A 55,008-nucleotide genomic window follows, 5' to 3' on the forward strand; every position below is an offset into this window, starting at 1 on the left:
TTTGGATTAAAAACCCGCCAACAAAGTTTAACCGGAAAACGCCGATATGGGGGGCATTTTGGGCTTGGTAAAGGGGCGGGGCGGGGGCGGGGGGCAGCGGTGGGGGGGGGAGGGGGAGGGCCGGCGCGACGCCGGCCGCCGGCAGCGTGCGGTTCGCGTGCCGGGCGAGCAACCCGGCGACGAGCATCACCAGCGCTTCGTCGCGGGCGAGCGGCTGGGTTTCCCCGGCGACGATGCGCGCATGCAACCGGCCGACGGCGGCCGTGAGCCGCGCGTCGCGCACCGCCGGATGCGCAAGCTCGACGCCGCCGAGGCCTTCTTCTGCCGCGACGCCCGCGACCAGCGCGGGCGCGAGGTACAGCATCCGCCAGCGCCGGCCCGTGCCGGCATCGATCGGCGAGCCGTCGTGCATTTCGCCCGGGTTGACCATGATCGCGTCGCCGGCCAGCGCGTCGACCTGCCCGCGGCCGCTCCACGACCGGTGCGCACCGCTGACGATCACGCCGACCCCGAATTCGTCGTGTGCGTGGCGCGGAAACGCGCGGTCGGATTCGAGGCTGATCGCCTCGATGCCTTCGGCAGTCCGTCGGTAGTGGGTGACACGGTGCATGTGCGCTCCTCGCGCCGGCTGCGGCGCGGATGACGTGAACTTTAGCGCGTTCCGGCGCCGCGCGCCCTTCATCCTTTTGGCCGATACCGCGCGGCGCGCGCAGCCCGCACCATGTGCACATGAGCAGCGTACACGGCCCGCCGGGCCTGAAGCTGTGCGGGAGGCGGCAGGTGGAACGACAGGATCCGGTATACATTCAGGTTGGCGCGCTCGCGGACGGCTTCGCGCCGGAAGCGAACATCCTTGCGCCCGTCGACGCGCTCGCCGGGCGTACGCTGGCGCTCGGCGATGCATCGGGCGCGTGGCGCGTCTATACGTTCGAGCAGGGCGCGCTGCAGTGGCGCGACGCGGCGACCGACGCGGGCGGCCGCGAGCCGTGCCGCGTGACGCGGCTGCGCGACGCGCTGTACTTCGTCGACTACATCGACACGGCCGCTCGCGCGACGTCGGTCAGTCTCGTGATCGATCTCGACAGCGGCGTATGGACGTCGGTCGTCGGCACGCTGCCGACCGAAGCCGACACGCGCATCGACGCGTTCACGCGCGTCGCGCGCGGGCTGCCGCTGACGGCCGTCGACGCGGCGTTCCGGCACGGCACGCTCGGCGGTCACGTACAGCCGGGGCCGCTGCACGGGCCGACGCGCGAACTGATCGGCAAGCGGACGATGTACCGCTACAGCCCGACCGAATGCTACGAGCACATCTACCTGAACGAGAACTTCTACGCGTGGCAGTGCCTGCAGGGCGTCGAAGGCGGGCTGGCCGATGTCGACCGCTGCCATTACTTCCGGATCGCCGACGCGCTGTATCTGTTCGTGTGGCGCGAAAAGGTGGTGCCGACGCTCGGCGTCGTGCTGATCGATCTTGCTCAGCGCAAGACCGACGGCAAGATCTTCGGCTACCAGGGCGGTGATTTCGGCACGCTGTCGAACTTCCAGATCGGCGCCCATGCGCAGGTGCTGAACGAAACCGTGCATCCGCTCGGCGGCGAGGCGCAACGATGAATGCCGTGCCGGGCAACGGCCGACTGCGTGCGGATTTCAGCGGGCGCGTCGTGCTCGTCACGGGCGCCGCGCAAGGGATTGGCGCGGCGATCGCACGGCGTTTCGCGGAATCCGGCGCGTTCGTCGCGCTCGCCGACCTGAACGGCGAGGCCGCCGCCGCGCAGGCCGATGCGCTCGCCGGCGCGGGCGGCGCTGCACGCGCGTATCGGGTGGACGCCGCCAGCCGCGACGAACTGGGTGCGCTGGTCGCAGCGGTCGAGCGCGACGGCGGCCGGCTCGATGTCGTCGTCCACAACGCCGCATATTTTCCGCTGACGCCGTTCACGCAGATCGACGAGCCGACGCTCGAGCGGACGCTGTCGGTCAACCTGTCGGCGCTGTTCTGGCTCGCGCAGGCCGCGTTGCCCGCATTCGAGCGCGCAGGGGCCGGGCGGCTGCTCGTCACATCGTCGGTGACGGGGCCGCGCGTCGCCTATCCGGGGCTCGCGCACTACGCGGCGTCGAAGGCCGGCGTGAACGGCTTCATTCGCGCGGCGGCGCTGGAGCTTGCGCGCCGCAACGTGACGGTCAACGGTGTCGAGCCGGGGATGATTCGCACGCCGGCGGCCGGCAATCTCGGCGACGCGTCGGTCGCGGCGCAGATCGCGCGCGACATTCCGCTCGCGCGGATGGGCGAGCCGGAGGACATCGCGAACGCGATGCTGTTTCTCGCCTCGGCCGACGCGGCGTACATCACGGGACAGACGATCGTCGTCGACGGCGGCGCGACCTTGCCGGAGAGCGGCGCGGTGCCGGGAGACGTGTGACGGCGGCGTCGAACCGGCCGTGGCGGGATCGCGGCCGGCAAGGTCCTGCGGCGGCGCCGCCGTCGGCTTCGCCGCACGTCGCCGCGACTACAACCAGCCGTTGCGGATGAACTCGACGATCGAATAGCGGCGGTTCTCGAGATCGTGCTGGCGGACGGCTTCGACGATGCGCGACACGCCATCCGCATAGGGCGTCGCACCGTACACGCGCGATTCGAACTGCAGGCTGCACGCGCCGTCGTCGATGCGTATCCGGTGAACCGCATGGCGGCCGAGCTGATCGTCGGGGATAGCGAATTCGCTGCGCTGCACGTCCGGGTCGCGCACGGAGCGGATGTCTTCCGGCCGCACGCCGAGCGACTGGCCGATGCCGACGGCCGTGCCGGGGACGGACGTCTTGCCTGCCTGATGCGACTCCGTCAGGCTGATCTCGCAGTCGCGAAACAGGTGGCCGCTGGTTTCCAGCATGCTCATGAACTTGAGCATCAGGATATTCGTGTTCGGACACAGCACGACCGGGAAGTCGTGTGTTCCGGTTTCGAGGTCGGAGCCGGTGGACAGTTCGACGAGCGGCGACGCGGTGGCCTCGCAAAACGCGATCGCGGCGGGGAGTTCGCGGCCGGAGCCGGCATGCACGACGATCGATCGGGCGTCGCTACGTCGGGCGTCGGTTCGTGCACGGTCCGACCAGGACATTACGCGACAGGTTGCCGGGTCGAGCTTGTGCGAGCCGAGCAGCTCATTGGCCAGCTTGCCGGTTCCAACGACGAGTACTTGCATGGGATTGACGGGTTGAGGTTCAGTATTTGATACGGGATCGGCGTAGGCGTCGGGTAGCCCGGCACGGCCCGGTCGCGGCTCGCGCCACGCCGAACGGGCCTCGTGCATTATGCCCGGCTGTCCGCATGCGTGCCTGTCGGGCCTCACGTGCGGAGTCGCGGCGGCCCGCCACGTGTGGACCGCGCTCCGCATCGTGATGCGGCCGCCGGGCTGACGTCCGGGCAACCAGCGCGAAACGACGGAGGAACTGCGCCGCAGCGTCGCGTCGCGCGCACGCAGGCGTGAACGGCGCTACGCTGTCGAAACGCCGGCCGCGCACGTCCGTGCCGCGGCCGGCATGACTCATGCATCACGCATCAACCACCCATCTTCGATCCAGGAGAGCACATCGATGGAACACGACCTGAAAGGCAAGGCAGTCGCGATCACCGGCGGATTCGGTCATCTGGGCGTCGCGACGGCCGCATGGCTGGGCCAGCGCGGCGCACGCGTCGCACTGATCGGCCGCGGCGCCGCGCCGGCTGCGCAGACGCTGCCCGGCGTGCCGGCCGACGCGCTGCGCATCGGCGGCATCGACCTTGTCGACCCGCAGGCCGCCGCACGGGCGCTCGAATCGGTAAACCGCGAATTCGGCCGGGTCGACGCGCTGCTGAACATCGCCGGCGCGTTCGTATGGCAGACGATCGCCGACGGCGACGCCGCCACGTGGGACCGCATGTACGAGCTGAACGTAAAGACCGCGCTGAACGCGTCGAAGGCCGCGCTGCCGTACCTGGTCGCGAGCCCGGCCGGCCGTATCGTCAACATCGGCGCGGGCGCGGCGTTCAAGGCCGGCGCGGGCATGGGCGCTTATGCGGCCGCGAAGGCCGGCGTCGCGCGTCTCACCGAGGCGCTGGCGGCCGAACTGCTCGACCGCGGCGTGACGGTGAACGCGATCCTGCCGAGCATCATCGATACGCCGCCGAACCGCGCGGACATGCCCGACGCGGATTTCACGCGCTGGGTCCGGCCTGAACAGATCGCGGCGACGATCGGATTCCTGCTGTCGGCCGACGCACAGGCGATCACCGGCGCGTCGATTCCGGTGAACGGCCGCGTGGCGTAGCGCGCGCGGGCGGGGCTCGCTGCATTGCGGCTCGCGCCGCGGCCGGCCGTGCGTACAATGTCGCACCGGAAACGCGCGAGCCCAGCCTGAGACCATGAATCAGCCCAAGATCCTGATCGTCGAAGATGAAACGGCGATCGCGGACACGATCGTCTACGCCCTCGGCACCGACGGCATGCAGACCGTCCACTGCACGCTCGGGCAAGCGGCGCTCGACCAACTGCGCGACACGCGCTTCGACCTGGTCGTGCTCGATGTCGGCCTGCCGGACCTCAGCGGCTTTGAAGTCTGCCGGCGGCTGCGCACGTTCACCGACGTGCCGGTGATCTTCCTGACCGCGCGGCATGACGAGATCGACCGGATCGTCGGGCTCGAAATCGGCGCCGACGATTACGTGGTCAAGCCGTTTTCGCCGCGCGAGCTGGCCGCACGGGTGCGCGTGATCCTGCGGCGCTTCTACCGGACGGCCAGGCCGCAAACGACGCCCGCGCCGGCAGATGCGCAGGCCGCGACAACCGCGCCGGGCTTCGTGCTCGACACCGACGGCGCGCGCGTGTCGTGGCTCGGCCACGCGCTGGACCTCACGCGCTACGAATTCGGCCTGCTGGCGCTGCTTGTCCGGCATCCGGGGCGCATCTATTCGCGCGAGCAGTTGATGGACCTCGTATGGCACGAGGCGCTCGATTCGGCCGACCGCACGGTCGATACGCACATCAAGACGCTGCGCGCGAAACTGCGCGCGATCGATCCCGAGCGCGACCCGATCCGCACGCATCGCGGGATGGGTTATTCGCTGCAACCGTAACGACCTGCACCGCCATGCATATCGGCCTGCGCATCTTCTTCGGCTTTTTCCTGATCGTCGGTCTTGCCGCGCTGATCACGCTGCGCGTGTTCGTGCAGGAAGTGAAGCCCGGTGTGCGCGAAGCGATGGAGGACACGCTCGTCGACACCGCGCAGGTGCTGGCGACGCTGGCCGCAGACGACATGGCGAACGGGCATATCGCCGACGGCGCCTTCGCGCGGCAACTCCAAAAGCTGCACGAGAGCCCGGTCAGCGCGAACGTGTGGGGCATGCACAAGAATGCGATCAGCTACCGCATCTACATCACCGACGCGCACGGTATCGTGCGCTACGACTCGACCGGCAGCGCAGTGGGGCAGGACTATTCGCGCTGGAATGACGTGTACCGGACGCTGCGCGGCGAATACGGCGCACGCAGCACGCGCGCCGATCCGAACGACGACAGCAGCACCGTGATGCACGTCGCGGCGCCGATCCGGCGCGGGAACGAGATCGTCGGCGTGCTGACGATCGCGAAGCCGAACCAGACGGTCGCGCCGTTCATCGCGCGCAGCCAGCGCAAGATCATGCTGTACGGCGCGTTGCTGATGGGCGGCGCGATCCTGATCGGCGCCGCCTGCACATGGTGGCTGGTGCTCGGGCTGCGGCGGCTGCAACGCTATGCGCGCGCGATCGCGGCCGGCGAGCGCGCGGCGATGCCGCTGCAGGGCGCGAGCGAGCTGGCCGAGCTCGGGCGCGCGGTGGAGAGCATGCATCAGCGGCTGGAGGACCGGCAGTACGTCGAAACCTACATCCACACGCTCACGCACGAGATGAAAAGCCCGCTGGCCGCGATCAGCGGCGCGGCGGAGCTGCTGCAGGAAGAGATGCCGGTCGCGAACCGCCGGCGCTTTACCGAAAACATCCGCCGCCAGGCCGGCCGACTCGAACAGATGATCCGCAAGCTGCTCGCGCTGGCCGAAGTCGAGCAGAAGCAGCGCCTGTCGGTACGCGAGCCGGTCGCGCTGCTGCCGGTGCTCGAACAGCTCGTCGAGGATATCGAGCCGCGCGCGCGCCAGCGCGGCGTGAGCCTGCGGATCGACGCAAACGACGCTTCCGATCCGGCAGTCGTCGAAGGCGATCCGTTCCTGCTGCGCCAGGCGCTCGGCAACCTGCTCGACAACGCGCTGGATTTCGCGCCGCAACGCAGCACGATCCGGATCGTGCTCGAACGGCAGCCGGCGGGCAGGGCGCATGTCGCGGTCGTGCGTGTTATCGATGACGGCCCCGGCGTGCCGGACTACGCGCTGTCGCGGGTATTCGAACGCTTCTATTCGCTGCCGCGCCCGGACGGGCAGGATCGCAGCACGGGCCTCGGGCTGTGTTTCGTCCGCGAAGTCGCGATGCTGCATCGTGGCCAGGTCGCGCTCGCGAACCGCGACGAAGGCGGCGCGTGCGCGACGCTCACGCTGCCGTCGCCGGGCTGAGCGCGCTTCACGCTCGCCACACATTCGCTTCACACCGGCTTCAATCGGCCTTCACCGGGCCCGCTCATGCTGACCGCATCTTCCACTCCGGTATCCGTCAGCAATGAATCGAGTCCTGTTGTTCAAATCCGTGATCACCGCGTTTCTCGCGCTGGCGATCCTGATCCCGCTGCAGATGGTCCAAAGCATCGTGCGGGAACGCGCCGAGTATCGCGAGAGCGCATTGCAGAGCATCTGGGCCAGCTACGCGGGGCCGCAGACGGTGACGGGGCCGGTGCTCGTCGTGCATTACACGGAAGTCACGCGCGTGCGCGACGACACGCCGGCCGGCGGCGCGGCGAAAACGAGCCTGAGAAGCGAGACGAAGCGCCTGCTCGTGTTTCCGAAGACGCTGAACGTCGACGGCACGCTCAAGGTCGAGGTGCGCTATCGCGGCATCCACAAGGCGCTCGTGTACGGGCTGGATAGCCGGCTGACGGGCACGCTGATGCTGCCGGACCTGAAGAAGCTGCCGCAGGCCGATGGCCACGTGAGCTTCGCGGTCGACAGCGCGTATGTCGCGATCGGCATCGGCGACATTCGCGGGCTGAAGGCGCAGCCCGACCTGCGCCTTGGCGGCAAGCGGTTCGACGTGGAGCAGGGCACGCGGCTGGACAGCCTGCGCCAGGGCGTGCACGCGACTATCGATCTCGCGGCGCTGGCGGACGCAAACGCAGGGGCTGTCGTGCCGTTCAGCATCGGCCTGCCGCTGGCGGGCGCGGAATCCGTCGCGTTCGCGCCGGTGGCTGACCAGAACGATTTTTCGCTGAAATCGACGTGGCCGCATCCGAGCTTCGGCGGCGCGTTCCTGCCGGGCGAGCGCACGATCGATGCGCAGGGTTTCGCCAGCAATTGGCACGTGACGTCGTTCAATACGAAGGCGCGCGAGCAGGTCGCGACCGGCAACGGTGAGGGCGCGATCGAGATGGCGTCGGTGTCGGTGATCGAACCCGTGAACGTCTATCTGCAGGCCGAACGCGCGACGAAGTACGGCGCGCTGTTCGTGATGCTCACGTTCGCGAGCTTCTTCATGTACGAACTCGCGAAGCGGCTGCGCATTCACCCGATTCAGTACCTGCTGGTCGGCCTGTCGCTCGCGCTGTTCTTCCTGCTGCTGCTGAGCCTGTCCGAGCACATCGCGTTCGGTCATGCGTATCTCGCGGCGAGCGGCGCATGCATCGGGCTGCTCGGCTTCTACCTGTCGTTCGTGCTGCACAGCGTGAAGCGCGGCGCGACGTTCGCGACGCTGCTCGCGATGCTGTACGCGGCGCTCTACGGGCTGCTGCTGTCGGAGGACAACGCGCTGATGCTCGGTTCTCTGCTGCTGTTCGCGATCCTCGCCGGCATCATGACGCTCACGCGCCGTATCGACTGGTATGCGCTCGGCGCCGCGTGGCAGCCGCTGGGCGACAAGTCGGGCGCGGATGCCGTGAAGCCGGGTGCGCCGGCGAAGTAAGCGCGGATCTTGCATGCGCGTCGGCCGGTGGTACCCCGTCCGGCGCGCAACGTTGCGCGGGACGGCCGTGATTCACGCGTGAGGCGAAGGCTGCCGAAATCGCGTCAGCGGAATTTCGGCAACGGCCGCGATCTCGATCAGCAAATCCGGATGGTAGAGACGCTCGACCTGAACGGTCGTCGTCACGGGATAGGGTTCGGCAAAGCAGGTCTTGCGGATATCGCCGGCCTGCATGAATGCATCGATGTCGGTCGCGTAGTGGACGAGCGAGATCACATCGCGCATTTGCCCGCCCATCGCGGCCAGCACGTCGCGGATGTTGTCGAGCGTCTGCCGCACCTGCATGCGCATGTCGCCGTGGCCGACCAGTTGTCCGTCGCGGTCGAGCGCGACTTGCCCCTTCAGATGCACGATCCGGCCGTCGCCCTGGATCACGGCCATCGAGAACGCGCCGAACGGCGCCCAGACTTCCGGCGGATTCACTGCTTCAGCCATGACTCGACTCCTCGCGATCGGTGGGAAAAACGCGGCTGCACGGAGGGCGGCATTCAGGAACGCAACGAAAAGCGCGTTGTCGGCGCGCACCGCCCGCTTCGTCAGCAGTCGCGCCATTATGGATGAACGCATGACCGCCGCACGACGACCACGACGACATCGCCTGAACGCTGTCCGGTGCGACAGAAGCCTCGCGGCACTCGACGGTATCGCGTCCATCGAACTAACGAGCGGGCAGTGTGCACGCGTCTGCGGACGGACGTGACGCTGCCGGCAGGCCGGGCGGCATCCACTTATACTGGTGGACGTTCCTCGTCATTCGATCTTCGCCGTGCCCGCGCCTGCCCCTACCGATCCGTCCGATCCGTCCACCGACGATCCCCGTCCGACCCCGCCCGAACAGCCTGAACTGGAAGACTGCTGCAACAGCGGCTGCTCGCCGTGCGTCTTCGACCTGTACGACGAAGCGCTGGCGCGCTATCGCGTCGAGCTGGCCGAGTGGGAAGCGCGGCAGGCGCAACGCAAGCAACGCCGGTGAGCCCGATGCCGGCCGGCGGCCACCCGTTCGCCTTCCTGCCGCAGGTTCTGCCGGCGGTGCGATCCACGTCCCGCGTCACGCGCCCGCATGCAGCCGCCGATGCAGCGGCCCGAGTGCCGTCGACAGTGCGATGCACGCAAGCAATACGGCGGTCAGCGTGAACATCGACGTCCGGAACCCCTGCACGTAATCGACCGCGGCCGGATGCACGCCGAGCCGCGCGAAGAACACGCCGCCGATCGTTGCGGCGCCGACGGCCGCGCCGATCTGCAGCATCGCGCTGACCATTCCTGACGCGACGCCTGCGCGCGCCGCGTCGACTTCCGCGAGCACGATCCGCACGACCGACGGCAGCACGAGGCCTTGCCCGATGCCGATCGCCGCGATGCCCGCGTAGAAGCCGGGCCCCGGCGCGCCTTCGCGGGCGAGCGCGGCGGCGGTCGCGACGCCGGCCGCGAGCATGACGAAGCCGAGCGTCAGCACGCGATAACCGCCGAACCGGCCGACGAGGCGCGGCATCAGCAGCGGGCTTGCGAGGAAGCCGAGCCCGAGCGGCAGGATCGCGAACCCGGACGCGAGCGGCGACCAGTTCAGGCATCCCTGCAGATAGATCCCGTAGCTCAGGAAGAATGCGCTCAGCATGTAGAACAGGAACGCGAGCAAGAGCCCGAGCGCGACGACCGGGTTGCGGAACAGGCGCACGTCGAGCAGCGGATCGCGGCCGCGCGCAAGCCGGCCCGCCTCGACCGCCAGCAGCGCCCCGAGCATCGGCAGCGCGCCGACGACGCACGCGATCATCCACAGCGGCCAGCCGGCCTCGCGGCCTTGCGTGAGCGGATACACGAGCATCAGCAGGAACAGCGACATCAGCACCGTGCCCGGCACGTCGATGCGCTGGCCGCGCGGCGGCCGGTTTTCCGGGATGAAGCGCCAGCTGCCGATCAGCGCAAGGATGCCGATCGGCAGATTGACGAGGAAGATCGCGCGCCAGCCGAGCCCGAACGGATGCAGGCTGATCAGCGCGCCGCCGCCGAGCTGGCCGATCACGGCCGCGAGGCCGAACGCGAAACCGTAGAAGCCCATCACGCGCACCTGTTCCTGCGGGCTGAACACGCTGCGGATCGTCGCGAGCACCTGCGGCGCGAGGATCGCGGCGAACAGGCCCTGCAGCACGCGGCCGCCGACGAGCACCGTACCGCTGCCGGCGAGCCCGCACAGCGTCGACGCGAGCACGAAGCCGGCCATGCCCAGCATGAACATGCGCTTGCGGCCGTACAGGTCGCCGAGGCGGCCGCCCGTGATCTGCACGACCGCGCTCGCGCACGCATAGGCCGATACGACGAGCTGGAGCTCGGCCGGGCGCGCGCCGATGCCGTCGCGGATGGCCGGCAGCGCCAGATTCACGATGAAGTAGTCGAGCGGCGGCAGAATGGCGCCGACCAGCAGGACCACGAGCGCCCAGCCGTGATGGCTGCGCTGCGTCGCCGCGGCAGCCGCGCCGGCCGGCGCGCAAGGAGCAAGGGTGTGGTTCGTCATGAACGAAGGTCCGAAAAGAATGAGGGCCGTATGCGCGAGCGGCGCAGGTTGGCCGTTGACCCCGTATTCTGGGTGCGGTAGACGAATCGGAAAAGCGGGAAAGAGTGGTAGCATCCATCGGGTTAATCGATGGATGGAGAATGGCGATGCGCGGTTTCGATCTGGACCAGTTGCGCACTTTCGCGGCGGTCGCGGACGCCGGCAGCCTGACGGCCGCCGCGCCGCTGCTGCATTTGTCGCAGTCGACGGTCAGCGAGCAGGTGCGCAAGCTCGAATTGCGCGCCGGCGTGCCGCTGTTCGTGCGCAGCAAGCGCGGCGTCGAGCCGACGCCGGCCGGCACGCGGCTGCTGCAGCACGCACGGCGGATCGTCGCGCTGAACGAGGCCGCGTTCGACGAGCTGCGCGGGCAGGCGATCAAGGGCGAGCTGCGCGTCGCGATCACCGACTACTACCGGACGAATGAAGTCGCGGGCCTGCTGGCGCGGCTGCGGGAGTGCTACCCGCAACTGAGCCTGCACGTGAGCGCGATGAAGAGTGCGGACATCGAGGCGGCGCACGCGAGAGGGCAGATCGATCTCGGCGTCGTGATGAACCTGTCGAGCGGGCCGTTCCGGCCGGCGTCGGCCGATACGCGCTGGGTGTTGCGGCGCGAGCCGCTGTCGTGGGTCGCGTCGCCCGCGCTCGCGGAGCAATTGCCCGAGCCGCTGCCGCTCGTGCTGCTGCCGGACGACTGCATGATGCATCAGATCGCGGTGCGCTCGCTCGACGAGCAGCACACGCCGTACGTGCTCGTGCACAGCGCGTCGGGTGTCGCGGGGCTGCAGTCGATGCTCGCGGCGGGGCTCGGTGTCGGCTGCCTGTGCGCGTCGGCGATCGGCGACGGCATGATGCGGCTCGGCGCGAAATACCGGCTGCCGCCGCTGCCCGACGCGGTGTTTTCGCTGACGCCGCCGATGCCGGGCGAACGCGAAACCGTCACGCAGGCGCGCGAGGTGCTGTCGCGGCAATTGCTGATGTAAACACGCGCCGCGCGACATGCAGCGGCGCGTATTCGAGAGACGCGGGAGAGGGCCTACGCATGAGCATGAACGACGAACTGAAAAGCCAGATGGCCGACAGGCTGCAGGACGCGCTGGAGCGTGTGGTCGACGAGCGCTCGCTGATCCATTTCCTGCGCGTACTCGGCCATGACTGGAACACGGAGCGGCAACTCGAAGCCGACGTGCCGCCGTCGCCATACGCGCGTGCCGCGCTTGGCTGGGAAAACCGCTCGATCGGCGAGTACCTGGAGGCGATGGTCGACTGGGCCGAAGCGTCGGAGGAAGGGTTGCGCTTCTACGACGTGCCTGACAATCCATGGCGGCGCGTGGCGGACATCCTGTTCGCCGGGAAAATCTATGAGTAGTACCGTCCGGGCAATTTGCGCCTTTTACTCGGCGGCTTCTCCGTCGGCATACGCGCGCAACCCGTCCGCCAGCGCATCGAATACGGCCCGGCAGCGCGGGCTCGTCCGCAGGTCCTCGTGCATCACGACCCAGGTTTCCAGCTTCATCGCGGGCCCGTCCGGCAGCACGCGCACGAGCCGCACGTCGCGCTTCGCGAGCCCCGTCTGGCAGAAACCGACGCCGTAGCCGGCGCGGATCATCGCGAGCTGCGCGAGGTTGCTGTCGGTGCGCAGCGCGAACGCATCGCGCTTCCACAGCGGCATCCCGCGCCCTGCCGAGCGGATGAACGGCGTGATGGTATCGAAGCCGATCAGCGCGTGATGCGCGAGTTCGTCGATCGTCGCGGGCACGCCGTTGCGCGCCACGTAGTCGTCGCGCGCATACAGCCCGACTTCGATCGCGCCGACGCGCCGCGCGACGAGCGCGTCCTGCGCGGGAGGCGCCATCCGCACCGCGATGTCGGCCTCGCGGTTCAGCACGTCCTGGATGCGGTCGGTCGGCACCAGTTCGATGACGAGCCCCGGATGATCGCGCCGCAATTGCGCGAGCATGGGCGGCAGCACCTCGACGGCGATCACGTCGCTGGCCGAGATCCGCACGGTGCCGCGCACGCCGGCGCCGTGGCTCGCGGCCGCGCGCTCGAATGCGGCCGCCGCGCTGCCCAGCGCCTCCGCATGGCCGCGCAGCGCGAGCGCCGCCTCGGTCGGCAGCAGGCCGGATGGCGAGCGCGTGAACAGCGTCTGGCCAAACGCGGCTTCGAGCGCCGCGACGTGGCGGCCGGCCGTCGGCTGCGTAATGCCGAGCGAGCGCGCCGCGCCGGACAGCGAGCCTTCCGTCAGCACCGCGAGGAAGGTGCGGTAGCGTTCCCAGTTCAGATCGGTGGTCATGCATAAATGTATAGCTGATACCCGATACTAGGCAATTCATTATTAGCCTTCCGCGCGCCAGAATGCATCTCACGACGGTTCATTCAAGGAGAACGGCAATGACGACGAACGCAGGTGCGACGCAACGACAGGCACTCGTGCTCGGCGCGAGCGGCGGGATCGGCGGGGAAGTTGCGCGGCAGTTGCACGATGCCGGCTGGCAGGTGCGCGCGCTCAAGCGCGGGCTCGATGCCGACGTCGTGGAGCGTGACGGCATCACATGGATGCGCGGCGACGCGCTGGATCGCGAGGCGGTGGTGCGGGCCGCGCGCGGCTGCAGCGTGATCGTGCACGCGGTGAACCCGCCCGGATACCGAAACTGGCCGACGCAGGTGCTGCCGATGATCGACAACACGATCGCGGCGGCGACGGTGGCGCAGGCGACCGTCGTGCTGCCCGGCACGGTCTACAACTACGGCGCCGACGCGTTTCCGGTGCTGCGCGAAGACGCACCGCAGCATCCGGCGACCCGCAAGGGCGCGATCCGCGTCGAACTGGAGCGGCGCCTGCAGGAAGCGACCGCGCAGGGCGTCCGCACGATCGTCGTGCGCGCGGGCGATTTCTTCGGGGGGCGTGCCGGCAACAACTGGTTTGCGCAGGGGCTGATCAAGCCGGGGCGGCCCGTCTCGACGATCAGCGTGCCGGGGCGGCCGGGCGTTGGCCATCAGTGGGCGTATCTGCCGGACGTCGCGCGCACGATGGTCGAGCTGATCGAGCGGCGCGACACGCTGGAGCCGTTTGCGCGCTTCCATCTCGGCGGGCATTGGGACGCGGACGGCACGCAGATGGCCGAGGCCATCAGTCGCGTGGCGCAGCGGCACGGAATGCGGCCTGCCGTGCGCAAATTCCCGTGGTGGCTCGTGTGGGCCGCGGCGCCGTTCGTCACGACGCTGCGCGAGATGCTGGAGATGCGCTATCTGTGGCGCGAGCCGCTCAGGATGGACAACGCGCGCGTGACTGCGGTGCTCGGCCGCGAGCCGTTGACGCCGCTCGATACGGCGGTGGAGGCGACGCTGGCGGGGCTCGGTTGCTTGCAGTGAACGGCGGCGCGAAAGGCGGAGGCGAACGGAACGTGCCGGCATGAAAGCGTGCGTGCGCGCCTTTCACTTCGGCATCCGTCAGGCCCGCTGTTTCCCGTCACGCCACGACCGGCAACACCTCGACCGCATACCGGTGCCGCAGGCTGCGCCCGAGCACTGGGTCGTGCAGTTCCATCTCGAATGCGTCACCGTCGCCCATCGCCGCGATCGCGCCATGCACGGCGACCGTGCCGCCATACATCGCGCAGCGCGCGGGCATCGTGCGGCGATCGTCGAAGCGCTGCCACAGCGCGTCCGGCGCGAGCAGGCCGCTGACCGCGCCGTGCTGATATGCAATGCGTTCGCCGTCACGCGCGATCAGCCACGAGCGCATCTCGATCGCATCCCAGTGATCGGCGACATCCGCGTAAAGCCACGCATCGCACCCGAGCGGTTTCGCGCACACCTGCTTCGACACCGCGACGCCATACGCCTCGACTTCGCGATCCGTATGATCGGAGCCGACCGTGACCAGCGTGCCGGCCGGGCTGTCGAGCAGCACGCATTCGATCTCGCCGCCCGAGCGTGCGCCGAGTACGCCGATAGACGGCGCCTGCGTCAGCAGCGCGGACGACACGCGATAGAAGCACGGCGTGGTCGAAGGCGGCGCGACGCCGAGCGTCGCGAGTTCGTCGATGTGCGCGCGGATCGCCGCCGGATCGCGGCCGGCCCAGCCGGCAATCACGACGCGCTCGATCTCGACGTCGACGGCGGCGGGCGCGTGTTGCAGGGAAGTCACGTTGAACGACAGGGCTTGCATGCGGGTATCCGTTTGAAGTGCGAAGGAATGAATCGGCTTGCGGCGACGCTCATTCCGCGAGCGCCCGGTGCGCGGTCTCGCGCGCGACGAGGAGCGCGATCGAGGTGACGACGAGCGCTGCGGTGACGTACAGCGACACGGCCGTCGTCGTGCCCGTCTGCCGGAACAGCGTGGCGATCACGAGGGGGGCGAAGCCGCCGCCGACGATACCGGCGAGCGTATAGGCCAGCGACGAGCCCGCATAACGCACCCGCGTCGGGAACTGCTCGGTCACGAATGCGCCCTGCGGGCCGTACATCACCGCATGGATCACGAGGCCGATCGCGACGGCCGCGACGATCGCGCCGGGGCGCGCCGAATCGAGCAACACGAAGAACACGAACGCCCAGACGATCCCCGCGATCGCGCCGGCGAGGTACACGGGCCGGCGTCCGAAGCGGTCCGACAGCGCACCGAAGAACGGCACCGCGAGCGCGTTGCACGCCGTGCCGACCATCACGGCCGTCAGCGCGACGGGGCGCGACAGGTGCAGCACGGTCGTCACGTAGGTCAGCGTGAACACGACGATCAGCGCATACAGCACGTCCGAGCCGATCCGCGCGCCGCCCGCGATCAGCAGGCGTCGCCAGTGGTACTTCAGCACGTCGGCGACGGGCACCTCGGCGGTCGCGTGCGATTCGGCGAGCTGCTCGAACTGCGGCGTTTCGTCGACGCCGCGCCGCAGCCAGAAGCCGAACACGACGAGCAGCGCGCTGGCCGCGAACGGCACGCGCCAGCCCCACGACAGGAAGTTCACGGACGTGGTCGACAGCGTCACGAGCGCGATGCAGCCGGTGCCGAGCAGCGTGCCGAACGACGGGCCCATCTGCGTCCACGACGCGGACAGCCCGCGCCGGTTCTGGTCGCCATGCTCGACCGACAGCAGCACCGCGCCGGCCCATTCGCCGCCGAGCGCGACGCCCTGCACGAAGCGCAGCGCGACGAGCAGGATCGGGCTCAGGATGCCGGCCTGCGCATAGGTCGGCAGCGCGCCCATCAGCGCGGTCGTCACGCCCATCAGCACCAGCGTGAGCATCAGCACCGCGCGGCGGCCGACGCGGTCGCCGAGATTGCCGAACACGAAGCCGCCGAGCGGGCGCGACACATAGCCGACCGCATAGGTCGAGAACGCGAGGATCGTGCCGGCCAGCGGATCGACCGACGGGAAGAACAGGTGGTTGAAGACGAGCGCGGCGAGCGTGTTGTAGATCGTGAAGTCGTACCACTCGAGCGACGTGCCGATCATGCTCGCGGTCGCGAGTCGGCTGTTGCGGACGCGGCGGGGCGCGTGGGCGGCGGGCTGGGCGAGAGTGCTCATGGGTTCGGGCCTGTCGTGACGGAGAACGGGATCAAGCGCGGGGCCGACGTGTCGGCCGCGTGCGGAAGCGGCGCGGCCGGCGTCGGCGTTCAGGCAGGCAGCGCGGCGGCGGCCGGTTCGGCTTCGGCTTCGCGGCGCGCAACCGGCAGCGGCGCGGCGGCGCGCCACAGCAGGTCGAAGGTGCGTACGTCGTCGTGCCCGGCGAGTGCGGCGGCCACGCGGCGTGTCGCGGCCGCGTCGCTGCCTTCGATCAGCACGAGCGCGTCGGCGGCCGGGCGGGCGGCCGCATCGGCGCCGATCGGCGCGGACAGCTCGGGCGCGGTGCGGAAGAGTCGCGCCGCGTGAATTCCCGGTTCCCGCAGCGCGGCGTTGAAGCGCTCGCTCAGTTGCAGCACGTCGATGCGTTCCGGCGGCAGCACGAACAGCGCGAGATGCGCGCCTTCGCCGTCGCCGGCCTCGATCGTCAGTTCGCCGACGCGCCGTTGCGTGCCCGTCATGCGTTCGAAGTTTGCGAGCGACCACGCGGTCTGCTGCGTGAACGCGCGCCGGTATGCGTCGCTACGGAACACGTCGAGCATGTCCGTCACGTACAGCGCGAGGTACCGGCGCGGGCCGGCGTCGGTCGCGCGAAAGCGCCGCGCATGCGTGAAGCCGGGAATCGCGACACGTTCCTGCATGTGCTCGCGGTCGTACCACGCGTTGAAATCGGCTTCGTGCGCGGGGTCGATATCCGTCCAGACGCAAAGCTGGCCGTGCGGAAGGGAAAGGCGGGTCATCGCGGGGTTCCTCGTGACGGGGGATGTCAGGAACCGCAGTGTCCCGAAGACGGGCCGCGCCCGTCCAACAAGAAAACAAATTCGCGGTGAACAGGTTTTCTTATGAGCGGCGCGGGCGGCGTTTGGCCGGCGTGGCGGCGGGCTGCGCGGATTTTGCCGTCCGCTTCGCAGTTGCCTTGGTATTTTTCTTTGTTTTGGCCGTCGTACGGGCGGGCGATGCGTCGACGGGTTCGGGGCTGGCCGGTGCGGCCGGCTTCGCGATGCTCGCGGCGGCCGGCATCGCGCGCGCGATCTCGCTCGCCAGTTCCGCGATGCGTGCGGCGACCGGCAGGCCCTGGCTGCGGTAGGTCGCGACGAGCGGCAGCGCGGGGAATTCGGGTTCGACGTCGAGCAGTTCGAGCGCGCCTTCGTGCAGCTCGCGCCCGATGATCGCGGGCGGCAGCGCAGCCACGCCGAGGCCGTCGGCGACGAGGCGGATCATCGCCGCGACCGACGTGATGCAGTTGATGCTGGCCGGCCGCTCGACGGCCGCGAACAGCCGCTCGATCGTCGCGTGCGGCCCCGAGTGGCGCGAGAAGCTGATGATCGGAAATTCCGCGAGGCGCGCGACGTCGAGCGGCTGGCCGCCGAGCCCGAGGCGCGGGCTTGCCGCCCAGCGCACCGGGAATTCGCACAGCGGCAGGTTCGTGAAGTCGGGGCCCGGCACCGGATCGGTCTGCAGGATCAGGTCGACGCCGTCGGTGCTGAGCAGGCGGATCAGGTGCAGCGTCGTGTCGCTCGTGATTTCGACGTCGAGCCGCGGATAGCGCTCGCGCAGTTGCGCCATCAGCGCCGGGAACCAGCTGTGCACGATCGATTCGATCACGCCGATGCGGATCAGGCCGGCATCGCTCGCTGCATCGATGTCGCGCCGCATTTCGCCGTCGAGCCGCACGATCCGCTCGGCATAGGCCAGCATGCGCCGGCCCGCGGGCGTGAGCGTGGCCGAGCGCGTGTTGCGGTCGAACAGGCGCACGTCGAACGCCTCTTCGAGCGACGCGATGCGGCTCGACACGGCGGCTTGCGTCGTGTGCAGTTTTTCGGCGGTCAGCCGGAAGTTTTCCAGCTTCGCGAGCCAGACGAAGGTTTCAAGAAACCGGATGTTCATCGAAGTCCGAGCGGTGAGGCGGTGCCGGGCGGGGCGGCGGGATCGGTCGATGGTAGCGGATTTTTGGAGCGGGAAACGAGCGGGCGGTGCGGTGAGCGTGCCGTAGCGGGCGTCGGAGTGCCGGAGGACGTTGCACGGAACGCCGCCCGCAGCGACGCATTACGCGCGCGGCGTGCCCTCGCGCATCAAAGTTTGTCGAACGCGAGCGTCGGCACGTCGACGACCATCGCGCCGCCGTCCGCGACGAGCGTCGCGCCGGTCACGAACGATGCATCGGGCGACGCGAGAAACGCACAGACGGCCGCGATTTCGTCCGGATCGGCCGCGCGCCGCAGCGGCACGTCGGCGCTGACGCGTGCGTATGCATTGTCGAGCGTGTCGCCATGCGCGGCCATCAGCGGCTCCATTTCCGCATCGGCCATCGGCGTGCGGACCCAGCCCGGACACACGGCGTTCGCGCGCACACCGTGCGGGCCGTAGTCGCGGGCGAGCGACCGCGTGAGCCCGAGCAGCGCGTGCTTGCCGACCGTATAGCCGCATACGCCGGGCCCGGCCGCGAGCGCCGCGATCGACGCGACCAGCACGATGCTGCCGCGCTGCGCGATCAGGTCGGGCAGGCACGCACGCGCGCTGACGAACGCGGTGTCGAGGTTCGCGTGCATTGCGTCGCGCCACTGCGCGTCGCCGGTTTCGTCCGCGCGGCCGACGCCGTGGCCACCGGCGCACGCGACGAGCGCGTCGACGCGGCCGAAGCGTTCGGCGATCCGCGGCAGGAAGCCGGCCCAGTCGGCGCTGCTCGCGGCGTCGCCGGCGAGCGCGAGGCCGCCCGTCTCGGCGGCCAGCGCGTCGAGCGGCGCCTGACGTCGCCCGATCAGCACGACGCGGTCGCCGCGGCCGGCGAAGCGGCGCGCGCATGCTGTGCCGATGCCGGTGCCCGCGCCGGTGATCGCGATCGTGCGGGGTTGCTGGTGCGTCATGTCGTTCTCCGGAAGGGGGGCGTTGCCGGTCACTTTAGGCGGCGCGGGCGAGCGCCGGTATCAGCCGAAAGGATGAATGCGGACGGCGTCCGGCCCGCCGGAACGGCCGTGGTCCATTTTGCAAAAGCTGACGATGTCCGGCGCCGAATCGCTCTATCCTCCACATTTTTGGGATAAGTCACGAAAGCCCGGCAAAATAGCGCGCGCATCGACGCGCGGCGCGTCGGTCGGCCGATTCCGTCGTGCGTGCGGAGCGGCAGGCCGGCGAGATCGGCGCGAGCATGCGCCCGATGCGCGGGCATCGCGTCTGCCGATGGATCGTGTCACCACGGGGTATCGCCCGGTTGCGCGCTGGCGCGGCCGGACCATCGACAAGGAAGGGAGGGGCCGGCAATGAGGCTGGACGACGAAAGAGAAAGCATGAACGTCGAGGACCGCCGCGGCGCCGGCGGTTTCGGCGGCGGGCGCGGCGCGACGATCGGTATCGGCACGATCGTGGTTGCGCTGGCCGCGTCGTATTTCTTCGGGATCGACCCGCGCGTGGTGCTCGAGGGCGCATCGGCGCTGCAGGGCCGCCAGCAGCAGGCGCAGCCCGCGCCGGCGCAGCGCCAGGGCGCGCCGGCGAACGATCCGGGCTCGGTGTTTACGCGCAAGGTGCTCGGCAATATCGAGCGCACGTGGACGGGCGTGTTCAATACGCAGTTGCATGCGCAGTACGAGCCGCCGAAGCTGGTGATGTTCACGAACTCGACGCCGACCGCATGCGGCACGGGCCAGACGGCGATGGGGCCGTTCTACTGTCCGGCCGACCGCAAGGTCTATATCGATCTCGGTTTCTACGACGAACTGCGCAAGCGTTTCGGCGCGGGCGGCGATTTTGCGCAGGCTTACGTGATCGCGCACGAAGTCGGCCATCACGTGCAGAACCTGCTCGGCATTTCCGACAAGGTCGACGCCGCGCGCAGGCGTTCGAGCCAGGCGCGCGCGAACGCGCTGTCGGTGCGGATGGAACTGCAGGCCGATTGCTTCGCCGGCGTGTGGGCGAACAACGCACAGCGTGCGAACCAGCGGCTGATGGAACCCGGAGATTTCGAGCAGGGGCTCAAGGCGGCCGCCGCGATCGGCGACGATCGGCTGCAGCAGCAAGGGCAGGGTTATGTCGTGCCGGAAAGCTTCACGCACGGCAGCAGCGACCAGCGCGTGTACTGGCTGCGGCGCGGGATGGAGGCGGGCGAGGTGAGCGCCTGCGACACGTTCGCCGCGAACGCGCGCTGACCGAAGGCGCGCGCACCGTCGCGCGCCCGCATCGTCCCGGCCACACTGGCCGAATCCACCAGACCGGGACGATTTGCCGATTTGTGCTCACCGGCGCTTTTCGGCGCCGGTAGGCTGGCCCGAACCTCGACGCGTTCGCCCGCCAGCCGATTCCTCCATGCCGACCCCATCCGTTCTCGCCGATCAGGACGCCGCCGACTGGCAACGTGCGCTGCGCGCGTGCGTGGACGCGTTCGACGCGTTCGCGAGCCCGTCCGCGATCGTGTTCTACCGGCTCGACCAGAGCGGCGAACCGGCCGATTTCGAGCTGTTCGGGATGCCGGAATCGATGCATCGCACCTATGTCGCGCGCTACCGGATGCTCGATCCGCTGCATCCGTCGCGCTGCGCGGCGGGCGAGCGCGCGGTCGTCACGCTCGCTTCCCAATTGCCTGACGAAAGACGCGAGGCGTCCGCGTACTGGACCCGTTTCCTGCGGCGGCACGACGTGGCCGACGTCGTCGAGATCTGGCTGCGCGACGCGGGCCGCACGGTCGGCGCGTTCTCATTGCTGCGCTTCGGGACGGATGAAGCAGGCGGAGGCGCAGCCGGGAACAGGACGGCGGGCCGATTTGCGCCGGGCGAGATCGACGCGCTCGCGCGGCTGCAGCCTGTCGCCGAAGTCGCGTTGAGCCCGCTGCTGCGCGCGCGGCGCGGGATTCACCGGATCGGCTGCGAGGAACGGCTGACCTATCGCGAGGAACAGATCGCGCGCCTCGTGCGCGACGGCCGTTCGAACAAGGAGATCGCGCGCGATCTCGCGCTCGGCCAGCCGACCGTCAAGACGCACCTGATGCGCATGTATCGCAAGCTCGGCGTGTCGAACCGCACCGAGCTGGTCGGGGCGCTGTTCCTGTAACGCCTTCCGTTTCCGATTACGCGGTCCGTTGTTTGCAACTGCAAGCGCACCCCACGCGCTGCCAATTTGCGCTCACCGAGCGCGATCCGTCGTCGATACAGTGGTCCGACGCCCGCGTGCCCACGCGCACGCGGTCCAGCCACGACAACCTTCGAGACGCCCATGAGCACCACGAACTTCGTCGCCGTCAGCGACACCGTGCGCACCTTCGTTGCGCGCGATTTCGGCCTCTTCATCGACGGCGAAATGCAGCCCGCGCACGCGGCTGCTCGACTCGACGTGTACGACCCCGCGACGGGCGAGCGGCTCGCAACGGTTGCGGATGCGGACGAGCACGACGTCGATCGCGCGGTCGCCAGCGCGAAGCACGCGTTCGACACGCGCGTGTGGAGCGGGCTGCGTCCGGCCGACCGCGAACGCATCCTGCTGAAGCTCGCCGACCTGATCGAACGCGACGCCGAAACGCTCGCACAGCTCGAAACGCTGAACCAGGGCAAGTCGATCCACGTGTCGCGCGCGATCGAGGTCGGCGCGAGCGTCGAATACGTGCGCTACATGGCTGGCTGGGCGACCAAGATCACCGGCCAGACGCTCGACGTGTCGATCCCGTTCCCGCCCGGCACGCGCTATACGGCCTATACGCGCAAGGAGCCGGTCGGCGTGGTCGCCGCGATCGTGCCGTGGAATTTCCCGCTGATGATCGCGGTGTGGAAGCTGATTCCCGCGCTCGCGGCCGGCTGCACGATCGTGCTGAAGCCGTCGCCGGAAACGCCGCTCACCGCGCTGCGCGTTGCCGAACTCGCGCGCGAAGCCGGCGTGCCGCCCGGCGCGTTCAACGTCGTCACGGGCGGCCGCACGTGCGGCGCCGCGCTCGCGAGCCATCCGTCGATCGCAAAGATCTCGTTCACGGGTTCGACCGCGACCGGCAAGCTGGTCGGCGCGGCGGCCGTGCAGAACATGACGCGCTTCTCGCTCGAACTCGGCGGCAAGAACCCGATCGTGATGCTCGACGACATCGACGTCGCGCAGGCGCTCGACGGCGTCGCCGCCGGCGCGTTCTTCAACCAGGGGCAGGTGTGCGCGGCCGCGTCGCGCATCTATGTGCATCGCAGCAAGTTCGCGCAGCTCGCGGACGGCCTCGCGGGCGTCGCGCAGTCGATGAAGCTCGGCGCGGGCCTCGACACGACCGCGCAGATCAACCCGCTCGTCTCCGCGCACCATCGCGACAAGGTCGTCCAGCACATCGAAGGCGCGCGCCGCGCCGGCCTCACGTTCCTTGCGGGCGGCACGCCTGCCGACGACCTGCCCGGCTATTTCGTGAAGCCCGCCGTGATCGCCGATCCGCATCCGGACAGCGCGATCGTGCGCGACGAAGTGTTCGGCCCGGTGATCGTCGTCGTGCCGTTCGACGACGCGGCCGACGCCGTGCGTCTCGCGAACGCGTCGCCGTACGGCCTCGCCGCGAGCATCTGGAGCAACGACCTGAAGCGCGTGATGAATCTCGTGCCGCAGATCGAGGCCGGCACCGTGTGGGTGAACTGCCATATCCCGCTCGACCCGTCGATGCCGTTCGGCGGCTACAAGCAATCGGGCATCGGCCGCGAGTTCGGCCAGTACGCGATCGAAGGCTTCACCGAAACCAAATCCGTCTGCATCGCGCACTGACGCGCGGCGCGAACCTTGACCCCGAATAACCCAGGTTCAAACGATCCGACAGTGGAGACTGCAATGAGCTACAACGAAGCAAAATTCTGGCATCCGATGGTGCACCCGAACGAAATGAAGCAGCGCAAACCGATCCGCATCGTGCGCGGCGACGGCTGCTACGTGTTCGACGAAGAGGGCCGGCAGCTCGTCGACGGCGTCGCGGGCCTGTGGAACGTCAACGTCGGCCACAACCGCAAGGAAGTGAAGGACGCGATCGTGCGCCAGCTCGACGAGCTCGAATACTTCCAGCTGTTCGACGGGATCTCGCATCCGCGTGCGGAAGAGCTGTCGAAGAAGGTGATCGACATGCTCGAACCGGAAGGGATGCGCCGCGTGCTGTACAGCTCGGGCGGCTCCGACGCGATCGAGACCGCGCTGAAGATCGCGCGCCAGTACTGGAAGGTGCGCGGCCAGGCCGATCGCACGAAGTTCATCTCGCTGAAGCAGGGTTATCACGGCACGCACTTCGGCGGCGCATCGGTGAACGGCAACACGGTGTTCCGCCGCAACTACGAGCCGAACCTGCCCGGCTGCTTCCACGTCGAGACGCCATGGCTGTACCGCAACCCGTTCACGCAGGACCCGGAGGAACTCGGACGGATCTGCGCGGAAATGCTCGAGCGCGAGATCCAGTTCCAGAGCCCCGACACGGTCGCCGCGTTCATCGCGGAGCCGATCCAGGGCGCGGGCGGCGTGATCGTGCCGCCGGCGAACTACTGGCCGCTCGTGCGCGAGGTGTGCGACCGCTACGGCGTGCTGCTGATCGCCGACGAAGTCGTGACGGGCTTCGGCCGCAGCGGCATCATGTTCGGCAGCCGCGGCTGGGGCGTGCGCCCGGACATCATGTGTCTCGCGAAGGGGATCTCGTCGGGCTATGTGCCGCTCGGCGCGACGGTCGTGAACGCGCGGATCGAGGACGCGTTCGCCGCGAATGCGGACTTCGGCGGCGCGATCATGCACGGCTACACGTATGCGGGCCACCCGGTCGCGTGCGCGGCCGCGATCGCGAGCCTCGACATCGTCGTCAAGGAAGACCTGCCGGCGAATGCGGCGAAGCAGGGCGCGTATCTGCTCGAAGCGCTGCAGCCGTTCGCGGAACGCTTCGCGGCGGTCGGCGAGGTGCGCGGCAAGGGGCTGATGCTCGCGCTCGACCTCGTCGCGAACAAGCAGACGCGCGAGCCGATCGACCCGTTGTCCGGCTATGCGAACGCGGTCGCGGAAGTCGCGCGCGAGAACGGCGTGCTGGTGCGACCGGTCGGCACGAAGATCATCCTGTCGCCGCCGCTCGTGATCCAGCGCGAACAGCTCGACCGGATCGTCGACGCGCTCGCGGCGGGCTTCGAGGCCGTGCCGTTCGCATAACGGCATGACGGCATGAGCGCGTGACCGCAAACCGGCGGCGTGCGGCCTGGCCGCCGCCGCCGGTTTGCCGATTTGCGCTATGACCGGTTTATTTTGCCTGCGTATTTTTTCGACATCGGATCGAGGTGTGATCGACAGGAGGCCCGGGTGCCGAAGCGCGGGTTCAGGTCAACAAGGGAAGGAGACAACGATGTCGGAATGGTCACGAGTTACCGGCGCCGCGGGCGATACGTCCGCAGGCACGCCGGCCGAAGCGGGCGGCGGCACCGCACTGAAGGCGGGCGCGGTCGGCTTTCCGACCGCGCTGGCGAGCGCCGTCGGCCTCATCATGGCGAGCCCGGTGATCCTCACCGCGACGTCGGGCTTCGGGATGGGCGGATGGGCGTTCGCGGTCGCGATGATCATCGCGTTCGTGATGATGCAGGCGCAGGCGACCACGTTCTCCGAAGCGGCCGCGATGCTGCCGACGGCCGGCTCGGTTTACGATTACCTGTCGTGCGGGCTGGGCCGCTTCTGGGCGATCACCGGCACGATTTCCGCGTATTTCCTCGTGCACGTGTTCGCCGGCACGGCGGAGACGATCCTGAGCGGCATCATGGCGCTCGTCAATTTCGAATCGCTGAACGCCGCGTTCGAGAAGCACAACAGCGCCTGGCTCGTCGGCGTCGGCCTCGTGATCACGTTCGCGATCACCAACATCGTCGGCATCAAGGTGTTCAGCAAGCTCGAGATCGTGCTGACGGCCGGCATGTGGCTGTCGCTGATGATCTTCGGGATTCTCGGGCTCGCGGCCGCGCCGGCCGTGCATCTCGACGGCTGGTTCGGCGGCTCGGAAGTCGGCACGTCGGTGCCGGCCGTGCTGTCGCTGGTCGGGATGGCGATGTTCATGTTCGTCGGCTGCGAGTTCGTCACGCCGCTCGCGCCGGAAATGAAGGCGCCGGGCCGCACGATCCCGCGCGCGATGACGATCGGCCTCGTCGGCGTCGCGATCTGCATGTTTCTGTACGGCGCGGCGATCCGCCGCCAGGTCGCGAACGTGCCCGTGAGCCCCGACGGCCTCACGCACCTGCTCGACACGCCGGGCGCGATTCCCGCGTTCGCGCTGCAGGTGTTCGGCCCGTTCGGCCGTATCTGGTTCGGCATCGCGTTCCTGTTCGCGGGCGCCGCGACGATCAACACGCTGATGGCCGGGCTGCCGCGGATCCTGTACGGGATGGCGATCGACGGCGCGCTGCCGCGCTGCTTCGCGTACCTGCATCCGCGCTTCAAGACGCCGGTGGTCGGCATCGTCGCGGCGGCCGTCGTGCCGATCTTCCACGCATGGCTGATCAACGGCAATCTCGACAGCATCCTGCATCTCGTGCTCGCCGCGACCTGCGCGTGGGGCACCGCGTACCTGCTCGTCACCGCGTCGGTCGTGATGCTGCGCATCCGCCGCCCGGACCTGCCGCGCCCGTATCGTTCGCCGCTGTTCCCGCTGCCGCAGATCGTGTCGAGCGTCGGCATCGTGCTCGCGATCTGGTACATCACGCCGCCCGGCATGAACGCGCGCGACATCTACGTGCCGTTCGGCGCGATGCTCGGGCTCACCGCGTTGTACGCGCTGTTCTGGACGCTCGTCGTGCAGCGCCGGCATCCGTTCAGGCCGGTGCCGGTCGAGGAAGTGCTGCGCAACGAGCACGTCGCGTCGTGAAGGCCGCGCTCGCCCGGTGGCGTGCGGCGCCCGATGCGCCGCCGCCCGGCCATCGGCCCGGCGCGATCGCCGCGCGCGTGCTCGCCGACCTGCATGCCGTGCGCGATACCGACGATGTGGGCAGCCCGACGGCGCGGCTGCCGAACGGCGTGCGCGTGAGCGTCGAAGAGCGCGTCGAGCGCCAGTTCCTGATGCATACGGTCAGCGTGAAGGTGGCGGTGACTGTACACGGCCCGGTCGCGCAGGGCCGCGCCCGTGTGCGGCAGACCGGCTGGCTGCGCCGCACGGGTATCGATGCGGCGCCAGCGCCGGGATGCGACTTCGGATTCGTCGCCACGGTGGCTGCGCTGGTCGCCGAGCCGTCGCTGGCCGACGCGCTGCGGCCGCTGCACCTGACCGACTGCGCGATCGACGCGCGCGACGGCCGCTGGACGCTCGCGATCGTGCCGTTCGGCGGCAGCGAGGTCGTGAACCGGATGCCGTCGTTTCGCCGCTACGTCCGGCTGACCGGCGAGCAGGCGGCCGCGCTGTCGGCGGCCTGTCTTGCGTTCGAAACGGCACTGCGCAGGTTTTTGCGCGGGTAAGCTGTGGCGTTGCGGCGGGGCGAACGCCTCGGTCGCATCCAGGAATCAGGGTTTTACCGGAGGCGCCGATGTTGTTCCAGTCACGCTCGCACGAAGACGTGCACGACCACGGGCTCGCGATCGCGGGCTGGCATCAGGTCTACCGCCAGATGACGCCGGGCCGCTTCAGGGGCACGGTCACGCAGGTGCTGTACGACGATTTCCACTTCTTCCGCGAAACGACCAACCGGCGCGTCGCGCAAACCGGGCTCGCGCCGGCCGGACGCACGTCGCTCGCGGTGCCGCTGTCCGTGCCGCTCGCGGGCACGTTCCAGGGCCAGCCGGTCGACGGTTATGCGCTGCTCGCGCTGCGCGCCGGCGAGGATTTCGAATTCCATACGCCGGAAGGGATGGGGCTCGTCGGGATCAGCGCGGCGTCCGACATGGTCGACGAGCTGTGCGAGGCCGAATTCGGCGCGGCCGGCGCGCGCAAGCTGCGGCATGTGACGCGGCTGTCCGATGAGCAGGGCGTCGCGCTCGGCGTGCGGCTGTCGTCGCTGATCGACGATGCGCAGCGCGACCCCGGCCACCTCGAATACGCGGCCACCCGCAAGATGTTCCGCGACGCGATGCTCGGCATGTTCCTCGATGCGCTCGAACAGGGCATCGGCGTCGAGCGCCGCGACATCACGCATGCCACCTACAGCGACATCGTGAGCCGCTGCGAGAAGCATCTGCGCGACCGGCCCGAAGAACCCGTCACCGTGCTCGAACTGTGCCGCGCGCTGCGCTGCAGCCGCCGCACGCTGCAAACCAGCTTCCAGCGCGTGGCCGACGTCACGCCGGTCGGTTATCTGCGCACGATCCGGCTGAACGCGGTGCGGCGCATGCTGCGCACGACGCCGGTACGGCAGCTCGGCGTCGGCGAGGCCGCCGCGAGCTGGGGTTTCACGCATCTCGGCTATTTCGCGCGCGAGTATCGCGACCTGTTCGGCGAGCTGCCTTCCCAGACGACGCGTCCCGACTGACGCACGCGCACCGCGACGGCGTCGTCGGACATCGTCGCAGGCAGCGCGATCCACCGTTTGCCGATTTGCGATAGAGGTCCTGAATTTTCGCTGGATAGAGTCCCGTCACCCCTATCGACAACACCATCGGTTTGCACTGCGAATCGACGACACCAGAGGACGGGACATGAAGATCGGACGACGACTGGCCGCGGCCGCGGCTACGCTGGGTTGCATGCACGCGCATGCGCAGGCCTCCGGCAGCGTGACGCTGTACGGCACCGTGGACACCGGTGTCATCTACTCGACGAACCAGCAGTTCACGCGCGCCGATGGCAGCACGGGCGGCGGCCATGCGTGGCAGATGGGCGGCGGCAACCTCGTGCCGTCCCGCTTCGGCTTCCAGGGCGCCGAGCCGCTCGGCGGCGGGCTCGACGCGGTGTTCACGCTCGAACAGCAGCTCCTGTCCGCGAACGGGCAGGCGCTGCAGGGCGGCACCGCATTCAGCCGGCAGGCGTGGGTCGGGCTGCGCCAGGACGGGATCGGCACGCTCGGCCTCGGCCGGCAGTACGACTCGTACACCGACATGCTGGGCGCGTATGTGTCGAGCAACAACTGGGCGACGCCGTATGGCTCGCATCTCGGCGACGTCGACAACCTGAACGCCGCGTTCAATTTCAACAATGCGGTGAAGTTCACCAGCGCCGATTTCAACGGCCTCACGTTCGGCGGCACGTTCAGCTTCGGCGGGCAGGCCGGCGATTTTTCCGCGAAGCGCGGCTATGCGGTGGCCGCGACGTACACGCGCGCGCCGGTGGCGTTCTCGGTCGGTTACCTCGACCTGCACCAACCGCTCGATGCGGCGCTCGGCGGCGCGAGCGGCTATATCGGCGATTTCGCGTGCAGCAACCCGGGCGCGATGTATTGCCTGCTGCAGGATGCCGGCTCGATGCGCGCGTTCGGCGCGGGCGGCTCGGTGACGTTCGGCGCGGCGACGGTCGCACTCACGTACACGCATACGCGCCTCGGCGACAGCCGCTATTTCTCGACTGCCGCACAGCCGCGCACGCAGGCGTTCACGTTCGACATCGGCGAGCTGAACGTCACGTACATGTTCACGCCCGCGCTGCAGGGCGGCGTCGCGTACATCTTCAACGCCGCGCATACCGACGGGCGCGGCACGACGCGTTTCCACCAGCTGAACGTCGGCACGAACTACAGCCTGTCGAAGCGCACGGCACTGTATGCGGTCGCGATCGGCCAGATCGCGAGCGGCACGGGGCTCGGCACCGATACGAACGGCAACGCGGTGAACTACGCGCAGATTCCGGTGCTCGCCAACAGCAACTCGAGCCGGCAACTGGCGGTGATGGCCGGGATCCGCGTGAACTTCTGACGGGGCCCGTGTGGTCAGGCGGGCAGGCGGCCGCCGGGCCCGACGGCTGTCTCTTCCGCCGCGTGCCATAAATTCTTAACGATCGGCGTGAACAATGGCGTTCGCTTCAGGCAGCCGGAAGCGTCGCCCGCGTTGCACACGTGTGCAACGCCCGGCTGTCCCGCCACCACGCCGAACGAGAGAGACCCCATGACCTTGCTGAGCCGCCTGCGCGCGCTGTCCGCCGCCCTTGCGCTGTCCTTCGCCACCACGCACGCCGTTGCCGCGGATCTCGTTATCGCAGGCCGCGACGACATCTACGGCAAGGGGCTGGCCGACGCCGTCGCCGGTTTCAACAAACTGCACCCGGGCACCGAGATCGAGCTGCTCAAGCTGCCGAACGCGAACCTGTACCAGAAGCTCAAGCTGTCGATGCGCGAAGGCACCGGTGCGTACGACCTCGTGATGATGGACGACACGTGGGCGCCCGAATTCATCGGCAACGGCTGGCTGAAGCCGCTGCCCGCGTCGCTCGCGGACGCCGATCTCGTGCCGTCCGCCGTCGCGCTCGGCCGCAACGCGGCCGGCGCGCTGTATGCGTTGCCGATCGTCGGCAACGTCGAGATGTTCGCGTACCGCAAGGACCTGCTCGCGAAATACAAGCTGCAGCCGCCGCGCAACTGGGACGACGTGCTGAAGATCGCGCAGACCGTCGGCGGCGCGGACAAGAGTGTGTCGGGCGTCGTGTTTCGCGGCACGAAGGGCAACCCGGTCGTGACCGGCTTCCTGCCGATCCTGTGGGCCTACGGCGGCGACGTGTTCGACCATGCCGGCAACGTGACGATCGATTCGCGCGAAGCGCAGGCCGCGCTGAAGACGTTCCTCGCGCTGAAGGCGTCCGCGCCGCAGGACGTCGACGTGTACGGCGCGGCGGAAGTGCGCGATGCGCTGCAGCGCGGCACGGCCGCGCAGTCGATCGAGGTGTGGCCTGCATGGGTGCCGGCGCTCGACGATCCGAAGCAATCGCGCGTGGTCGGGCAGATCGCGCTGCAGCCGCCGCCCGGGCAGACCGCCGGCCCGGCGCCGATGCTCGGCATCTGGCAGATGGGCATTCCGAAGGACGCGCCGCACGCGAAGCTCGCGCAGGACTTCCTGGCTTACCTGACCGCCCGCGACACGCAGACGCGCCTCGCCGGAATCGGCATTCCGCCGACCCGCCGCAGCGTGTTCGCCGATCCGGCGCTGGTGCGCCAGTACCGCTGGTATCCCGATCAACTGAAGGCGCTCGAGGCCGGTCGTGCGCGGCCGCGCGTGAAGGACTGGCAGCAGGTCGAGAGCATTCTCGGCGACCAGCTCCAGCTCGCGCTGACCGGGCAGGCCGCGCCCGACGCCGCGCTGCGCCAGGCGCAGCAGAAGATCGCGCAGGCGATGGCCGCGGCCGGCAAGTGATGGCCCGCCTCGATACGTCGCCCGGAACCCGCGCATGAAAGCCTTCGGCCGCAGCCTGCCGTTCGCCGCGCTGCTCGGTCCCGCACTGCTGGTGCTCGCCGCGCTCGCGCTGTATCCGGTCGCGCAGGTGCTGATCGACTCGTTCTGCCGGGTCGACTACGCGGCCGGCCGCCGCGCGTTTGCGGGGCTCGCGAACTATCGCGCGGTGCTAGGCGACGACGCGTTCACGGCCGGCTTCGGCAATACGCTGCGTTTCACGATCGTGGCGTCGCTCGCCGAGGTCGCACTCGGCTTCAGCCTCGCGCTGCTGTTCGTGCGCGCGTTTCCGGGGCGGCGCATCGCGCTGCCGCTCGCGATCCTGCCGATGATACTGTCCACGCTCGTGTGCTCCGCGATCTGGCGCAACTGGCTCAACTTCGACGGATTCCTGAACAAGTTGCTCGCGGCGTTCGGCATCGAAGGCGTGCGCTGGCTGTCGGATCCGCATCTCGCGCTGTGGTCGCTCGCGCTCGTCGACGTATGGCAGTGGACGCCGATGGCGTTCCTGATCGTGCTGGCGGGGCTGCAATCGATTCCCGGTGAACTGTACGAAGCCGCGCGCACCGACGGCGCGAGCGAGTGGCAGTGCCTGCGCGACATCACGCTGCCGCTCGCGGCGCCGCAGATCGGCCTCGCGCTGCTGCTGCGCTCGATCGACACGTTCAAGCTGTTCGACAAGGTCTATGCGCTGACGGGCGGCGGCCCCGGCAACGCGACGCAGACGCTGTCGACCTATATCTACGACACGGGCTTCCGCTTCTTCAACGTCGGGCCGGCGAGTGCCGCGTCGGTGCTGATGCTCGCGGCGTCCGCGCTGCTGGTCTGGGGGTATGTATGGCAGACGGTTCGCAAGCGGCGCGCATGACGGCGCAACCCTCGGGCATCTCACGCACGCGAACGGGCGCCGCATTCGGTCGCGCGGTGCCGTCGGCGCTGCGTGTTGCCGCGCTCGCGCTGTTGCTGTTGCCTTGCCTGTGGATGGCCGGTGCGGCCTTCATGCCGACGCTCGAGCGCCTCGATCATCCGTTGCGGATCTTGCCGGCCGCGCCGACCTTCGAGCATTTCGCGTCGGTGTGGTCCAACGGCATCGGCGCGCCGCTCTTCAATTCGCTGCTGGTCGGATTCGGCACGACGCTGCTCGCGCTGGCGCTCGAGTTTCCGGCTGCGTATGCGCTCGTGCGGCTGCGGTTTCCGGCACGGCTCGACCTGCTGTTTCTGGTGCTCGTGCTGGCGTTGAAGCTGATGCCGCCGATCACGATCGCGGTGCCGCTGTTCGCGCTCGCGAAGCGGCTGCACCTGCTCGATTCGACGCTCGGCCTGATGCTCGCGTATCAAATCTACGCATTGCCGATGGCGATCTGGATGCTGCTCGCGTTCGTGCGCGACGTACCGGTCGAATACGAGGAAGCGGCCTGCATCGATGGCGCGGGGCTGGCCCGACGGCTCGTGCAGATCGTGCTGCCGCTGTGCGCGCCGGGGCTGATTGCGACCGCGATCTTCGTGTTCATTGCCGCATGGAACGAGTTCCTGATCGCGCTGCTGTTCGTGTCGACGCCGAGCCGCTTCACGCTGCCGCTCGCGATCGCCGGTTATGTGACGGAGAACGGCATCGACTGGGGCGACCTGATGAGCGCGGGCTTGATGGCGTCGCTGCCCACGCTGGCCGTGGCCGGTTACGTGCAGCGCTACCTGTTGCGCGGGTTCGCGGGCGGGTTGAAGTGACGCGCGGCAACGCCGCGCCCGATTTCACCGTGTCATGCGCAGCTATGCCGCACCACCTGCGTGACCGGCACGACACGCGTGCGCGACGGGCCGTCGAACGTCTGCATCCGGTCGGCGAGCAGGTCGACCGCCGCATGTGCGAGGCCGCGCGTGTCCTGCCGGAGCGTCGTCAGCCGATAGGCGTCGTATTCGGCGGCCGGGATGTCGTCGAAGCCGACCACGCGCAGGTCGTCCGGCACGTGCAACCCGAATTCGCTGCGCGCGGCGTCGATCACGCCGAGCGCGAGCAGGTCGGACGAACAGAACACGCCGTCGGGCCGCTCGCCGGACGCGAACAGTTGCCGTGCGGCGTCGATCCCGCATGCATGCGTGTCGGACGGCGTGTCGAGCGCGCGCGTGAGCGTCGCGTCGAATGCGTCACCGCGCCCGATCGCATGCTCGAACGCCGCGGCGCGCGACTGCGCGCTGTAGCTCGCGCCGCGCGGCCCGACGAACGCGAGCCGGCGCGCGCCGGCCCGCACGAGCCGCTGCGCCGCATGGACGGCGCCCGCCGCGTTGTCGCTGACGACGATATCCGCGCCCGGCAGGTTCGCGTCGCGGTTGATCATCACGACGGGGATCCGGTGTTCGAGATACTGCTGCGCCACCGACAGCGGCGGCGACGCGGACGTCATAACGAGGCCCGCGATCCGGTAGCTGAGCAGTTGCTCGAGCGATTGCCGGACCTGGCGCGGATCTTCCGCGTTGGTCACGAGCGGCGTGAGTGCGCGCTGCCCGAGCGCGGCCATCAGGTCCGTCAGCAGCCGCGCGCGAAACGGATTCTCGAAGCCGGCCGTCACGACGCCGATCATGCTGCTGCGCTGCGTGATCATGTCGCGCGCGATCAGGTTGACCTGATAGCCGAGCGCACGCGCGGCGACCATCACGCGTTCGCGCGTTTGCGGCGCGATGCTCGCCGTCGGCGAGAACGCGCGCGACACCGCGGAGCGCGATACACCGGCCCGCGCCGCGACATCCGACGCCGTCACCCACGGTTTTCTTTCCTTGTCATTCATTGAGTCATGATCCGTTCGAGCCACGATACGTGCACGCCGCCCGCCGACTGGATGTCGGCGCTCGACGATGCGCGGTTGCTGCATACGCTGACCCTACCGGGCAGCCATGACACCTGTGCGTATACCGTCGACGATCGGCTCGTGCGCACGCAGCGCGCGCCGCTCGATGCGCAGCTCGCGCACGGCGTGCGGCTGCTCGACATCCGCTGCCGGCACGTGCGCGATGCGTTCGACATCCATCACGGCGGCGTCGCGCTCGGCATGACGTTTGACGATGTGCTGGCAACCTGCACACGCTTTCTCGATGCGCATCCGCGCGAATGCATCGTGATGTCGGTGAAGGACGAATGGCCGGCGCATGCGTGCACGCGCGGCTTCGATGCGACGTTCGACGCGCATCGCGCGCGCCACCCGCGGCTGCGCTGGCATGCCGGCGGCACGTTGCCCGCGCTCGGCGACGTGCGCGGTGCGGTCGTGCTGCTGCGGCGCTTTCGCAGCGGCCGGCCGTTCGGCATCGACCTGACCGCGTGGCCCGACAACGCGACGTTCACGATCGATCATCCCGACGGTGCGTTCGTGATCCAGGACGAATACCGCGTGCCGGTGGCTGCGTCGATCGGCTGGAAGTGGCGCGCGATCGACGCGCTGCTCACGCACCTGCCGACACCGGAAAGCGGCCGCTGGGCGATCAACTTCTGCAGCGGGACGGGGATGGGCGCGAATCCGTCGACGGTTGCGCACGGCGACGGCAGGGTGCAGGGCATTCATGCGCGGCTGGCCGAACGATTGCGCGAGCAGCGCGGCTCGTGCGGCGCGATGCTGCTTGATTTCTGCGATGACGACGACTGGGCGCTGGTGCGCACGCTGATCGACTGCAACGACCATGCGCCGGCGCCGGGCGTCTGGCGCAAGGCGTTTCGCTGTTAGCGGAGATTCGCGCTGAAGAACGCGAGTGCTTTGGTATCGAGTGTTTCGTGGAAGGCTGCGCGATCGAATCCCGTCGCATCGTTGCAGATTTCAGGTGCGCGGTGCATCAATTGATCGGGGCATGGCGCGAGAAACGCGAAATGCGCGGCATTCGGCACGACGTGAAATTCCGGCCGTTGCGGCAGCAAGCCGGCCAGCGCGTCGACCGTTTCCGGCTCCACGCCGTCGCCGCCCGATTCGGATGCCCAGAGCTGGATCGGCGCATGCACGTCCTTCAGCGTGTCGGCGGTCGGGAATTCGTCGAGCGGGTCCGCCAGCACGTAGGCCTTGATGTCGGCGGGTCGCTCGACGAACTCTCGCAGGTCGGCCGCGCGGCTCATGTCGAGGGCAGTGTCGCCCGGATGGTTGACGGCCGGGGGGAAGATCCGCGCTCACGGAGGTAGTGTTCCCCGTACATCAGGCATGGCCGGATTCCACGACAACGCCGCGATACCGTATCACCGCGTCGCGATCGCCACCGCCGCACCGGCCATCGCGGCCGCGCTCGTGCGGTTCGCGATTCGCTTCGCGCGCGCCGACGTCAGCAAGGCTCGTGCGCGCGACGCGAGCAGCGACCAGAAGCAGTCGGCGAGGATCAGCACCGCGAGCATCGTGCCGACCAGTTCGGCCCATGCGAGAACGCCCACGTGCGTGAGATCGACGATGGTCGGCAGCAGCGCAAGATAGAACAGCATGATCTTCGGATTGCCGAGCGTAACCAGCATGCCCGCGACGAACATGCGCCACGGCGACTGGCCGCGCGGCAGGTCGTCCGCGCCCGTCCCGGTAGGCGCGGTCCACATCTTCCACGCGAGGAACAGCAGGTACGCGACGCCGAGCAGTTTCAGCACGATCAGGCCTGTCTCGAACGTGCGTGCGAACGCGGACAGCCCCGCGACCGCGAGCGTGAGCCACAGCGCTTCACCGAGCCACATAGCCGCCAGAAACGGCAGTACGTCTCGCACGCCGTTCGTCAGCACGCGCGCGACGAGCGCGGCGACGCTCGGGCCGGGCGTGCCGGCGGTGACGAGCAGGGCGAAGGCGAAGACGGCAAGCGCGGATAACGTCATGACGAACCTCGTGGAGGGGGCATTCGAAACGTATGAAGTTTCGATTATAGTGACGGCCGTTCCAGACTGCCTGCCTGAATTGCCGTCATGACTGCATCGATCCTGATCCGTCCCGCCACGCGGGAAGACGCGGCCGCGATGGCTGCCGTGGAAGTCGCCGCCGCGCAGCGGTTTCGCGAGATCGGCATGACCGACATCGCCGATGGCGAGCCGACCGATACGGCCGACGTGCTCGCACGCATCGACGGCGGCCGCGCGATTGTCGCGGTCGATGCGCAGGGCGCGTGCGTCGGGTTTGCGTTCTACCGGCTGCTCGATGCGCAGCGGCTGTATCTGGAGGAACTGGATGTCGCGCCGTCGCATGCCGGACAGCGGATCGGCGCGCGCCTGATCGAACAGGTGACGGCGCGCGCGGTGCAGCAGGGTATCGCGCAGGTCGTGCTGTCGACGTTCCGCGACGCACCGTGGAATGCGCCGTACTATGCGCGCCTCGGTTTCCGGATCATCGACGACGCGTCGCTCGACGATACGCTGCGCGCGGTCCGCGCGCATCACGTCGCGCGCGGGCTCGACGAGACGCAGCGCGTGTTCATGCGCGCGGACGTGCGCGCCTGAACACGTGCTGCCCGGCCGTCAGGCCGCGTCGCTCAGCGCCGGGTAGTCGGTGTAGCCCGTTTCGCCTTCCGCGTAGAACGTTTCCGGCACCGGCTTGTTCAGCGGCGCGCCGAGTTCGAGACGGCGCGGCAGGTCGGGGTTCGCGATGAACAGCTTGCCCCATGCGATCGCGTCGGCGCTGCCGCTCGCGAGTGCGGCCTGCGCGGTGTCGAGCGTGAACTGCTCGTTCGCGATCAGCGGGCCGCCGAACGCTTCCTTCAGGCGCGGGCTCAAGTGGTCGCCCGAATACGATTCGCGCGTGAAGATGAACGCGATCTTGCGGCGGCCGAGTTCGCGCGCGACATAGCCGAACGTTGCCGCCGGATCGGAATCGCCCATCGTGTGCGCGTCGCCGCGCGGCGCGAGGTGCACGCCGACACGGCCGGCGCCCCACACGTCGACCGCCGCGTCGACCACTTCGAGCAGCAGGCGCGCGCGGTTCTCGACCGGGCCGCCGTACGCATCGGTGCGGCGGTTGGTGCTGTCCTGCAGGAACTGGTCGAGCAGGTAGCCGTTCGCGCCGTGGATCTCGACGCCGTCGAAGCCGGCCGCCTTCGCGTTTTCGGCACCCTTGCGGTACGCGGCGACGATGCCCGGAATTTCGTCGAGTTCGAGCGCGCGCGGCGTCACGTACGGACGCTGCGGACGCACGAGGCTCACGTGGCCGCCCGCGGCGATCGCGCTCGGCGCGACCGGCAGGTCGCCGTTCAGGAACACCGGATCGGAGATCCGGCCGACGTGCCAGAGTTGCAGCACGATGCGCCCGCCGGCCGCGTGCACGGCCTGCGTCACCTGCTTCCAGCCTTCGACCTGCTCATCGGACCAGATGCCGGGCGTGTCCGCGTAGCCGACGCCCTGCGCCGTGACCGAGGTCGCCTCGGTAATGATCAGGCCGGCCGACGCGCGTTCGGCGTAGTAGCGGGCCATCAGTGCGTTCGGCACGCGCGTCGCGCCCGCACGGGAGCGGGTGAGCGGCGCCATCACGATGCGGTTCGGCAGGGTCAGGTCGCCGAGGGTAACGGGATCGAACAGCGTGGGCATGACAGATAACCTCTTCACGAAAGGCGGGCGCGCCATCGCGTCATGCGCAACGCGGGCCCGCGTGGCCGATACGGCCGGTTGGCTAGAGATCGCGGCGCAAAGCGTCGTGAAATGCGTCGATGACGGCCTCGTTGCGCCGGAAGAACGCCCACTGGCCGATCCGCGTCGACGTCACGAGCCCCGCGCGCTGCAGCGTCGCGAGGTGCGCGGAAACGGTCGACTGCGACAGCCCGCAGCGCGCGTCGATCTGCCCCGCGCAGACGCCGTGGTCGTACGGCAGCGTCTGTGCCGGAAAATGCTCGCCCGGCGTTTTCAGCCAGTTGAGGATTTCCCGGCGTACGGGGTTGGACAGCGCTTTCAGGATCGCGTCGATGTCGATTTCGGTCGGCATGGTGGAGCGGGTGTTTCGGTTGGGCAGACGGGTATCGTCGATGGACGAATCATATATCGTAATTTGACGATATGTTTGAAAGCACTGCTGGCTATGGGGTTGATAGCTGTCGACCGAGGCGATTCGCTATCGTCGCGCGAGGTTGACCGGCGCTGCACGCATGGCTGCCGCAGGTGCTCCTTCTACAGTTGGCGGACGCAACCAATTCCGGCTTTGCGTTGTCTCGCGCGGACCGCGGGTAATGCAATCAGATGTCGCGTGTACGGGGAATGACGACTGCCTGGCCGTGCAATCTGCCGTCCGTATCGAGAAGTTGCCACAGTGTTGCTTCCTCGATCATGAAGCGCTGGCCGGATTTCGTGATGCGAATGCCTTTGTATCCGGTCTCGTAGCCAAGCCGCTGTACGCGTGCGAGGAATTGCTGCCGTTCCTCGCGATTCGGCGCTTCGGCAGAGAGCCGGGACGGAAGCCGGGTGATTTCATCCCAGCCATATCCGAATCGGCGCTGCGCGGCCTTGTTGGCATAGATAAAAAGCGGATCGGGGTCGGTGTTGTGTGCAAGCACTGCGAACGGGGCGCTCTCATAGAGCCACTCGGTTGCGTCATTCTCGGGAATGGTGGCCGGCACGAGCGGGCGACCGAGCAGTCGAGCATGGCTGTCGGCAAGCAACTGATAGAAGGCTGGATTGCGAAAGAGCGGAGTCATCTGACACATCACGGGAATATTGGACGCCGTTACGATACAGCAGCTTCATGCGACGCTGCGCATCGTGCCGGATCACGCGGGTACGCCATTCCGAACATGGCAGCCGGGGGCGAAGCGCTGAACATGAGTGCGAGACTCAGCGCACCGATGCAAAACAGGTATTCGGTGCTCGCAAGCATGAGTGTGCGGGCCGTCACCGAATCGCCCGGATCATTTGAAAACGCCCGGATGAAGATACTGCCCAAGCTTTCCGTTTCACTGAATCGACCTGCCTGAGGTGATGCAAGGCGCAACCCGCACATGCCCGCGTATGTCTTGCACGGCCGCTTCTGCGGCCTGGACGCCGGAGAAAATTGCCGTGGGTACGCCATACCCCGGGAACGTCGTTTGTCCTCCGAGATAGAGGCCACGCAGCCCTGTCCGATGCGGAAAGAACTTGTCAGGCGTGGTGCCTGGCGCGATGCCGTAGAGCGCACCCTCGTATAGGTGCCGTCCGCGCGCGAAATCCTGCGGATCCGATACCCGGACGTCTTCCAGGCAAAGGCCGGGGAGATGGGCCTGTATCGCGTCGAGATAGTCGCCGACCACGGCCTGCGTCATCGCGCTCGTCCATTTCGATGCGGAATCGATTCCCGTTGCTGGCGCATACAGTTCCAATACTGCGTTGCCGTTTGGCGCAAGCCCCGAGAGCACCTGTGACGGACAGGTGTAGGCGAGCCAGCGAGGAACCCCGGGCGTCGATACATGCATGGCCGCCTGTTGCGGCATCGGGGGAACATGATTGGTAATGAAGGCGCGTGGCAGCACGGCACCGGAGCAGCCGATCTGGATTGAAATCGCGCGATGCGAGAGCGGTGCCGCTCGCGCCGTTTGCGCTAGCCGCCGAGGTAAGGCGTGGGCGGGCAACAGGTGGCGGACCACTTCGAAACCCGAACACGTCGCCACGACGCAATCGGTCGGGATGCGCTCGCCATCGGCAAGGGCGATGCCCCGAGCGGCCCCGTTCTCTACGAGGATTTCGCGTACATGGGCACCGAACCTGATCGGCACCGACAGTCTGGACAGTTCGCGCGCCATGACGGAGCTGATGGCGCCCATGCCTGCGCGGGGCAAATGGAATCCTTCCTCCAGCATGGCCAGCAAGCCAATGATCTGCGTTGCCGGAAGGCGATCGGGTGGTTGCCCGGTGTAGAGCAGTGTCGATGCGACAGCCGCCTGCAGGTCCGCATCGGCGAAGTGCGACGCGATCAGGCGGCTGACATGCCCATTCATGCGGGGCAGGTAACGCCACAGTTTGCTTAACGTCCGTAGAAGCGACGGCTCCTGCGGCAGAACTTCATCAACCAGCGTGCGGTAGATGGGGCCCCATTGCTGTTGGAGCCTGCCAAGGCCGTCACGCAGTTGCCGTGTCCGTGAATCCTCCCTGTCGCCTTCCACATACGACGTGCCGGCACTGGATAGATGAACGGCCGTTCCATTCTCCAAATGCGTAACGTGAGGCCGTTCGATGGCCACCATCGGAACCTCGCGATCGAAGTCGAGACCAAGGCGCCGGAACGACGCGCGAATGAGCGAGGGCACCGCTACATACATCGCGCCGTTATTGAATGTGAAACCGTTTACCGTCGTGGTGGAACAGCAGCCGCCGGCTGCGTCCGAGGCCTCCAGTACGACGACGGGTCTGTCATTGCGTGCCAGCGTCAGCGCGGCAGCCAGGCCGGCCAGGCCCGCGCCGATCACGACGACGGGTTGCTCGCCATTGCTCGTCATACGATCCTCCATGATTTGCACGAAGAGCAATATTGCGTGTCGTGCATGAAAGGTGAAGTCGCGGCAAGCCTCGACCGCATCAAACGCCGGCGAACGAGACTTGCCGCCACAGGGCAGAGATCGACGCTTGGCTCGCCGCGTCGAGAGGGCGGTCAAGGATGCAATGGTTCGCCATCGGTCGGGAACGTATGCCGGGCGTGCCAGCCGCCATCCTTCCGAATCAGCCGGACCGAGTTGAGGCCCAGTGGATCAGGCGCAACCCCCCGCATGCGCGACCACAGTTCAACCCAGGCGGGCTCACAGGTAACGGTCACCACATAAGGATCGTCCGGCCCGTTGGGGAACCAGGTGCGCAGTGATTCTTTCCAGATGCGTTGCTTCAGCGCAGTCTCCGCGGAGACTGTCGGGACGGTCCCGATCGTGACGTATCCCCGGTCAGCCATGCTGAGAAAGGACAGACTGATCGTCTTCCCCTGGCGAATCTCCGACGCTTTGCGCGTTCTCGAGTCGGTCATGAAACGAATCGTGAGGTCCTTCCCGATCTCCAGAACCTCGACGACTCTGGAGTTGATCTGACCGGACGCGTCGTTCGAAGATACAAAACAGAAGGCGCAATGACTGACGATTTCAGTTGCTTGTTGAAAGAGTTGGCTTGCATTCATGATGATGTGCGACAGCGTTTCAGGGAGCCCCCGAAAACCGGGAAACTCGGCGGAAAAAGGTCAGGTGGCGCATGTTCATGCACCTCGATCTCGACACGTCGTCGGTTCTCGACGTCGCTTTCGCGACAGCGATCTACCGGGCGACAGTATCCCGATGCCCGCCTCCATGGCGGTAAGGTACGTCGCGACGTGCAGGCCTGCGCCAAGAGCGAACACTGCAACCATGATCCAGCTCGAACGCGTTCTGGCAAACAGGACGGGTTGCGCGACCGTCCTCAGCAACCAGAATCCGCTTCCCGCCAGCGCAAGCGGCCCCTGGATCTGCGCTGCAACCAAGCCGAGCGACACTCCATAGACGAAGAGCACGTAACTCAACATCACGTTGAGTGTCTGGGTAATGCTCTGATTGAGCCTCCCGCCGTTCCCGAGTGACTGTGGCCACTTGAGCCAACGCCAGAAGGTCAAATGGAACAATACGAAGCCGAGGTCGTATATGACACTGAGTGAGGTCGATAGCGCTGGATGCACTGAAGTGGCTCCAATGGTGAGCCTTGGACATTGAAGGTTCCGCATGAAGTCAGGCCTGCCGCAGATTTCGACTCGCCCGGCAGGCAACGCGATTTAATGCACTACATGCAACTGTATACGTCGTGCATTATTGTGACAACATGCATTGGAGGTGCCCGCTTGATGTTCCGTGCACGCTGCAATCCGAGGTCGCGAATCGCGCCGCTGCTTCTTCATTCCCCGAGCTGCGCGCGCAGCTTGTCGAGCGCTTTCGGGTCGTCGCGCGGCGGGCCGCTCGTTCCGACGGCTGCCGCCCGGTAGCGGCTGCGCCGGCATCGATGCGGTGATCGCCGGTGTGCGTTCGGCACGGCGTTCGCAGTGGCGGCCGCGCCGAACCGGCCGACTGAACCGCCGACCGAACCGCCGACCGAACCGCCGACCGAACCGCTTTCCGCAACGGGTCGGCAGCGCGCGACGGATTCTGCGACCATCGCCGTTAAAGTCATACCCGCAACCAGGTCCGTCGCCATGTCACTCATTTCCGTCGCCTTTGCAAGAATCCGGCTTTCGCGCGTGCTGCCGGCCGTCCGAAACCTGTCATGCTCGATTCCGCTCGCGGCAGCCTGTGCCGCAATCGGCGTGCCGGGCGGCGCGCGTCCGGCCGAAGCCGCCACGCAGCACGAACGTCTCGAGGCCCCGGTCAAGGCCGTGGCCGACCAGCGCGTGGCCGTCGATACGCCGCAGGGCGGCGCGGTGCTGCCCGTCTATGCCGATCATCCGCTCGACACGGCCGCGCCCGACGTCACGCGGGTCTTCATCGTGATTCACGGCACGCTGCGCAATGCCGACGCGTACTACGCGTCGGGGCTCAAGGTCGTCGAGCAGGCCGGCGCGGCCGGGCAGGGCACGATGGTCGTCGCCCCGCAGTTCCTGACGCGCGCCGATACGCGCGCGTTTTCGCTGCCCGCGCAGACGCTGGCCTGGACCCAGGAAGGATGGAAGGGCGGCGAACCGGCGCGCCAGCCGGGCCCGGTCAGTTCGTTCGCCGCGCTCGATGCGTTGCTCGCGCATTTCGCCGATCGCAGCCTGTACCCCGCGCTGTCGACCGTGGTCGTGATCGGTCATTCGGCCGGCGCGCAATTGCTGCAGCGCTACGCGGTGGCCGGGCACGAAGGCGATGCGCTGGTGCAGGCCGGCATCGCCGTGCGCTATGTGGTCGCGAACCCGTCGAGCTATCTGTATTTCGACGACGAACGGCCGGACGCGCAAGCAATCGCGAGCGGTGCCTGCCCGCGCGCGACGCAATGGAAATACGGGCTGAAGTCGGCGCCGCCTTACGTCGCGTCGCAGGACGTGCGCGAACTCGAAACGCGCTACGTCGCGCGCCATGTCGTGTACCTGCTCGGGCAGGCCGATACGAACCCGTATACGCATTTCATCGACCGCTCGTGCGCGGCGATGGTGCAAGGGCCGTACCGGCTCGCGCGCGGGCTCGCGTATTTCGATTACCTGAAGAAGCGACACCCGGACGATCTCGCGCAGCAGGTCGTCGAAGTGCCGGGCGTCGGGCACGACAATCTCGGCATGTTCACGTCCGCTTGCGGGCTGGCCGTGCTGTTCGGCCAGGCGTTGCCGCAATCGTGTCCGGTCGTCGCCGGAACGGCGCCGGTCGTGCGCGCGGCGGGGCAGTGAGCGCGCGTGCGATAGGCGCGGCGACAATGGATCGATCAGGAAAATGCAGGAATCGACAAGATAAATTCATTTCCCAAGCTGGTGCTCGCGGTTCAGGATGACGGCGTTGCCAGGAGCGCTCCATGAACATCACGATCCTCGACGATTACTTCGACACGCGCCGCACGCTGCGGAGCTTTCGCAAGTTGGACTGTCACGCGGTCACGATCTGGGACGGTCACGAGCCGGGCGTCGACGCGCTGGCTGAACGCCTGCGCGAAACGGCGACGCTCGAGCCGTTGATCCTCGACCTGCTCGAATGGATCGGGCCACGCGCGCGGCCTTATGACGAGGTGATCGACGCATGGCGCACGTCGTGCCCGCGCCTGCCGGTGTGGGAGGAAGCCTGCGCGCGCGGCTACGTGGTCCGGCACCATGTGCCCGGTGGCATCGCGGAGGTCAAGGTGAGCGATGCCGGCCGCGCCCACCTCCGGGCCGCGCGCGCCTGATCGCACCGTTGCGATCGGCGCGCGATGCGACGCCGCACGTCATGCCGTTTTTTCAGCAACCGGCGGCGCGTCCGGATCGAATACCGTCAATCCTTCCGTCGGGTCCATCGGCAGGTCCCACGGACGGGCGGCGATCGCCCGTTTCGCGGCGTCGTAGCCGGCCTGCCGGCGGGCCGCGATGCCGGCCGGCGTGAAATCGATGTCCTTCAACTGATTGTCGCCGTCGAGTCGCGGTGCCGCGAGCTTGATCAGGCGCATCGTGGTTTCGCACCCCCACGCGGCGAGCCGGCGCACGGCCGGCGACGCGCGTTCGGCTTCAGGCACGTGCCGGATCAGTTCGCGGATCACGTGGCGCAGCCGGTGGATCTGCTGCTGGCGCGCGATGTGGCTGTCGGTGCGGCTCGCGTACTGGATGTCCTTTTGCCGTTCCGACACCTGCCAGATGCTCTCGGGCTCCGGGCCGGCCGGATTCCACATCTGCACCGAGAAGATGATCGAGCTCCGGCGCGGATTGTCGTCGAGCACGACCTCGACCGGCGTATTCGAATACACGCCGCCGTCCCAGTACGGCTCGCCGTCGATCCGTATCGCCGGGAACGCGGGCGGCAGCGCGCCCGAGCTCATGATGTGGTCGATTCCCAGGTGCGTGTCGCGCGAATCGAAATAGCGCATCGTGCCTGTGCACGCATTGACCGCGCTGACGGTCAGGCGCGGGTGGCCCGCGTTCAGCAGGTCGTGGTCGATCAGCGACGCGAGCGTGTCGCGCAGCGGCGCGATCCGGTAGTACGACGCGCGATCGACGCCGAGGCGGACCATCGGGCCGAGCCACGATGCCGGATTGGGCTGGAAGAATCCCGCGATGCCGCCGCCGATGATCATCAGCTCGGCCAGCATCTTGTCCCAGCCGGGCAGCAGCGCGGGCACGTCGAAGCGGGTCCGTTCGGTCACGCGCTGCCAGAACGCCAGCATCTTCTCGTAGCGCCGCTCCGGCGGATTCCCGGCGATCAGCGCGGCGTTGATCGCGCCGATCGACGTGCCGACCACCCAGTCGGGCCGGATGCCGGCTTCGTCCATCGCCTGGAAGACGCCGAGCTGGTACGCACCCAGTGCGCCGCCGCCCTGAAGCACGAGCACGACTTGCCCGGGGAGATCCATTCGTGCCGGCTGGCTCGCGGTCATGGCTTGCCTCGCTGCGTGTGACGGTGGGGCGGATCCGAACAGTTGGATTCAGTGTAGGCGATCGGCGGCGGGGGATCGACATTGCCTGACGCGCATCGGCAGGCATGCGCCGCCGTACGGCGGGCGTCACGCGTCCGGGTACGGTGTGCCGTCCTTGTGCAGGAACCGGCCGTCGCGGCTCGGGCTCATCATGTCGATGTCGGGGCAGGTGATCACGTCGTCCGGAGAGCGCGAGCCAACCTCGAGATAGACGGCGACCGCGTCCGACCGGTTGACGAGGTGATGGCCGTTGCCGGAGCCTTTCGGAAACGCCGCGCAGTCGCCCGCGCGCAGCACGGTCTCGCCGCCGTCCTCGATCATCACGAGTTCGCCTTCGAGCACGTACACGAATTCGTCTTCGTCGGAATGCCAGTGGCGCTGGCTCGACCAGCCGCCCGGCGGCACGCGCATCAGGTTGACGCCGAAATCGCGCAGGCCGCCGGCGTCGCCGAGGCGCTGGCGGATGCGCTGCGCGCACGGCGCGTCGAACGGCCGCGGATAGCCGCTGCCGCGGCGTTCGGGCACCGCGCTGAGGTCGATCCTGGGCATGGGCGGCTCCGTCTGCCACGCGGGCGAATGGGATGGTGGTCATTGTAGGCCGCCACCGCCTGCCGTTCGCCCGCGCGTTTCGGGGTGGGCCGCGTCATTCGACGGTGATCGTCTCCTTCATGTACGGATGAATCCCGCAGAACACCTTGTAGACGCCCGGCTTGTCGAAGCGGAACGAGTACGTCTCGTCCTGGTCGAGCGCCTTCGAATGAAAGATGCCGGCGTCGTTGACGACGGTGTGCGGTTCCCCGTCGAGGTTCTTCCACGTGATCGTCGTGCCGGCCTTGATCGTGGTCGACATCGGCGAAAACATGAAGTTGTGGATCGTGACCAGCGGGCCGTCGGGGCCCTGCGCGAGCGCGGCGAGCGGCGTGCCGGCGGCGGCCGCGCACAGGATCAGCGCCGCGATGATTCTTGGTTGCTTGAAGCGGGTCATGTCGGTCTCCTTATGGTTATCAGGCCAGCGTCGCGTCGTGCAGAGCCGACGCGGCCGGGTGGCCGGCGAACTCCACCGTCGTCACGCCGAGCATCTTCGGCAACTGGTCGCGCGGCACCGTGAGCGGCACGGGGCCCGGGCCGTTGCCGGCCGTCGGCTGCGGGAACGCGGTGGAACGCGCCGTGTGGAATGTCACGTTGCCCTCGACCTTCGACACGATCTGGTGGATGTGCCCGTTCAGCACGGTAACCGAGCCGAAGCGGCGCAGCAGCGCCATCGTCTGAGGCGCATCGCCGGTGCCCCAGCCCCACGGCTCGTAGATGGTCCACATCGGCATGTGCGAGAACACGACGATCGGCGTGCTCGACGAGCGGCCCTTCAGATCCTGCGCGAGCCACGCGAGCTGGTCGTCGCCGAAGCTGCCGAGCCCGTTCGGCTTGAAATGCATCACGTTGACGAGGCCGATGAAGTGCACGCCCGCATGATCGAAGCTGTAATAGCCGCGGTTGTCCGACACCTTGCCGAACCGGCCGAAATATTCGGCGCCCGAACCGTCGGTGACGTCGTGCTCGCCGGGCACCGTATGCAGTTCCGACACGCGCAGCGCGGACAGCAGTTGCGACGCGTGGTCGAATTCCTCCGGCTTGGACAGGTGCGTGATGTCGCCGGTATGGATGGTCAGTGCGGGCATCGCCGGCATCCCGTTGACGAGTTCGATCGTCTGCCGCAGCGTGGCCGACACGTCGGGGTTGGCATCCTTGTTGAAGCCGATGTGCGTGTCGCTGATCTGCACGAACAGCGGCCGGCCCGCGTCGGCCGGGCGCGCGTCGCCGGTTTGCGCGAGCGCGAGGTCGAACGGCGTCAGGATGCCGCCCGACAACGTAAACAGCGTGCCGAGGCCGCCGAAGGCCATGCATTGCAGGGCCTTGCGGCGCGACGGGCGGGTGGGATTCGATGAAGACATGGGAGCCTCGCAATCGTATGACGAAACGGGACGGCCGGATCGTCCTGGAATAAACCGGCGCCTTCGTGTGCCATACCGGCGCGACGGCGGTTTTATTCCCGCGATGCGTGAATTCGGTCACCGGTGCCGGCGGACGCGCAAGGCAGCTGTCGGGATGCCGAACGATGACTTGTTAATGTCTTGTAATAGATGCGTCACATTTGCGTCATGGCCGCCCGATAGCCTGCGACACCGAGTCACCTCTCCGGAGCCCCTTCATGCCGAATCTCGCGGCAACGGAAACCAGCGGCGCGGCCAGCCAGCGCACCCGCACCCTCGGCTTCGCGCTGTTTTTTCCGATCATTGCCTGCGGCATCGTCTATATCGCGATTCACCGGAGCGCCGACCTTGGCCCGGCCAGGGAAAGTTCGGTCCTGCCGATCGCGCTGTCGGCCGCCCTGTACCGGGCGCTGCACGGGCTGTTCTGACCGGCGTTGGCCGACGCAACCCCCGGCCGCGCTGCACGCGGCCGGTCCCATCGAATTTCAATCCGACACAAGACGCTACCGATGGATATCAGGTTCTTCGATCCGAATCGCACCGCGAACGCCTCGGCGTGGCGCGTGCTCCCCAACCGCTGGGATGCCGTCGCGTTTCCGCTGATCATCTGCCTGCTGGCGATGGCGATCGTCGGCTTCCACGAAACGATGGCGCCGATCGGCGTGCTGCAGACGCAGAAGATCTCGCTCGATCCGTCGAACCTGCCCGAATACGCGCTGCGCACCACGCTGCGGATGCTCACCGCGATGGTCGCGTCGCTCGCGTTCACGCTCGTCTACGGCACGCTCGCCGCGAAAAGCCGCCGTGCGGGCATGGTGCTGATCCCGATCCTCGACATCCTGCAGTCGGTACCGGTGCTCGGCTACATCTCGTTCACGGTCACGTTCTTTCTCGCACTGTTTCCGGGCCGCGTACTCGGCGCCGAACTCGCGGCGATCTTCGCGATCTTCACGAGCCAGGCATGGAACATGACGTTCAGCTTCTACCAGTCGCTGCGCACGGTGCCGCGCGACCTGAGCGAAGTGTCGCGCGGCTTTCACCTGACGCCGTGGCAGCGCTTCTGGAAGCTCGAGGTGCCGTTCTCGATGCCGGGCCTGATCTGGAACATGATGATGTCGATGTCGGGCGGCTGGTTCTTCGTCGTCGCGTCGGAGGCGATCACCGTCGGCAACCAGACGATCACGCTGCCGGGGATCGGTGCGTATCTCGCGCAAGCGATCTCGGCGAAGAATATCGGCGCGGTCGGCTGGGTGATCGTCGCGATGTCGGTCGTGATCCTGGCGTACGACCAGTTCCTGTTCCGCCCGCTCGTCGCATGGGCCGACAAATTCCGGATGGAGAACACCGCGTCGGGCGATGCGCCGCAATCCTGGCTGCTCGACATGATGCGCCGCACGCACCTGATTCATCAGTTGCTCGTGCCGGCCGGCTGGCTGCTGTCGCAGGCCGCGCGGATTCCGTTGCGCGTGCCGTCGCTGAAGGGAGTACGGTCGCGCAATGCGTCGGCACGCGGCTCGTCGCGGATCGGCGACATCGTGTGGGGCGTGTTCGTGGTCGTGCTGACGGTGTACGTCGTGTGGCGCGTCGTCAGCTTCGTCGCGACCGGTGTGACGATGGGCGAAGTCGGGCACGTGCTCGTGCTCGGGCTCATCACGCTGCTGCGCGTGATGGTGCTGATCGCGATCGCGTCGGTGATCTGGGTGCCGCTCGGCGTGCTGATCGGACTGCGCCCCGCGCTGGCCGAGAAGATCCAGCCGCTCGCGCAGTTCCTTGCCGCGTTCCCGGCGAACCTGCTGTTCCCGGTGTTCGTGATCGTGATCGTCCACTTCCACCTGAATGCGGACATCTGGCTGTCGCCGCTGATCGTGCTCGGCACGCAGTGGTACATCCTGTTCAACGTGATCGCCGGCGCGATGTCCTATCCGAACGACTACAAGGAAGCGACGAAGAATTTCCGCATCCGCGGCTGGCAGTGGTGGCGGCAGGCGGTCCTGCCCGGCATCTTCCCGTACTACGTGACCGGCGCGATCACCGCATCGGGCGGCGCGTGGAACGCGAGCATCGTGTCCGAGTTCGTGCAGTGGGGCGACACGAAGGTCGTCGCGCACGGCCTCGGCGCGTACATCGCGCAGATGACTGCCGCCGGCGATTTCCCGAAGATCATCCTGGGCATCGCCGTGATGTCCCTGTTCGTTACCCTGTTCAACCGTCTGCTGTGGCGTCCGATGTACGCCTATGCGGAATCCCGGCTCCGTCTCGATTGAGAGTAAGCGCGATGCAAAATTCGACCGTTATCAACGCCCCTGTCAAGACGTCCCAGCCGCTGCAGCCGCCGCGCCTCGGCGAAGAAATCCTGCGCGTCGAGCATGTGAACCGCGGCTTCAACAAGTCGCAGGGCGAGCTGCTCGTGCTCGACGACGCGAACCTGTCGCTGCGCGAAGGCGAGATCGTCGGGCTGCTCGGCCGCTCCGGCTCGGGCAAGTCGACGCTGCTGCGAATCATCGCCGGGCTGATCGAGCCGACCGGCGGTGAAGTGACCTACCTCGGCCAGCCGCTGCGCGGCCCGGCCGAAGGCGTCGCGATGGTGTTCCAGACCTTCGCGCTGTTCCCGTGGCTCACCGTGCTGCAGAACGTCGAGGCCGGCCTCGAAGCGCTCGGCGTCGGCGCGCGCGAGCGGCGTGAGCGTGCGCTGGCCGCGATCGACCTGATCGGTCTCGACGGTTTCGAGAACGCGTACCCGCGTGAGCTGTCGGGCGGCATGCGCCAGCGCGTCGGCTTTGCGCGCGCGCTCGTCGTCGATCCGACGATCTTGCTGATGGACGAGCCGTTCTCCGCGCTCGACGTGCTGACGGCCGAGACGCTGCGTACCGACCTGCTCGACCTGTGGACGCAAGGGCGGATGCCGATCAAGTCGGTGCTGATCGTCACGCACAACATCGAGGAAGCCGTGTTCATGTGCGACCGGATTCTCGTGTTGTCGTCGAATCCGGGCCGCGTGATCGCCGAGATCAAGGTGCCGTTCAAGCACCCGCGCAACCGGCTCGACACCGATTTCCGCAAGCTCGTCGACGACATCTACGCGAAGATGACGGCCCGTCAGACCGGCGAGGCGACGAAGAAGGGGCTCGAGCTCGGCAGCTGGCTGCCGCAGGTGTCGACCAACCTGATGGCCGGCCTGATCGAAACGCTCGCGATGGCGCCATACCACGGCCGCGCCGACATGCCGGAAATCGCGCGCACGCTGCATCTGGAAGTCGACGAACTGTTTCCGATCGCCGAAGTGCTGCAGTATCTCGGCTTTGCGGACGTGCGGGAAGGCGACGTGTTCCTGACGCCGCCCGCGCGCGTGTTCGCGGAATTCGGCACGCAGGAGCGCAAGCTGATGTTCGCGGATCATCTGCTGAAGCACGTACCGCTCGCCGCACGGATCAGGAAGGTGCTGAACGAGCGCCCGGGCCATCGTGCGCCGCGCGTGCGCTTCGAGCAGGAGCTGGAGGATTTCCTGTCGGACGAAGCGGCCGAGGAAACGCTCGACGCGGTGATCGACTGGGGACGTTACGGCGAAGTCTTTTCGTATAACGACAAGACCGAGGTGTTCAGTCTCGAGGATGTCGAGAGCTGACGCCTGCACTCGAATGGCGAGCGATCGTCATTCGGGCAAATCGCGCTGGTTGGCGTCCAGATCGATCCCCCCGGTATTGAGATGCTCGATCTTTTCCATCCGCTGCCGCGCCAGCTCCGGCAGCCGGTTCGTCACGCCGATCACGAGCGCTTCCGCGAGCGCCAGCGCCGGCACATTGGTCTGCAGCATCGCGAACGGGCGCCCGTGGATCCGCAGCACGATCTCCGCGAACTTGCCGATCGGCGACATCCATTCGTCGGTGATCAGCAGGATCCGCGTGCCGAGCCGGTGCGCGGCCTGCGCGAAGCGGATGCTGTCCTTCTGGTAGCGGCGAAAGTCGAAGATGACGAGCACGTCGTTGCGCCCCATGTCGGTCAGTGCGACCGACGCGAGATTCACGTTCGGTTCGACGTACTGCACGTGCGGGCGCGCATAGGCCAGCGTGAACGAAAACAGCGACGCGAGCGGCGCCGTGTAGCGCCCGCCGCCGCAGAAGATGCGGACGTCCGGATTGGCCAGCAACGCCACGGCTGCGTCGAACGCGGCCGCGTCGAGCCCTTCGATCGTGGCCGCGAGCGATTCTGACAGCCGCTGGAAAATCGCCGAATGGCTGTCGCGCAGGCCGGTTTCCGAATGGAACGCATCCATTCGCGCGAGCGGCGAATTCATCGCCGTGTCGATCTCGTCGTACAGCGCCTGCTGGAACGACGAGTAATTCGGAAAGCCGATCCGGCCGACAAAGCGGAACACGGTCGGATCGCTGACTTCAGCCTGCTTCGCGAAGCTCGCGATCGGCCCGAGGCCGAGGCTCGGATAGCGATCCAGCAACGCGTGCGCAACCTTCTGTTCCGACGGCGTGAAGCTATCCATCTGGGATAACAGCAACGCCCTGATGCTCGTCCCCATCGGGCACTCCAGCTCTCTTATCTGAATGACAAACGGCAGACGTGCGTCTGCCGGGACTCCACGCATGTTAGCCGATCGACGTGCGGCGGGCCGCGCGCGGGCCGAAATTAGAGGGACGTATCACTCGGCCAGGTGGTCCGTTCATCAATGTAATGAAATGAACATTTCTGCGGAAGCGTTTTCGCGCGTATTCGCTACAAAATTCAGTACTAACCCTAGGTTTTGGCGAAAAAAAGCGAGTGCTATGATCGCGGCCTCGCCGGAATGTACCGTTTATTACATGCCGGATCGGCAGCGTTGGCACGCGATGACGCGGCGGCGCATCCCGGCATGGTCCGGTTATTTGTCTGGAGGATTCCGCATGAGGCGGCTCGTCGTACTCACCCTGTTGTCGGCTTTGAGCGTGTGCGCGTTCGCCGCTTCGGACCCCGCGGTTGAAGCGAAGAACGGCATGGTCGTGTCGTCGCAGCACTTCGCGTCGCAGATCGGCGTCGACATCCTGAAGCAAGGCGGCAACGCGGTGGACGCGGCGGTGGCGGTCGGTTACGCGCAGGCGGTGACCAATCCGTGCTGCGGCAACATCGGCGGCGGCGGCTTCATGACCGTGCACCTGGCCGACGGCCGCGACCGCTTCATCAATTTCCGCGAGACCGCGCCGGCCGCGGCCACGGCGAACATGTATCTCGACGCGTCGGGCAACGTGCGCCCGGGCGAAAGCCTGTACGGCTATCGCGCCGTCGGCGTGCCGGGCACGGTCGCCGGCCTCGATCTCGCGCAGCGCAAATACGGCAAACTGACGCGCAAGCAGGTGATGGCACCCGCGATCCGACTCGCGCGCGACGGCTTCATCCTGACGCGCGGCGATACGGACATCCTCGACACGACGATCGACCGCTTCAAGAAGGACCCGGACGCGGCGCGCATCTTCCTGCGGCCCGACGGCACGCCGCTGCAGCCGGGCGACCGCCTGGTGCAGAAGGATCTGGCCCGCACGCTGGAGCGGATCGCGGCGCAGGGGCCCGACGCGTTCTATCACGGCGAGATTCCGAAGATCGTCGAGGCGGCGTCGAAGCAGGCGGGCGGCCTGATCACGGCGGCCGATTTCGCGTCGTACCGGGCCGACGACATGGCCCCGCTGAAGTGCACGTACCGCGGCTACGAGTTCGTGTCGGCGCCGCCGCCGAGTTCGGGCGGCGTGACGATGTGCGAGACGCTGAACATCCTCGAGGGGTATGACCTGCGCAAGCTGGGCTATCACTCCGCGGCGTCGGTCCACTATATGACCGAAGCGATGCGGCACGCGTACGAGGATCGCAACACGCTGCTCGGCGATCCGAACTTCATCGACAATCCGGTCGCGAAGCTGACGAGCAAGGAATATGCGGCGCAAATCCGCAAGAGCATCCATGCCGATACGGCGACGCCGTCGGTCGACGTGCAGCCCGGCGTCGGCGTGCACGAGAAGCCGGAGACGACGCATTACTCGATCGTCGACCACGACGGCAATGCGGTATCGACGACCTATACGGTCAACGGCCGCTTCGGCGCCGTGGTCATCGCGCCGGGCACGGGCTTCTTCCTGAACGACGAGATGGACGACTTCACCACGAAGGTCGGCGCGCAGAACCTGTTCGGCCTCGTGCAGGGCACGCGCAATTCGATCGCGCCGGGCAAGCGCCCGCTGTCGTCGATGGCGCCGACCATCGTGACGAAGGACGGCAAGGTGTTCATGGTGGTCGGCTCGCCGGGCGGGTCGCGCATCATCACGATCACGCTGCAGACCGTGCTGAACGTGATCGACTACGGGATGACGCCGCAGGACGCGGTCGCCGCGCCGCGCATCCATCACCAGTGGCTGCCCGACGAGGTCTATTACGAAACCTACGGCCTGTCGCCCGATACGCTCGCGATCCTGCGCAACATGGGCTACAAGATGGTCGAGCAGACGCCGTGGGGCGCGGCCGAGCTGATCATGGTCGGCCTGCCGGGCACCGAAGCGGCGAGCCGCCAGAGTTCCGGGAACGATTCGTCCGTGTCCGGCAACGTGCGTGTCGGCTTCATCTACGGCTACAACGATCCGCGCCGTCCGGCCGGATCGGCGATCGGCTACTGACCTGATCGCATCATGCTGAACCGCCGCCGCCCGCATTCGCGTTTCCGCGAAGGCCGCGACGGCGGCAGCGCGTCCGTTCGCGGACATCTGCAAGCACGATCGGCGCCTGTGCGTGGCATTGCGCGTACGACCGGCTTGCCACACACGTGCCCTGATGCGCGCCTTTCATCCGTCAACCCCTTCACCGTGCGACGAATCCCGTTATGAACAAACGAATGTCTGCGGCAGGCTGGATCCTGCTCGCGATGGCGGCCGGCATCTTCATCGGCTACCTGATCTTCACGCAGCTTCCCGACAAGCAGTCGGCCGCGGAAATCGCCGGCTACATCTCGCTCGTGTCCGATGTGTTCCTGCGGCTGATCAAGATGGTGATCGGCCCGCTGGTGTTCTCGACGCTCGTCGTCGGCATTGCGCACATGGGCGATGCGTCGTCCGTCGGGCGCGTGTTCGTGAAGGCGCTCGGCTGGTTCGTCACCGCGTCGCTGATCTCGCTGCTGCTCGGGCTGCTGATGGCGAACCTGCTGCGGCCCGGCGAGAACCTCGGCCTGCCGCTGCCGGACATCGGTGCGTCCGCGCATCTCGCGACGTCCAAGTTCACGCTGAAGGATTTCGTCGGCCATATGGTGCCGAAGTCGTTCGCCGAGGCGATGGCGAACAACGAGATCCTGCAGATCGTCGTGTTCTCGCTGTTCTTCGGCGTTGCGCTGGCGGCTCTCGGCGAGCGCGGCAAGATCCTCGTCGCCGCGATCGACCAGTTGTCGCACGTGATGCTCAAGATCACCGGCTACGTGATGAAGCTCGCGCCGCTCGCGGTGATGGCGGCGATGGCGTCGACCGTCGCGATCAACGGGCTGTCGATCCTGCTGAAGTTCGCGGTGTTCATGGGCGACTTCTACGTGAGCCTCGTGCTGCTGTGGGCCACGCTCGTCGCCGCCGGGCTGCTGTTCCTCGGCCGCCGCGTGTTCAAGCTGCTCCTGCTGATCAAGGAAGCGTTCATGCTGTCGTTCGCGACCGCGAGCTCCGAGGCCGCGTATCCGAAGATCCTCGATGCGCTCGACCGTTTCGGCGTGCGGCGCAAGATCGCGAGCTTCGTGATGCCGATGGGCTATTCGTTCAACCTCGACGGCTCGATGATGTACTGCACGTTCGCGTCGCTGTTCATCGCGCAGGCCTACAACATCCATCTGTCGCTCGGCACGCAGGTCACGATGCTGCTGATCCTGATGCTGACGTCGAAGGGGATGGCCGGCGTGCCGCGTGCATCGCTCGTCGTGATCGCGGCGACGCTGCACCAGTTCAACATCCCGGAAGCCGGGCTGCTGCTGATTCTCGGCGTCGACACGTTCCTCGACATGGGCCGCTCGGCCACGAATGCGGTGGGCAACTCGATCGCCAGCGCGGTGGTGGCGAAGTGGGAAGGCGAACTGATGTCGGAAGCAGAGGCGCAAGTGCATGCCGCGCATCTCGATGCCGAACTGGAACGGCAGAACAACGATCCGGCCTACGGCGCCGGTCAGGCCACGTCGACCTGACGTCAGGCGGCCAGCGCCTCGTCGATGCACGCCGCCAGCACCATCGCGGCTGCGTTGCCCGGCGTCGAGCCGAGCAATTGCGGCGCATAGACGCTGTCGCCGATCTCGATCGAGCGCCCCGACAGCGCGCAGGTGCCACGCTTGCGCGTCGTGAACAGCCGCCACTTCTGGTAGCCGTAGTGCCCGGTGCATGCATCGCACCACGAAATCATCACGGTGTCGGCCGTGGGCCGCTCGAGCACGCTGATGGTCGGCCGGCTCGTCGCGTCCCACGACGGCAGCCGGTCGCGCGTGACGCTGCGCCGCCGCGGCATGCCCCACGATAAGGACGGCATGTCGAAGCTGCCGATCGCGGCGACGGTCATGAGCCAGGGCGCTGCACTGTCGTTCATGTCTGTTTTCCTCGAAACGTTACGCGACACCGCGACGC

55 protein-coding genes are annotated in these 55,008 nt (G+C 67.7%); 30 read left to right on the forward strand and 25 right to left on the reverse strand.

What is annotated here, in order from left to right:
• On the reverse strand, nucleotides 1–610 hold a 610-nt coding region (locus tag ACPUER_RS17365), incomplete at its 3' end, for an AraC family ligand binding domain-containing protein (RefSeq protein ID WP_425131713.1).
• Nucleotides 611–780: 170 nt separating this feature from the next.
• Here ACPUER_RS17365 and ACPUER_RS17370 point away from each other — a divergent pair.
• Both ACPUER_RS17370 and ACPUER_RS17375 read left to right on the forward strand, forming a co-directional pair.
• Nucleotides 781–1,614 carry a molybdenum cofactor biosynthesis F family protein gene (locus tag ACPUER_RS17370; protein ID WP_425131714.1) on the forward strand — a complete coding sequence of 278 codons (834 nt, stop codon included), beginning with the start codon at nucleotides 781–783 and terminating at the stop codon, nucleotides 1,612–1,614.
• On the forward strand, nucleotides 1,611–2,420 hold the full coding sequence (locus ACPUER_RS17375) for an SDR family oxidoreductase (RefSeq protein ID WP_425131667.1): 810 nt from the start codon (nucleotides 1,611–1,613) through the stop codon (nucleotides 2,418–2,420). Before ACPUER_RS17370 ends, ACPUER_RS17375 begins: the two co-directional genes overlap by 4 nt.
• 87 nt (nucleotides 2,421–2,507) lie before the next feature.
• Here ACPUER_RS17375 and ACPUER_RS17380 read toward each other — a convergent pair whose 3' ends face one another.
• Nucleotides 2,508–3,200: a dihydrodipicolinate reductase gene (locus ACPUER_RS17380; protein WP_310132946.1), complete on the reverse strand. Its 693-nt coding sequence runs from the start codon at nucleotides 3,198–3,200 to the stop codon at nucleotides 2,508–2,510.
• 391 nt (nucleotides 3,201–3,591) lie between these two features.
• On the opposite strand from ACPUER_RS17380, the gene ACPUER_RS17385 reads away from it, so the two are divergent.
• The 4 genes from ACPUER_RS17385 (at nucleotide 3,592) to creD (ending at nucleotide 8,071) form a co-directional block, all read left to right on the forward strand.
• Nucleotides 3,592–4,305 carry an SDR family NAD(P)-dependent oxidoreductase gene (locus tag ACPUER_RS17385; protein ID WP_034180467.1) on the forward strand — a complete coding sequence of 238 codons (714 nt, stop codon included), beginning with the start codon at nucleotides 3,592–3,594 and terminating at the stop codon, nucleotides 4,303–4,305.
• Between the two features lie 94 nt (nucleotides 4,306–4,399).
• Nucleotides 4,400–5,110, forward strand: a complete 711-nt coding sequence (creB, locus tag ACPUER_RS17390; RefSeq protein ID WP_175959525.1) for a two-component system response regulator CreB — start codon at nucleotides 4,400–4,402, stop codon at nucleotides 5,108–5,110.
• A gap of 14 nt (nucleotides 5,111–5,124) precedes the next feature.
• Nucleotides 5,125–6,576 (forward strand): two-component system sensor histidine kinase CreC, encoded by a 1,452-nt coding sequence (creC, locus tag ACPUER_RS17395; RefSeq protein ID WP_425131668.1) that lies wholly within the window; start codon nucleotides 5,125–5,127, stop codon nucleotides 6,574–6,576.
• A 103-nt stretch (nucleotides 6,577–6,679) separates the two neighbouring features.
• Nucleotides 6,680–8,071, forward strand: a complete 1,392-nt coding sequence (gene creD, locus ACPUER_RS17400) for a cell envelope integrity protein CreD (RefSeq protein WP_425131669.1) — start codon at nucleotides 6,680–6,682, stop codon at nucleotides 8,069–8,071.
• A gap of 72 nt (nucleotides 8,072–8,143) precedes the next feature.
• Here the strand turns inward: creD and ACPUER_RS17405 are convergent, their stop codons facing one another.
• Nucleotides 8,144–8,566, reverse strand: coding sequence for a RidA family protein (locus ACPUER_RS17405; RefSeq protein ID WP_425131670.1), 423 nt, complete (start codon nucleotides 8,564–8,566; stop codon nucleotides 8,144–8,146).
• Nucleotides 8,567–8,897: 331 nt separating this feature from the next.
• On the opposite strand from ACPUER_RS17405, the gene ACPUER_RS17410 reads away from it, so the two are divergent.
• Nucleotides 8,898–9,104: an oxidoreductase-like domain-containing protein gene (locus ACPUER_RS17410; protein ID WP_425131671.1), complete on the forward strand. Its 207-nt coding sequence runs from the start codon at nucleotides 8,898–8,900 to the stop codon at nucleotides 9,102–9,104.
• 75 nt (nucleotides 9,105–9,179) lie between these two features.
• Here the strand turns inward: ACPUER_RS17410 and ACPUER_RS17415 are convergent, their stop codons facing one another.
• A complete protein-coding gene (locus ACPUER_RS17415; protein WP_175959521.1) occupies nucleotides 9,180–10,640 on the reverse strand; it encodes an MFS transporter in 1,461 nt (486 codons plus the stop codon).
• Nucleotides 10,641–10,786: 146 nt separating this feature from the next.
• Between ACPUER_RS17415 and ACPUER_RS17420 the strand changes: the two genes are divergently transcribed.
• Together ACPUER_RS17420 and ACPUER_RS17425 are read left to right on the forward strand one after the other, a co-directional pair.
• Complete coding sequence (locus ACPUER_RS17420; RefSeq protein ID WP_105392663.1) at nucleotides 10,787–11,659, forward strand: LysR family transcriptional regulator; 873 nt, start codon at nucleotides 10,787–10,789, stop codon at nucleotides 11,657–11,659.
• 65 nt (nucleotides 11,660–11,724) lie between these two features.
• Entirely contained in the window at nucleotides 11,725–12,045 is a 321-nt protein-coding gene (locus tag ACPUER_RS17425; RefSeq protein WP_175959730.1) for a DUF7660 family protein, read from the forward strand.
• Nucleotides 12,046–12,069: 24 nt separating this feature from the next.
• Here ACPUER_RS17425 and ACPUER_RS17430 read toward each other — a convergent pair whose 3' ends face one another.
• The gene (locus tag ACPUER_RS17430) at nucleotides 12,070–12,972 is read right to left on the reverse strand and encodes a LysR family transcriptional regulator (RefSeq protein WP_175959519.1); all 903 of its coding nucleotides are present in this window, start codon (nucleotides 12,970–12,972) and stop codon (nucleotides 12,070–12,072) included.
• A 98-nt stretch (nucleotides 12,973–13,070) separates the two neighbouring features.
• Here ACPUER_RS17430 and ACPUER_RS17435 point away from each other — a divergent pair, with 98 nt between their 5' ends.
• Entirely contained in the window at nucleotides 13,071–14,051 is a 981-nt protein-coding gene (locus ACPUER_RS17435; RefSeq protein ID WP_425131672.1) for an NAD-dependent epimerase/dehydratase family protein, read from the forward strand.
• A 97-nt stretch (nucleotides 14,052–14,148) separates the two neighbouring features.
• Here ACPUER_RS17435 and ACPUER_RS17440 read toward each other — a convergent pair whose 3' ends face one another.
• From ACPUER_RS17440 to ACPUER_RS17460, 5 genes are all read right to left on the reverse strand, one after another.
• The gene (locus ACPUER_RS17440; RefSeq protein ID WP_425131673.1) at nucleotides 14,149–14,850 is read right to left on the reverse strand and encodes a DUF2848 domain-containing protein; all 702 of its coding nucleotides are present in this window, start codon (nucleotides 14,848–14,850) and stop codon (nucleotides 14,149–14,151) included.
• 49 nt (nucleotides 14,851–14,899) lie between these two features.
• Nucleotides 14,900–16,207, reverse strand: a complete 1,308-nt coding sequence (locus tag ACPUER_RS17445; RefSeq protein WP_425131674.1) for an MFS transporter — start codon at nucleotides 16,205–16,207, stop codon at nucleotides 14,900–14,902.
• Between the two features lie 89 nt (nucleotides 16,208–16,296).
• Entirely contained in the window at nucleotides 16,297–16,983 is a 687-nt protein-coding gene (locus ACPUER_RS17450) for a hypothetical protein (protein WP_425131675.1), read from the reverse strand.
• 100 nt (nucleotides 16,984–17,083) lie between these two features.
• The gene (locus tag ACPUER_RS17455) at nucleotides 17,084–18,130 is read right to left on the reverse strand and encodes a LysR family transcriptional regulator (protein ID WP_175959514.1); all 1,047 of its coding nucleotides are present in this window, start codon (nucleotides 18,128–18,130) and stop codon (nucleotides 17,084–17,086) included.
• A gap of 185 nt (nucleotides 18,131–18,315) precedes the next feature.
• Nucleotides 18,316–19,107: an SDR family NAD(P)-dependent oxidoreductase gene (locus tag ACPUER_RS17460; protein WP_425131676.1), complete on the reverse strand. Its 792-nt coding sequence runs from the start codon at nucleotides 19,105–19,107 to the stop codon at nucleotides 18,316–18,318.
• A 393-nt stretch (nucleotides 19,108–19,500) separates the two neighbouring features.
• On the opposite strand from ACPUER_RS17460, the gene ypfJ reads away from it, so the two are divergent.
• From ypfJ to ACPUER_RS17515, 11 genes are all read left to right on the forward strand, one after another.
• A complete protein-coding gene (ypfJ, locus tag ACPUER_RS17465) occupies nucleotides 19,501–20,382 on the forward strand; it encodes a KPN_02809 family neutral zinc metallopeptidase (RefSeq protein WP_425131677.1) in 882 nt (293 codons plus the stop codon).
• A gap of 157 nt (nucleotides 20,383–20,539) precedes the next feature.
• Nucleotides 20,540–21,280, forward strand: coding sequence for a LuxR C-terminal-related transcriptional regulator (locus ACPUER_RS17470; protein WP_425131678.1), 741 nt, complete (start codon nucleotides 20,540–20,542; stop codon nucleotides 21,278–21,280).
• Nucleotides 21,281–21,442: 162 nt separating this feature from the next.
• Nucleotides 21,443–22,945, forward strand: coding sequence for an aldehyde dehydrogenase family protein (locus ACPUER_RS17475; protein ID WP_425131679.1), 1,503 nt, complete (start codon nucleotides 21,443–21,445; stop codon nucleotides 22,943–22,945).
• A 63-nt stretch (nucleotides 22,946–23,008) separates the two neighbouring features.
• Nucleotides 23,009–24,349 (forward strand): aspartate aminotransferase family protein, encoded by a 1,341-nt coding sequence (locus tag ACPUER_RS17480; RefSeq protein ID WP_425131680.1) that lies wholly within the window; start codon nucleotides 23,009–23,011, stop codon nucleotides 24,347–24,349.
• Between the two features lie 190 nt (nucleotides 24,350–24,539).
• Nucleotides 24,540–26,042, forward strand: a complete 1,503-nt coding sequence (locus ACPUER_RS17485; RefSeq protein ID WP_425131681.1) for an APC family permease — start codon at nucleotides 24,540–24,542, stop codon at nucleotides 26,040–26,042.
• Nucleotides 26,039–26,626 (forward strand): DUF3156 family protein, encoded by a 588-nt coding sequence (locus ACPUER_RS17490; RefSeq protein WP_310133000.1) that lies wholly within the window; start codon nucleotides 26,039–26,041, stop codon nucleotides 26,624–26,626. The genes ACPUER_RS17485 and ACPUER_RS17490 overlap by 4 nt, the downstream gene beginning before the upstream one ends.
• 68 nt (nucleotides 26,627–26,694) lie before the next feature.
• A complete protein-coding gene (locus ACPUER_RS17495) occupies nucleotides 26,695–27,633 on the forward strand; it encodes a helix-turn-helix domain-containing protein (RefSeq protein WP_425131682.1) in 939 nt (312 codons plus the stop codon).
• A 166-nt stretch (nucleotides 27,634–27,799) separates the two neighbouring features.
• Entirely contained in the window at nucleotides 27,800–29,008 is a 1,209-nt protein-coding gene (locus tag ACPUER_RS17500; protein ID WP_425131683.1) for a porin, read from the forward strand.
• A gap of 189 nt (nucleotides 29,009–29,197) precedes the next feature.
• A complete protein-coding gene (locus tag ACPUER_RS17505; RefSeq protein WP_425131684.1) occupies nucleotides 29,198–30,436 on the forward strand; it encodes an ABC transporter substrate-binding protein in 1,239 nt (412 codons plus the stop codon).
• Nucleotides 30,437–30,470: 34 nt separating this feature from the next.
• Nucleotides 30,471–31,340, forward strand: coding sequence for a carbohydrate ABC transporter permease (locus tag ACPUER_RS17510; RefSeq protein ID WP_425131685.1), 870 nt, complete (start codon nucleotides 30,471–30,473; stop codon nucleotides 31,338–31,340).
• The gene (locus ACPUER_RS17515) at nucleotides 31,337–32,197 is read left to right on the forward strand and encodes a carbohydrate ABC transporter permease (protein ID WP_425131686.1); all 861 of its coding nucleotides are present in this window, start codon (nucleotides 31,337–31,339) and stop codon (nucleotides 32,195–32,197) included. The genes ACPUER_RS17510 and ACPUER_RS17515 overlap by 4 nt, the downstream gene beginning before the upstream one ends.
• A 32-nt stretch (nucleotides 32,198–32,229) precedes the next feature.
• Here the strand turns inward: ACPUER_RS17515 and ACPUER_RS17520 are convergent, their stop codons facing one another.
• Nucleotides 32,230–33,252 (reverse strand): LacI family DNA-binding transcriptional regulator, encoded by a 1,023-nt coding sequence (locus ACPUER_RS17520; RefSeq protein WP_425131687.1) that lies wholly within the window; start codon nucleotides 33,250–33,252, stop codon nucleotides 32,230–32,232.
• 6 nt (nucleotides 33,253–33,258) lie between these two features.
• Between ACPUER_RS17520 and ACPUER_RS17525 the strand changes: the two genes are divergently transcribed.
• Nucleotides 33,259–34,179, forward strand: a complete 921-nt coding sequence (locus ACPUER_RS17525) for a phosphatidylinositol-specific phospholipase C (RefSeq protein ID WP_425131688.1) — start codon at nucleotides 33,259–33,261, stop codon at nucleotides 34,177–34,179.
• Here the strand turns inward: ACPUER_RS17525 and ACPUER_RS17530 are convergent.
• Complete coding sequence (locus ACPUER_RS17530) at nucleotides 34,176–34,559, reverse strand: hypothetical protein (protein ID WP_425131689.1); 384 nt, start codon at nucleotides 34,557–34,559, stop codon at nucleotides 34,176–34,178. The genes ACPUER_RS17525 and ACPUER_RS17530 overlap by 4 nt on opposite strands.
• A gap of 117 nt (nucleotides 34,560–34,676) precedes the next feature.
• A complete protein-coding gene (locus ACPUER_RS17535; RefSeq protein ID WP_425131690.1) occupies nucleotides 34,677–35,288 on the reverse strand; it encodes a LysE family translocator in 612 nt (203 codons plus the stop codon).
• Between the two features lie 87 nt (nucleotides 35,289–35,375).
• Between ACPUER_RS17535 and ACPUER_RS17540 the strand changes: the two genes are divergently transcribed.
• Nucleotides 35,376–35,903, forward strand: a complete 528-nt coding sequence (locus tag ACPUER_RS17540) for a GNAT family N-acetyltransferase (RefSeq protein ID WP_425131691.1) — start codon at nucleotides 35,376–35,378, stop codon at nucleotides 35,901–35,903.
• A gap of 18 nt (nucleotides 35,904–35,921) precedes the next feature.
• Here ACPUER_RS17540 and ACPUER_RS17545 read toward each other — a convergent pair whose 3' ends face one another.
• The 6 genes from ACPUER_RS17545 to ACPUER_RS17570 form a co-directional block, all read right to left on the reverse strand.
• A complete protein-coding gene (locus tag ACPUER_RS17545) occupies nucleotides 35,922–36,983 on the reverse strand; it encodes an alkene reductase (RefSeq protein WP_425131692.1) in 1,062 nt (353 codons plus the stop codon).
• An 82-nt stretch (nucleotides 36,984–37,065) separates the two neighbouring features.
• Complete coding sequence (locus ACPUER_RS17550; protein ID WP_034180436.1) at nucleotides 37,066–37,374, reverse strand: ArsR/SmtB family transcription factor; 309 nt, start codon at nucleotides 37,372–37,374, stop codon at nucleotides 37,066–37,068.
• 247 nt (nucleotides 37,375–37,621) lie between these two features.
• Nucleotides 37,622–38,080, reverse strand: a complete 459-nt coding sequence (locus tag ACPUER_RS17555) for an MEKHLA domain-containing protein (protein WP_425131693.1) — start codon at nucleotides 38,078–38,080, stop codon at nucleotides 37,622–37,624.
• Between the two features lie 255 nt (nucleotides 38,081–38,335).
• Entirely contained in the window at nucleotides 38,336–40,006 is a 1,671-nt protein-coding gene (locus ACPUER_RS17560; RefSeq protein WP_425131694.1) for a phytoene desaturase family protein, read from the reverse strand.
• Complete coding sequence (locus ACPUER_RS17565; protein WP_175959497.1) at nucleotides 40,003–40,512, reverse strand: pyridoxamine 5'-phosphate oxidase family protein; 510 nt, start codon at nucleotides 40,510–40,512, stop codon at nucleotides 40,003–40,005. The genes ACPUER_RS17560 and ACPUER_RS17565 overlap by 4 nt, the downstream gene beginning before the upstream one ends.
• A gap of 740 nt (nucleotides 40,513–41,252) precedes the next feature.
• Nucleotides 41,253–41,549 carry a hypothetical protein gene (locus ACPUER_RS17570; protein ID WP_425131695.1) on the reverse strand — a complete coding sequence of 99 codons (297 nt, stop codon included), beginning with the start codon at nucleotides 41,547–41,549 and terminating at the stop codon, nucleotides 41,253–41,255.
• Here ACPUER_RS17570 and ACPUER_RS17575 point away from each other — a divergent pair.
• Both ACPUER_RS17575 and ACPUER_RS17580 read left to right on the forward strand, forming a co-directional pair.
• A complete protein-coding gene (locus ACPUER_RS17575) occupies nucleotides 41,548–42,711 on the forward strand; it encodes an alpha/beta fold hydrolase (RefSeq protein WP_425131696.1) in 1,164 nt (387 codons plus the stop codon). The two genes, ACPUER_RS17570 and ACPUER_RS17575, sit on opposite strands and share 2 nt — an antisense overlap.
• 122 nt (nucleotides 42,712–42,833) lie before the next feature.
• Nucleotides 42,834–43,199 (forward strand): 3-phosphoglycerate dehydrogenase, encoded by a 366-nt coding sequence (locus ACPUER_RS17580; RefSeq protein WP_425131697.1) that lies wholly within the window; start codon nucleotides 42,834–42,836, stop codon nucleotides 43,197–43,199.
• 39 nt (nucleotides 43,200–43,238) lie between these two features.
• On the opposite strand, the gene ACPUER_RS17585 is transcribed toward ACPUER_RS17580, so the two are convergent.
• From ACPUER_RS17585 to ACPUER_RS17600, 4 genes are all read right to left on the reverse strand, one after another.
• Entirely contained in the window at nucleotides 43,239–44,378 is a 1,140-nt protein-coding gene (locus ACPUER_RS17585; RefSeq protein WP_425131698.1) for a patatin-like phospholipase family protein, read from the reverse strand.
• 126 nt (nucleotides 44,379–44,504) lie between these two features.
• Nucleotides 44,505–44,966: a cupin domain-containing protein gene (locus ACPUER_RS17590; RefSeq protein ID WP_425131699.1), complete on the reverse strand. Its 462-nt coding sequence runs from the start codon at nucleotides 44,964–44,966 to the stop codon at nucleotides 44,505–44,507.
• Nucleotides 44,967–45,060: 94 nt separating this feature from the next.
• Nucleotides 45,061–45,402 (reverse strand): cupredoxin domain-containing protein, encoded by a 342-nt coding sequence (locus tag ACPUER_RS17595; RefSeq protein WP_175959491.1) that lies wholly within the window; start codon nucleotides 45,400–45,402, stop codon nucleotides 45,061–45,063.
• Nucleotides 45,403–45,421: 19 nt separating this feature from the next.
• Entirely contained in the window at nucleotides 45,422–46,366 is a 945-nt protein-coding gene (locus ACPUER_RS17600) for a metallophosphoesterase (RefSeq protein WP_310133062.1), read from the reverse strand.
• Between the two features lie 257 nt (nucleotides 46,367–46,623).
• Between ACPUER_RS17600 and ACPUER_RS17605 the strand changes: the two genes are divergently transcribed.
• The 3 genes from ACPUER_RS17605 (at nucleotide 46,624) to ACPUER_RS17615 (ending at nucleotide 50,027) form a co-directional block, all read left to right on the forward strand.
• Nucleotides 46,624–46,833 carry a phosphate transporter gene (locus ACPUER_RS17605; RefSeq protein ID WP_425131700.1) on the forward strand — a complete coding sequence of 70 codons (210 nt, stop codon included), beginning with the start codon at nucleotides 46,624–46,626 and terminating at the stop codon, nucleotides 46,831–46,833.
• Between the two features lie 81 nt (nucleotides 46,834–46,914).
• The gene (locus ACPUER_RS17610) at nucleotides 46,915–48,669 is read left to right on the forward strand and encodes an ABC transporter permease (protein ID WP_425131701.1); all 1,755 of its coding nucleotides are present in this window, start codon (nucleotides 46,915–46,917) and stop codon (nucleotides 48,667–48,669) included.
• 11 nt (nucleotides 48,670–48,680) lie between these two features.
• Nucleotides 48,681–50,027: a nitrate/sulfonate/bicarbonate ABC transporter ATP-binding protein gene (locus ACPUER_RS17615; protein ID WP_310133067.1), complete on the forward strand. Its 1,347-nt coding sequence runs from the start codon at nucleotides 48,681–48,683 to the stop codon at nucleotides 50,025–50,027.
• A gap of 27 nt (nucleotides 50,028–50,054) precedes the next feature.
• Here the strand turns inward: ACPUER_RS17615 and ACPUER_RS17620 are convergent, their stop codons facing one another.
• On the reverse strand, nucleotides 50,055–50,933 hold the full coding sequence (locus ACPUER_RS17620; RefSeq protein WP_310133070.1) for a MurR/RpiR family transcriptional regulator: 879 nt from the start codon (nucleotides 50,931–50,933) through the stop codon (nucleotides 50,055–50,057).
• Nucleotides 50,934–51,294: 361 nt separating this feature from the next.
• Here ACPUER_RS17620 and ggt point away from each other — a divergent pair, with 361 nt between their 5' ends.
• Nucleotides 51,295–53,046 carry a gamma-glutamyltransferase gene (gene ggt / locus ACPUER_RS17625; protein ID WP_425131702.1) on the forward strand — a complete coding sequence of 584 codons (1,752 nt, stop codon included), beginning with the start codon at nucleotides 51,295–51,297 and terminating at the stop codon, nucleotides 53,044–53,046.
• A 203-nt stretch (nucleotides 53,047–53,249) separates the two neighbouring features.
• A complete protein-coding gene (locus ACPUER_RS17630; RefSeq protein ID WP_425131703.1) occupies nucleotides 53,250–54,578 on the forward strand; it encodes a dicarboxylate/amino acid:cation symporter in 1,329 nt (442 codons plus the stop codon).
• Between the two features lie 2 nt (nucleotides 54,579–54,580).
• Here ACPUER_RS17630 and ACPUER_RS17635 read toward each other — a convergent pair whose 3' ends face one another.
• Nucleotides 54,581–54,970: a DUF3331 domain-containing protein gene (locus tag ACPUER_RS17635; RefSeq protein WP_310133076.1), complete on the reverse strand. Its 390-nt coding sequence runs from the start codon at nucleotides 54,968–54,970 to the stop codon at nucleotides 54,581–54,583.
• Between the last annotated feature and the right edge of the window lie 38 nt (nucleotides 54,971–55,008).

The sequence above is a fragment of the Burkholderia sp. DN3021 genome, from assembly GCF_049805555.1.
Lineage (GTDB): Bacteria > Pseudomonadota > Gammaproteobacteria > Burkholderiales > Burkholderiaceae > Burkholderia > Burkholderia pyrrocinia_C.

What these genes read in the sequence shown, in the direction of transcription:
- creB (WP_175959525.1), top strand. Translation starts at nt 4,400, where the DNA reads ATGAATCAGCCCAAGATCCTGATCGTCGAAGATGAAACGGCGATCGCG.
- ACPUER_RS17420 (WP_105392663.1), top strand. Translation starts at nt 10,787, where the DNA reads ATGCGCGGTTTCGATCTGGACCAGTTGCGCACTTTCGCGGCGGTCGCG.
- ggt (WP_425131702.1), top strand. Translation starts at nt 51,295, where the DNA reads ATGAGGCGGCTCGTCGTACTCACCCTGTTGTCGGCTTTGAGCGTGTGC.
- creC (WP_425131668.1), top strand. Translation starts at nt 5,125, where the DNA reads ATGCATATCGGCCTGCGCATCTTCTTCGGCTTTTTCCTGATCGTCGGT.
- ACPUER_RS17520 (WP_425131687.1), bottom strand. Translation starts at nt 33,252, where the DNA reads ATGAATGACAAGGAAAGAAAACCGTGGGTGACGGCGTCGGATGTCGCG.
- ypfJ (WP_425131677.1), top strand. Translation starts at nt 19,501, where the DNA reads ATGAGGCTGGACGACGAAAGAGAAAGCATGAACGTCGAGGACCGCCGC.
- ACPUER_RS17545 (WP_425131692.1), bottom strand. Translation starts at nt 36,983, where the DNA reads ATGCCCACGCTGTTCGATCCCGTTACCCTCGGCGACCTGACCCTGCCG.
- ACPUER_RS17540 (WP_425131691.1), top strand. Translation starts at nt 35,376, where the DNA reads ATGACTGCATCGATCCTGATCCGTCCCGCCACGCGGGAAGACGCGGCC.
- ACPUER_RS17535 (WP_425131690.1), bottom strand. Translation starts at nt 35,288, where the DNA reads ATGACGTTATCCGCGCTTGCCGTCTTCGCCTTCGCCCTGCTCGTCACC.
- ACPUER_RS17425 (WP_175959730.1), top strand. Translation starts at nt 11,725, where the DNA reads ATGAACGACGAACTGAAAAGCCAGATGGCCGACAGGCTGCAGGACGCG.
- ACPUER_RS17590 (WP_425131699.1), bottom strand. Translation starts at nt 44,966, where the DNA reads ATGCCCAGGATCGACCTCAGCGCGGTGCCCGAACGCCGCGGCAGCGGC.
- ACPUER_RS17515 (WP_425131686.1), top strand. Translation starts at nt 31,337, where the DNA reads ATGACGGCGCAACCCTCGGGCATCTCACGCACGCGAACGGGCGCCGCA.
- ACPUER_RS17375 (WP_425131667.1), top strand. Translation starts at nt 1,611, where the DNA reads ATGAATGCCGTGCCGGGCAACGGCCGACTGCGTGCGGATTTCAGCGGG.
- ACPUER_RS17385 (WP_034180467.1), top strand. Translation starts at nt 3,592, where the DNA reads ATGGAACACGACCTGAAAGGCAAGGCAGTCGCGATCACCGGCGGATTC.
- ACPUER_RS17380 (WP_310132946.1), bottom strand. Translation starts at nt 3,200, where the DNA reads ATGCAAGTACTCGTCGTTGGAACCGGCAAGCTGGCCAATGAGCTGCTC.
- ACPUER_RS17620 (WP_310133070.1), bottom strand. Translation starts at nt 50,933, where the DNA reads ATGGGGACGAGCATCAGGGCGTTGCTGTTATCCCAGATGGATAGCTTC.
- ACPUER_RS17440 (WP_425131673.1), bottom strand. Translation starts at nt 14,850, where the DNA reads ATGCAAGCCCTGTCGTTCAACGTGACTTCCCTGCAACACGCGCCCGCC.
- ACPUER_RS17480 (WP_425131680.1), top strand. Translation starts at nt 23,009, where the DNA reads ATGAGCTACAACGAAGCAAAATTCTGGCATCCGATGGTGCACCCGAAC.
- ACPUER_RS17635 (WP_310133076.1), bottom strand. Translation starts at nt 54,970, where the DNA reads ATGAACGACAGTGCAGCGCCCTGGCTCATGACCGTCGCCGCGATCGGC.
- ACPUER_RS17510 (WP_425131685.1), top strand. Translation starts at nt 30,471, where the DNA reads ATGAAAGCCTTCGGCCGCAGCCTGCCGTTCGCCGCGCTGCTCGGTCCC.
- ACPUER_RS17600 (WP_310133062.1), bottom strand. Translation starts at nt 46,366, where the DNA reads ATGTCTTCATCGAATCCCACCCGCCCGTCGCGCCGCAAGGCCCTGCAA.
- ACPUER_RS17530 (WP_425131689.1), bottom strand. Translation starts at nt 34,559, where the DNA reads ATGAGCCGCGCGGCCGACCTGCGAGAGTTCGTCGAGCGACCCGCCGAC.
- ACPUER_RS17565 (WP_175959497.1), bottom strand. Translation starts at nt 40,512, where the DNA reads ATGAATGCAAGCCAACTCTTTCAACAAGCAACTGAAATCGTCAGTCAT.
- ACPUER_RS17450 (WP_425131675.1), bottom strand. Translation starts at nt 16,983, where the DNA reads ATGACCCGCCTTTCCCTTCCGCACGGCCAGCTTTGCGTCTGGACGGAT.
- creD (WP_425131669.1), top strand. Translation starts at nt 6,680, where the DNA reads ATGAATCGAGTCCTGTTGTTCAAATCCGTGATCACCGCGTTTCTCGCG.
- ACPUER_RS17460 (WP_425131676.1), bottom strand. Translation starts at nt 19,107, where the DNA reads ATGACGCACCAGCAACCCCGCACGATCGCGATCACCGGCGCGGGCACC.
- ACPUER_RS17445 (WP_425131674.1), bottom strand. Translation starts at nt 16,207, where the DNA reads ATGAGCACTCTCGCCCAGCCCGCCGCCCACGCGCCCCGCCGCGTCCGC.
- ACPUER_RS17615 (WP_310133067.1), top strand. Translation starts at nt 48,681, where the DNA reads ATGCAAAATTCGACCGTTATCAACGCCCCTGTCAAGACGTCCCAGCCG.
- ACPUER_RS17435 (WP_425131672.1), top strand. Translation starts at nt 13,071, where the DNA reads ATGACGACGAACGCAGGTGCGACGCAACGACAGGCACTCGTGCTCGGC.
- ACPUER_RS17580 (WP_425131697.1), top strand. Translation starts at nt 42,834, where the DNA reads ATGAACATCACGATCCTCGACGATTACTTCGACACGCGCCGCACGCTG.
- ACPUER_RS17575 (WP_425131696.1), top strand. Translation starts at nt 41,548, where the DNA reads ATGTCACTCATTTCCGTCGCCTTTGCAAGAATCCGGCTTTCGCGCGTG.
- ACPUER_RS17470 (WP_425131678.1), top strand. Translation starts at nt 20,540, where the DNA reads ATGCCGACCCCATCCGTTCTCGCCGATCAGGACGCCGCCGACTGGCAA.
- ACPUER_RS17485 (WP_425131681.1), top strand. Translation starts at nt 24,540, where the DNA reads ATGTCGGAATGGTCACGAGTTACCGGCGCCGCGGGCGATACGTCCGCA.
- ACPUER_RS17505 (WP_425131684.1), top strand. Translation starts at nt 29,198, where the DNA reads ATGACCTTGCTGAGCCGCCTGCGCGCGCTGTCCGCCGCCCTTGCGCTG.
- ACPUER_RS17405 (WP_425131670.1), bottom strand. Translation starts at nt 8,566, where the DNA reads ATGGCTGAAGCAGTGAATCCGCCGGAAGTCTGGGCGCCGTTCGGCGCG.
- ACPUER_RS17630 (WP_425131703.1), top strand. Translation starts at nt 53,250, where the DNA reads ATGAACAAACGAATGTCTGCGGCAGGCTGGATCCTGCTCGCGATGGCG.
- ACPUER_RS17570 (WP_425131695.1), bottom strand. Translation starts at nt 41,549, where the DNA reads ATGGCGACGGACCTGGTTGCGGGTATGACTTTAACGGCGATGGTCGCA.
- ACPUER_RS17605 (WP_425131700.1), top strand. Translation starts at nt 46,624, where the DNA reads ATGCCGAATCTCGCGGCAACGGAAACCAGCGGCGCGGCCAGCCAGCGC.
- ACPUER_RS17430 (WP_175959519.1), bottom strand. Translation starts at nt 12,972, where the DNA reads ATGACCACCGATCTGAACTGGGAACGCTACCGCACCTTCCTCGCGGTG.
- ACPUER_RS17495 (WP_425131682.1), top strand. Translation starts at nt 26,695, where the DNA reads ATGTTGTTCCAGTCACGCTCGCACGAAGACGTGCACGACCACGGGCTC.
- ACPUER_RS17455 (WP_175959514.1), bottom strand. Translation starts at nt 18,130, where the DNA reads ATGAACATCCGGTTTCTTGAAACCTTCGTCTGGCTCGCGAAGCTGGAA.
- ACPUER_RS17555 (WP_425131693.1), bottom strand. Translation starts at nt 38,080, where the DNA reads ATGACTCCGCTCTTTCGCAATCCAGCCTTCTATCAGTTGCTTGCCGAC.
- ACPUER_RS17595 (WP_175959491.1), bottom strand. Translation starts at nt 45,402, where the DNA reads ATGACCCGCTTCAAGCAACCAAGAATCATCGCGGCGCTGATCCTGTGC.
- ACPUER_RS17525 (WP_425131688.1), top strand. Translation starts at nt 33,259, where the DNA reads ATGATCCGTTCGAGCCACGATACGTGCACGCCGCCCGCCGACTGGATG.
- ACPUER_RS17475 (WP_425131679.1), top strand. Translation starts at nt 21,443, where the DNA reads ATGAGCACCACGAACTTCGTCGCCGTCAGCGACACCGTGCGCACCTTC.
- ACPUER_RS17500 (WP_425131683.1), top strand. Translation starts at nt 27,800, where the DNA reads ATGAAGATCGGACGACGACTGGCCGCGGCCGCGGCTACGCTGGGTTGC.
- ACPUER_RS17415 (WP_175959521.1), bottom strand. Translation starts at nt 10,640, where the DNA reads ATGACGAACCACACCCTTGCTCCTTGCGCGCCGGCCGGCGCGGCTGCC.
- ACPUER_RS17585 (WP_425131698.1), bottom strand. Translation starts at nt 44,378, where the DNA reads ATGACCGCGAGCCAGCCGGCACGAATGGATCTCCCCGGGCAAGTCGTG.
- ACPUER_RS17550 (WP_034180436.1), bottom strand. Translation starts at nt 37,374, where the DNA reads ATGCCGACCGAAATCGACATCGACGCGATCCTGAAAGCGCTGTCCAAC.
- ACPUER_RS17610 (WP_425131701.1), top strand. Translation starts at nt 46,915, where the DNA reads ATGGATATCAGGTTCTTCGATCCGAATCGCACCGCGAACGCCTCGGCG.